Genomic DNA, 55,972 nt, shown 5'->3' with positions numbered 1-55,972 from the left:
TAGCTGAAGAACAGATCGGCCATGAAACGGGAAAACCTTCGCAGCTGAATCGCCGTTTCACTGTAGTGCAGGACGGGCGTGCTGCAAAGGCTGACGGCGGCAGCGCTTCAGGATGGGCCGAGGCCGGATCAGCCTTCGCCCTGGCCGGAGCGGGCGCCCAGCAGGTTGCCGCGGCGGCGGCGGACCTCGACGCTCTGGCCGGGGGTGATGGGCAGGAACTCCTTCGGGCGCTCGTCGCTGCCGGCGATGGCGCGGTAGGTGGCGGCGTTCGCCTCCTGCACGTCGTTGCCGCGGCGGACCTGATCCAGGAATTTCTGGCTCGGCATCATGATGTATTCGATGTCGTTGATGCGCCGGCCGTCCTTCGACACCGTCTTCTCCACCCGGTCGAGAATGCCCTCCTCGACCAGGGAATCGACGGCCAGGGTCACCGTGCGCAGCGTGTCGCGCCGCCGGCTCCACTCGTTCATGCCGCTGTTGTTGATGATGTCGTCGGCCGACAGGATCATCGGCGGCACGCTGTGCACCCCGTCGGGCAGGCGGGCCAGATCGAGGTCGCCATACTCGATGGACAGCCGGTTGTAGAGCCAGCGCGCCACCGGGCTCTTCAGCCGCATGATCCACTGGTAGGAGATCGGCTTGAATTCCAGGTTGCGGATGGCCGAGGCGACCAGCGCGTTGAACTCCAGATAGGTGTCGTTCTCGTCCTCCTCGCCGCCTTCGCCGGTGCGCGGGCGGATGTAGAGCGTGGGGAAGACCGAGGATTCCAGCACCGGCCGCGCCGACTTGCGGCCGTTCTCCGGCACCTTGCTGATGATCATGCGGGTACGGGCCAGGATCTCCAGCGCCTCGCGGATTTCCGCCGTGTCCATGGTGCGGTTGACCGCGCGCAGCTCCCGCCGGATCTCATAAAGCGAGAAATGGACGCGCACCCGGTCCTGCTTGTCGCCCATCAGCGACAGGCGCGAGCGGTCCATGGCGAGGCGGCGCACCACCTGCTCGACGATCTGCTCGCGCTCGGACGGGAACACCTCATACTCGACCATGCGCTTGTCGGCCGGATCCTCGCCGGGGCCGGGCTTGGCCGGGCGATAGATGCGGGCGGGCTGCAGGGTCAGCGTGAACAGGGCGTCCTTGAAGGGAAACTCCTTGTGGACCGACTGGACGAAGGCGTTGGCGGCCGGCAGCTCCGGCTCGGTCCCCCGGCCTTTCGACACGAAGACGAATCGCGGCGCCGTGTCGTAAAGCGCGATCATATGGGACTGACTGCGGTCCTCCATCTCAAACAGAGTCAGCTGGACCGCGTTCGCCTTGCTCATGGCTCATCCCTCCTCGCCAAACGGCACGATAGGGTCTGGCCTCGGACAGTGGCAACCGGCAGGGCCGAATCCGTCTGCAGGCCTGTGTCCCGTTTGGCCGCGCTTGTGTAGGAAATGCCCGCAGCTGTATCCCGAATGCCCGCGCTTCGTCCTCGGGCCATCGGATGGCGCCGCTCCACGGGCATCTGTCGGGTCGGAACCGTGCGAATCGCGCGGCGGTTCGGCGAAACGCGAGCAAATGGGACAGAGACTCGGGGGCGCGGATTCCCGCCATGGGGCCACGAAGCGCGAGCAAACGGGACAGTCCCGGCACCGGAGGACTCCCAAACGCGAGCATTAGGGACACATCAAATTCCGTGATGCGGCCGGCCGAACCGCGAAGCGCGGGCAAATGGGACAGATCCGGCCGGCGAGGCTGGCCAGCGGCCGTCTTCCGCGAAACAGTCCGCGATCCGGACCGCGGATCATGGCCGCGAAACGCGGGCAAGCGGGACAGCCTGCGGCGGCGCCGGTGCCGCCGGTCTCCGGCAAAGCGCGGGCAAACGGGATCGGATCCGATTCGCAAGCCCAACGCGACCAAAAGGGACATATCCGCGACCAGGGACGACACAGGCGCGGGCCGATGGGACACAAGCGCGGGCGAAGGGGACACAACCGACTCGGTCCCTTTTGCCCGCGATTCGACGGCTGCGCCAAGCGGCGGAATCCTTCGCGCAAGTTCGCCGGCCCATCCATGCCGGTCCCGTATTTTCGCGGAGTTTCCCCCATGCTCACACCGACGCCATCCACATCGGCGGCAAATCCCCCGGATACCAGACGGTGGGGACGGATTCCCGCCTGGTGGCTGGACCATCCCGGCCTGGAGGCCGACGGCTTCGCCGTCCTGGCCGCGCTCGCCACCTTCGCCGACGAGGACGGGCTGTGCTGGCCGTCGCAATCGACGCTGGCCGCCAAGCTGAAGCGCTCGCGCCCCACCATCAACCGCATCATCCAGGGCCTGAGCGACATCGGGCTGGTCGGCGTCGAACACCGCCGCGGCCGCGACGGCGCCCGCCTGTCCTGCCTCTACCGCCTGCGCTTCACCCCGGTCGATGCCGCCGAAGAGTCCGGCCGGGAGTCCGTCTCGTCTCGCCCTGTCCAGCCTGCCGACAGGGATGACTCGGACATGCACAGCCCCTGTCCGCCGGCGAGTCAGGAACAGGTCCATTCCAAACAGATTCCGGACTCGCACGCTTCGGGCGGGCGCGGTCAGGCGCAAACGGTTCCGGAGGATTGGATGCCGACCGCCGACGACCTCGCCTGGGCCAAGGCCCGCCATGCCGAAATCGACCTCGGCCGCCATGTCGAAGGGTTCATCCTGCGCTGCCGTGCCCATGGCTACCGCTACCGCGACATCTCCTCCGCCTGGCGGGCCTGGCTGGCGCAGGATGCCGCGGTGGGCAAGGCCCCGGTCGTCCGCAACCGCCCCTCTGCGGCAACGAGCACCCCGCCCGCCCGCCCATCCGCCGCCGCCGCCGTAGCCGAACAGCGGCTGGGCGCCTGGGCCGCCGCCGCCGCGGAACTGCGCCAGCGCGCAGCCACTCCCTCCTGGTCGTAAAAGGGGAGACCGATGACCGCAGCCAATAAAAGTGTCCCCAAGCGAAGCGCCACTGTCACCGCCCTGCCGCGCTCCTCCTCCCCGTCCTCGGCGGCTGCCTTCGACCCGGCATTGCCGGCGCCCCTTCGGCAGGCCCGCCTGACCGCCACGCTGCCGCCGCCGCTCCAGCGGCTTCTCGCCCAAGGCCGGACCGACCGCCGCCCGCGCTTCGGCGACGACGGTTTCGACGGCATGATCGAGTTGTGGTCGCCACCGGACGGCGTCACCGCCGCCGAGGCCACGCTCGCCCGCCAGAGCCTTGAGGAGCTGTACGCCACCGTGCTGGCTCCGGCCGACAGCGACCATCTGCTCGGCCGCGTGCTGACCCTGCTCAGCCATTTCCCGGCCAAGGGGCTGTCGCCCGAGGTGGAGCGGATGATGGCGCTCGACTGGGCCGAGGATCTGGGCGAATACCCGGCCTGGGTCATCGATGCCGCAGCCCGCAGCTGGCGGCGCAGCCGGAAATGGCGTCCCTCCATCGCCGAGATGCGGGCCCTGTGCGAGGAGCTGTGCGCAGCCGAACGCGCGCTGGCCGACCGTCTGGGCGCGCTGGCCGCGGCCGCTCCACGCGACGCCCGCGGCACCGACCTGCAGGCGGTCGCGACCGGGGGGCTGCGCCGGATGGGCGGGATGGGGTGATGTTGGTCCCTGCGGTGGACGGTGCCTGCCGGCGGTCCATATCAAGGGACCCGTCCGCTTCACAGTGCCGACCGATGCCCGACAGCGCTCACATCCCGTCCTCCTCCGCCCCCCGCTTCGGCTGGTGCTGCCAGTATATCCCGCCCGATGGCGACGCCGGCCTTGCCACGCGCATGAATCCCGGCACCGTCACCATCGCGACGCTGACCAAGCTCGGTCCTGCCCGCGCCGAGGAAAAACTGACCGGGGTGCTGCGTCGCAACCTGCTGGCCCTGCATCTGCAGCTGGACGAGGTCGCCCGGCAACCGGCCTATCGCCGCCTGCTGCGCGTCAACAGCGGACTGCTGCCGGCCTACACCCACGAGGTCGGACGGCCGCTCTACCGCCAGCCCGGCATCCGGTCGCTGGTGCAGAGCGGGTTGGAGCATGCCGGCCGCAAGGCGGTGGAGGCCGGCATCCGCATCGGGCTGCACCCGGACCAGTATTGCGTGCTGAACAGCGCCAATTCCGCCACCCTCGACAATGCGGTGGCGGAGCTGGAATACCATGCCGACATCCTGCGGATGATGGGGCTGGCCGGCGGCTGGCACCCGCAAGGCGCGCATGTCAACATCCATGGCGGTGGGCGCGGGGAGGGGATCGCCGGTTTCCGCCGCGGCCTCGCCCTGCTGTCGGAGGACGCACGCAACCTGCTGACCGTCGAGAACGACGAGATGTCCTTCGGGCTGGACGACCTGCTGCCGCTGGCCGATGCCGTGCCGATCGTGCTCGACCTCCACCATCACTGGGTCCGCACGCAAGGGGAGTATCTGCGTCCCGACGATCCGCGAATCGCCACCGTCATCGGCTCCTGGCGCGGGGTGCGCCCGGTCGCCCATATCAGCGTGTCGCGCGAGGATTTGCTGGCGGACTGGCCGGCCGACAGCCTGCCGGACTATGCCGCGCTGGCGGCGCGCGGGCTGACGACCAAGGATCTGCGCGCCCATTCCCAGCGCATGTGGAACCGCGCCGTGAACCGGCTGGTGGCGGACCATCTCTCCTGGGCCGATTTCGAGGTGGAGGCCAAGGCCAAGAATCTCGCGGTCGACGACCTTGAGCTCGACGCCCTCGGCAGCGGGGCCGTGGCCGCCTCGCCCGATCTGCAGCCTTGACCGACGGTTGTACTCAACTACTCTGTTGCCGGAGACGAATGACAGCAGATTGATTTCACAAGAGGGTTTGGACGTGGCCGACGACCTCCGGGATGAAAACCTGGACGCGCTATCGCAGTTGCAGGCGATGCTGGACACCGTGCCCGACGGGATCGTCATCATCGACGACCGCGGCCGGATCAAGACCTTCAACCCTGCCTGCGAGCGCCTGTTCGGCTGGACCGCCGCCGAAGTGATCGGCAGCAATGTCAAGATGCTGATGCCGTCGCCTTACCAGGAGGAGCATGACGGCTATCTGGAGCGCTACCACCGCACCGGCGAGCGCCGCATCATCGGCATCGGCCGCGAGGTGACCGGCCTGCGCAAGGACGGCTCCTGCTTCCCGATGGATCTGTCGATCGGCGAGGCCAGCCAGGACGGCGCCCCCGTCTATATCGGCATCATCCGCGACCTGACCGCGGCCAAACGGGCGGAGGCGGCGCTGCGCGAGCGCGAGGCCCGCCTGACCTCCATCCTGGAGACGGTGCCGGAAGCCATCATCGTCATCGACGAGAAGGGGCTGATCGAATCCTTCAGCCCGGCGGCCGAACGGCTGTTCGGCTATGCTGCGGCGGAGGCGATCGGGCAAAATATCAGCATGCTGATGCCCTCGCCCTACCGGGAGCAGCACGACGCCTATCTGGAGCGTTACGGCAGGACGGGCGAGCGCCGCATCATCGGCATCGGCCGCGTCGTCTCCGGCCAGCGGCGCGACGGGTCGGTGTTCCCGATGGAACTGGCGGTGGGCGAGGTGCTGCTCGCCGGCCAGCGCCGCTTCACCGGCTTCGTCCGCGACCTCACCGAACGGCAGGCCACCGAACGGCGCCTGCAGGAACTCCAGTCGGAACTGCTGCATGTCAGCCGGGTCAGCGCCATGGGCCAGATGGCCTCGACGCTGGCGCATGAACTGAACCAGCCGCTGACCGCCGTCATCAACTATGCCAAGGCCGCCAAGCGCCTGATGGAACGGCCGGAAACGGTGGTCAAGGCGATGGACATGGTCGACAAGGCGAGCGCCCAGGCCACCCGCGCCGGCCAGATCATCCGCCACCTGCGCAGCTTCATCGAAAAGGGCAAGACCCACCGCTCGGTCGAGCCGCTCAACAAGGTGGTGGAGGAGGCGAGCGCGCTCGCCCTGGTCGGCGCGAAGGAGCGGGAGCTTCATGTCCGCTTCGACTTCGACGCCGCCGACCCGCTGGTGCTGATCGACAAGGTCCAGGTCCAGCAGGTGATCCTCAACCTCGTCCGCAACGCCATCGAGGCGATGGCGCAGGGAAGCCCGGCCGGGGCGCAGCGGGTGCTGACCGTCCACACCGGCGCCGAGCCGGGCGAGCCCGGCTTCTGCCGCGTCGCCGTCAGCGACAGCGGTCCCGGCGTGCCGGAGACGGTGCGCGCCCAGCTGTTCCAGCCCTTCGTCACCACCAAGAGCAGCGGCATGGGGCTCGGCCTGTCGATCTGCCGCTCGATCATCGAGGCCCATGGCGGCCGGCTGTGGCTGGAGCCGGCGGCGGCTCCCCCCGGCTCCGGCGCCAGCTTCGCCTTCACCGTTCCGCTGTCCGCATCGGATGCCAGTGGAGATGCCGATGGGGATGTCGGCGCGGATGCCACCCCGGAGGCCGGCGATGCCCGCTGACGTCACGCCCCACGCCGGATCCGACATGGCCGCCGACCTCACCGTCTTCATCCTCGACGACGACGACGCCATTCGCGACTCCCTGGAGGTCCTGCTGGACTGCGCCGGCTTCCGGGCGGAGAGCTTCTCCACCCCGCTCGCCTTCCTGGAGTCCGGCGCGCCGTCGCGCCCCGGATGCCTGCTGGTCGATGTGCGGATGCCGCAGATGAGCGGCCTGGACGTGCAGGAGCGGCTGACCCGCGGCGGCCATGCCATGCCGGTGGTGGTGATGACCGGCCATGGCGACGTGCCGCTCGCCGTGCGCGCCATGAAGGCGGGGGCGGTCGATTTCGTCGAGAAGCCGTTCGAGGAGGAGGCGCTGCTCGCCGCCGTGCGCTCCGCCCTCACCCTTGCCCTTGCCCGCGCGGCGGAAAGCCGGACGGCGGATGCCGCGCAGACGGCCGCGGTACAGGAACAGCCGGCACCCCCGCCTGCCGTCTCGGCGCCGCCGGAGGTGCTGGCCCGCCTCGCCGCCCTGACGCCGCGGGAACTCGACGTGCTGCGCTGGCTGGTCGCGGGCAAGTCGAACAAGGTCATCGCCTTCGAACTGTCGATCAGCCCGCGCACCGTGGAAATCCACCGCGCGCGGGTGATGGAGAAGATGCAGGCCGACAGCCTGCCGATCCTGGTGCGCATGGCGATTGCCGCGGGCGTGGTCCCCGGAGGCGCGTGATCTGCATCAAAAGCGCGCCGCATACGCATTGGTCCGTATATCGGCGCCCCCCGCAGCCTTTTATCTTCCATGACGCGCCGCACCGTCGGCGCAATCCTGTTTGCATGGAAGTTCGGAGGCGGTCATGGATCATTTGGACAGCGGGCCGGGCGGGATGCCGGTGATCATGGTGTCCGGCCGCGGCGACCCCGCCACCTTCGCCCGCGCCAAGGAGGCCGGCGTCGTTGCCGTGCTGGAGAAGCCGTTCGACGAGGATCAGCTGATCGACATGCTGAACCGCCTGCTGCCGTCGGCTGCCGCCGCCTGAGATAGTCTCCCTCTCCCCCCCGGGGAGAGGGTCGGGGTGAGGGGGATGCACTGCGTGGCTCTTCCAATAATCCTCGCCCCGCGCCCCCCATACGGTCCCTTACGTACGTACACTTACCTACGCAAACTTCCTTAGGTACATCACCGAACTGCACAGCACGGCAGGGGATCGATAGCTTCGGGCCATCAGATGCACCCCGGAACGAACCGGAGCGCACCGCACCGCAAAGGTCGAGGCTACCATGTCCACGCACGCCGCCATTGCCGCCCACGCCAACCGCGCCGTTCCTGGTTATCTGGTCTCCGCCCTGGCGATGACGCCGACCGCCGGGATGGGCGCTGCCGTCCAGCCGCGCAACCCCGCCGACCCGCTCGCCAGCCTGGGCCACTCCAAGGTCCATGAGCGCGAGACCACGCTGTTCAGCGAAGGCGATGCGGCCGGCTCGGTGTTCCGGGTGTTGAGCGGCATGGTCCGCCTCTACAAGATGCTCCCCGACGGCCGGCGCCAGATCATCGGCTTCCTGCAGGCCGGCGACATGATGGGGCTGGCCTTCGCCTCTCAGTATCTCTACACCGCCGAAACCGTCACCGCGACCACCATCCAGCGCATCCCGCGGCTGGAACTGGACGCCTTGATGGACGCGCAGCCGGCCTTCGCCCGCAAGCTGCTGTCGGCGACCACCTCGGAACTGATCGCGGCGCAGGACCAGATGGTGCTGCTGGGCCGCAAGAGTGCCGCCGAGAAGGTTGCGACCTTCCTGCTGCGCCTCAGCGACCGCAAGGGCGGCGAGCGCACCATCGACCTGCCGATGGGCCGCAGCGACATCGCCGACCATCTCGGCCTGACCACCGAGACCGTGTCGCGCACCCTGACCAAGCTGAAGTCGACCCGCCTGATCCGCATCCTCGTTGGCGGCAAGCTGGACCTGCTGGACCGCGACGCCCTGGCCGACCTCGCCGGCGGCTTCTGACCCGCACCGACTCCTTATCGATGACTTGGCCGCGGTCCGGGCGCATCGGCGTCCGGAACCGCAGCGGCGCGCCCGAACGGCGGCCCCCGGACAGCAAGTGGATGATGACCATGACCGTCACGACCCTCACCGACCTGAACGCCCTGATCTCGCGGGTGAAGGCGGCGCAAGCGCGCTTTGCCGAGTATCCGCAGGAGAAGGTCGACCTGATCTTCCGCAGCGCGGCGCTGGCCGCCGCCGACGCCCGCATTCCGCTCGCCAAGATGGCGGTGGCGGAGACCGGCATGGGCGTGATGGAAGACAAGGTCATCAAGAACCACTTCGCCGCCGAATACATCTACAACAAGTACAAGGACGACAAGACCTGCGGCGTCCTGTCGGAAGACGACGACGCCGGCATCCTCACCATCGCCGAGCCGGTCGGCCTGATCTGCGGCATCGTCCCCACCACCAACCCGACCTCCACCGCCATCTTCAAGGCGCTGATCGCGCTGAAGACCCGCAACGGTCTGGTGCTCTCCCCCCATCCCCGCGCCCGCAGATCGACCTGCGAGGCCGCCCGCCTGGTGCTCGCCGCCGCGGTCGAGGCCGGCGCGCCCGAGGACATCATCGGCTGGATCGACGAGCCCTCGCTGGAGCTCTCCAACGCCGTCATGCACCATCCCGACATCAACCTGATCCTCGCCACCGGCGGGCCGGGCATGGTCAAGGCCGCCTATTCCTCCGGCAAGCCCGCCATCGGCGTCGGCGCCGGCAACACCCCGGCCGTCATCGACGAGTTCGCCGACATCAAGCGCGCGGTGGCCTCCATCCTGATGTCCAAGACCTTCGACAACGGCGTGGTCTGCGCGTCGGAACAGTCGGCGGTGGTGGTCGATGCCGTCTATGACGCGGTGCGCGACCGCTTCGCCCATCACGGCGGCTACATCCTGTCGGCCCGCGAGGCCGACGCGGTGCGCAAGGTTCTGCTGACCGACGGCCATCTGAACGCCGACATCGTCGGCCAGCCCGCCCACGCCATCGCCGCCATGGCCGGCCTCACCGTGCCGCACGCCACCAAGGTGCTGATCGCCGAAGTCACCGACATCGCCGACAGCGAACCCTTCGCCCACGAGAAGCTGTCGCCCACCCTGGCGCTCTACCGCGCCAAGGACTTCCCCGAGGCCTGCGACAAGGCCGCCGCCCTGGTGGCGCTGGGCGGCATCGGCCACACCTCGGTCCTCTACACCGACCAGGACCAGCAGGCCGAGCGCATCCGCCATTTCGGCGACAAGATGAAGACCGCCCGCATCCTGATCAACACGCCGTCGTCGCATGGCGGCATCGGCGACCTCTACAACTTCCGCCTCGCGCCGTCGCTGACACTGGGCTGCGGGTCCTGGGGCGGCAACTCGATCTCCGAGAATGTCGGGCCGCAGCACCTGATCAACAAGAAGACGGTGGCGAAGAGGGCGGAGAACATGCTGTGGCACAAGCTGCCCAAGTCGATCTATTTCCGCCGCGGCTGCCTGCCCTTCGCGCTTGAGGAGCTGCGCGGCAAGAAGCGCTGCCTGATCGTCACCGACCGCTTCCTGTTCGAGAACGGCCATGTTGCCGACAGCGTCCGCGTGCTGAAGTCGCTGGGTCTGGAGGTCGAGACCTTCTTCGAGGTCAGCGCCGACCCGACCTTGGCGGTGGTGCGCAAGGGCGTGGCTCTGGCGAATGCCTTCCAGCCCGACGTCATCCTGGCGCTGGGTGGCGGCTCGCCGATGGATGCGGCCAAGATCATCTGGGTGATGTACGAGGCGCCCGAGGTGGCGTTCGAGGATCTGGCGCTGCGCTTCATGGACATCCGCAAGCGCATCTACACCTTCCCCAAGCTGGGCGTGAAGGCGCAGCTGGTGGCGGTGCCGACCACCTCGGGCACGGGATCGGAAGTCACGCCCTTTGCGGTGGTGACCGACGAGCGCACCGGGACCAAGTATCCGATCGCCGATTACGAGCTGACGCCGACGCTGGCGATCGTCGACGCCAATCTGGTGATGGACATGCCCAAGGGCCTGACGGCGGCGGGCGGCATCGACGCGGTGACGCACGCGCTGGAGGCCTATGTCTCGGTGGTGGCGAACGAGTACACCGACGGGCAGGCCTTGCAGGCGCTGAAGCTGTTGAAGGAGCATCTGCCGTCTGCCTACCGCAACGGCTCGAAGGACCCGAAGGCGCGGGAACTCGTGCACAACGCGGCGACGCTGGCCGGCATCGCCTTCGCCAACGCCTTCCTCGGGGTGTGCCATTCGATGGCGCACAAGCTGGGGGCTGAGTTCCACATTCCGCACGGCATCGCCAACGCGCTGCTGATCGCCAACGTGATCCGCTACAACGCGGCGGACATCCCGACCAAGCAGACGGCGTTCAGCCAGTATGACCGGCCCAAGGGGGTGGCGCGCTATGCGCAGATCGCCCGGCATCTGGACCTGGGCGGCAGCCGCGACCATGAGCGGGTGGAGAAGCTGATCGGCTGGGTCGAGGAGCTGAAGCAGGCTTTGGAGATCCCGGCCTCGATCCAGGCGGCGGGGGTGCCGGAGGCGGCGTTCCTGGCGCGGGTCGATGCGATTGCCGAGGCCGCCTTCGACGACCAGTGCACCGGCGCCAACCCGCGCTATCCGCTGGTCGCCGAGATCAGGCAGCTGCTGCTCGACAGCTACTATGGACGCGCCTATGCCGAGCCGGAGAGCGACCGCAGCCAAACGGCGCTGAGCGTGGTCGGCGCCACGAAGACGGCTGCCGAATAACGCACAACCTTGCATGACCGTCCGGGGCCGTCGGGCCGGGGTGAACGCCCCACGCCCGGCAGCCCCAGACACGTTTTCAGACCCCTTCGCCCTGCTGCCCCTGTTGGGTCAGGGTGGCGATGAAGCGTTGGGTGCGTTCGCGCGCCGGGCGGGTGAACAGTTCCCGCGAGGGGCCGGTCTCCACCACCTCGCCGCCGTCGAGGAACACCACCTCATGCGCGATGCGCGAGGCGAGGCGCAGGTCGTGGGTGGCCATCACCATGGTGGTGCCCTCCGCCGCCAGCGTGCCCAGCACCTCCACCACCTCGCCCGACAGTTCGGGATCGAGCGCGGAGGTCGGCTCGTCGCACAGAAGCACGCGCGGCGACGGGGCCAGCGCGCGGGCGATGGCGACGCGCTGCTGCTGGCCGCCCGACAGGGTCGCGGGCCACGCCTCGGCCTTGTGGGCCATGCCGACCTTGTGCAGCAGGGCCATCGCGTGCTCCCGCGCCTTCTCCGCCGGCCATTTCTGCACGGTCACCAGCCCTTCCATCACATTCTCCACCGCCGTACGGTGGGGGAAGAGCTGGAAGTTCTGGAACACCATGCCGGTCTGGCCGCGCAGCCGCTGGATGTCCTTCCATCCGGGCTTGCCGCCGGGCTTGAAGGCCAATTCCTCTTCGCCGATGCGCACGGTTCCGGCGGTCGGGATTTCCAGCAGGTTGATGCAGCGCAGCAGCGTGCTCTTGCCGCCGCCGGACGGGCCGATCAGCGCGGTGACGCGCCCTTCCGCCACCGTGACGGACACGCTCTTCAGCACGGTCAGTTCGCCGAAGCGCTTTTCGATGTTCGACAGCCGGATCACGACTTCGCCTCCAGGAAACCGCCATACTGCCCGAACCGGCGTTCCAGCCGGACCTGCAGCGCCGACAGGATGGAGCTCAGCGCCAGATAGATCAGCGCCACTTCAACATAGAGGATCAACGGCTCGTAGCTGGTGGCGACGATGCGCTGGGCGGCCTGGAACAGCTCAGGCACCGTGATGGCGGCGGCGAGCGAGGTGTCCTTGACCAGCGAGATGAAGGTGTTGGACAGCGGCGGCACCGCGACGCGGGCGGCCTGCGGCAGGATGGTGCGGCGCATCGCCTGCGACCAGCTCATGCCGATGGAATAGGCGGCCTCCCACTGCCCCTTCGGCACCGATCCGATGACGGCGCGGATGATCTCGGAGGTGTAGGCGCCGACATTCAGCGTGAAGCCGATCAGCGCCGCCGGGAAGGCGTCCAGCACGATGCCGACGCTGGGCAGGCCGTAGAAGATCAGGAACAGCTGCACCAGCAGCGGCGTGCCGCGGATGATCCAGACATAGAAGCGGACGATGGCGGCCAGCGGCGCCGGCCCGAACAGCCGGACCACCGCCGCCACCAGCCCGACCGTCAGGCCCAGCGCGAAGGAGGCCAGCGTCAGCGGCACGGTGAAGACCAGCGCCGCCCACAGCAGCGACGGAAGCGAGTCCGCCATCAGGGTAAGCCAGTGCAGCAAGGGGGAAGGTGCCTCTCGTGGTGAAGGAACGACAATGCCCCCGGCCCGGACGGGGCAGGGGGCATTGGGGATGGTTTGCCGCTTGACTGGCCGTTACTTGGAAACGTCGGCGCCGAAATACTTCTGCGAGATCGTCCCATAGGTGCCGTCGGCCTTCATGGCGGCCAAAGCCTCGTTGATGGCGGCGACCAGCTTGGCCTCGCCCTTGCGGACGATGATGCCGGACTGGTCGGCGTTGTCGCGGGTCGCGGCAATCTTCACGTTGGCGTTCGGCTTCTGCTTCTTGAAGTCCAGGAAGGACAGGCTGTCGTTGACCGTCGCGTCGGCCCGGCCGTTCAGGACCAGCTGGATCGACTGGTCGAAGCCGTCGGTGCCGACCAGCTGCGCGCCCGACGCTTCGGCCAGCTTGCCGAAGTTGCTGGACAGCGACTGCGCCGCCTTCCTGCCCTTCAGGTCGTCGAAGCTCTTGATGGCATCATTGTCGCCGCGGACGATCAGCACGGCGCGGCTGGTGATGTAGGGATCGGAGAAATCGTATTTGGCCTTGCGCGCCTCGGTGATGCCGACCTGATTGATCACGGCGTCGTAGCGGCGGGCATCCAGGCCGGCGATCAGCCCGTCCCACTTGCCTTCCAGGAACTCCGCCTTCACGCCGATCCGCTTGGCGACCTCGCGCCCGATCTCGACATCGAAGCCGACCAGCGCGCCCGACGCGTCGTGATAGGTGAAGGGGGCATAGGTGCCCTCGGTGCCGATCTTCATCACGCCGTCCGCCTTGATGCGGTCGAGGTCGCCCTGGGCCTCGGCGGCGGAGACGGCGGCGACCTGCAGAAGGCCGGCGACGAGAAGCGATTTCAGCCAATTCATCGGTTGATGCCCGGTGTTTATGGAATGGGTATTGGGTTGGTCCGCCACCTTGGGCGCTCTTCGGCGTCGGGCGGTTCCCGTCACGCTACAGGAAAGAATATTCCCTAACAAGGGAATCCAATACCTATTTAGCACATATCAACTGTGCTTTGTGCGTACCGCAAATGGATCGGCATGGGAAATCGCCTCCCCAACCGCCGGCAGCATGACCGGCGGCGGGAAGGCGACGTCACGCCGTCAGGCCAGGGCGATCCGCCGGTCCGCCGTCCGGTCGAGAAGCCCGGCGTCATGGCTGACCAGCAGGACGGCGCAGCCGCGGTCACGCGCGATGCCGGTCAGCAGCGCCACCGTCTCCTGCTGGGTGACGAGGTCGAGGCGGGAGGTCGGCTCGTCGGCGAACAGGAACACCGGGTCGAGCAGCAGCACCCGCAGCAATGCCAGCCGCTGCAACTCGCCGCCGGACACCTCGCGCGGGCGGCGGTCGAGCAGGGTGGGGGACAGCCGCAGCCGGTCCATCAGCCGCTCCACTTCGCTCCAGTCCAGCCGGTGCAGCCGGACCAGATCGGTCAGCGTCTGCCGGAGGCTGCCATGCGGCGGGAAGGCCGCCGGCGGGTCCTGGTAGAGCTTCTGGAAGCGGTGCCGTCCGATCCCCGGCTTGCGCCACACCGATCCGCGATCCGGCGCGACAAGGCCGAGCAGCAGGCCGCCGAGCGTGCTCTTGCCGCAGCCGCTGGGTCCGCCGACGCCGACGATCTCGCCGGCCCGGATCTCCAGGTCGAGCCCGTCGAACAGCGGTTTCCCGCCGCGCGCCTTGGCCAGCCCCCGCGCCCGCAGCATGGGCTCCCCCGCCGGCCGCGGCGGCAGCTTCGGCCAGGAGGAGGGTTCCGCCGCCAGCAGGTCGCGGGCATAGGCGCTGCGCGGCGCCCGCAGCACCTCCTCGGCCGGGCCCTGTTCCACCACCTCGCCCTCGCGCATCACCATCACGTCGCCGCCCAGCTGGCGGGCGACCGCCACGTCGTGGGTGATGGTCAGCAGGCCGCCGCCCTCCTCGACCTCGCGGAGCAGCAGGGCGACCGCGTCGTCGCGGCGGTCGGCGTCCAGCCCCTTGGTCGGCTCGTCGGCGATGACGATGCGCCCCCGGCCGGCGCGGGCTGCGGCGAAGGCGACGCGCTGGGCCATGCCGCCGGACAGCTCGCCCGGCAGCTTGCCGAAGGCGTCGGCCAGTCCGAGATGCGCCAGATCCGCCCGCGCCGCCGCGTCGGCCTCCGCCGCGGTCAGACCGGCGACGAGGCGGTGCGTCTCCGCCACCTGGGCGCCGGCCCGCATGGTCGGGTCCAGCGCCAGCCAGGGTTCCTGCGGCAGCAGGCCGATGGTCCGGCCCCACAGCGCCCGGCGCTCGGCCATCGGCATGGCCAGCAGGTCGCGGCCGTCCAGCAGGACACGGCCGGCGGCGCTCAGCCCGTCCGGCAGCACGCCCATGATCGCCTGGGCCAGCAGGCTCTTGCCCGATCCCGTCTGTCCCAGGATGGTCAGCGGGCGCCCGGCCCGCAGGGTCAGGCCGGTCGGCCGCAGGATGGCGTCGGTCGAAACGACCGTGAGGTCCTCGACGGTGAGCAGGACGGTCATGGCTTGCGGCTCCCCGCCAGGAGGTTGAGGGACAGGACCAGCAGGAAGACGGCCAGGATCGGCTGCAGCAGAATCCAGGGCGCCTCGTCGTAATAGGGCAGCAGCTCCGTCATCATCAGCCCCAGCTCCGCCGTCGGCGGGCGCACCCCGACGCTGACGAAGCCGAGAGCGGCGATGGCGAGGATCGCGGTGGCGGCGCCGAAGGCTGCCAGGGTCAGCACCACCGGCGCGATCTCCGGCCACAGATGGCGGCGCAGGATATAGGCGGGGCCGAAGCCCAGCAGCCGCGACGCCTCGATCTGCGGCGAGCCGGCCAGCGTCCGGGTGGTGGCGCGCACCACGCGGAAATACTCCACCCACAGCACCAGCGCGATCCCGACATAGAGGGTCCACAGGTTGCCCGGCGCCAGCGCCGTCAGCAGCAGGACCAGCAGAAGCCCCGGCAGGGCCAGCACCGTGTCGGCGAGGATGCCCAGGCCCCGGTCCACCCAGCCGCCGCGCCAGCCCGCCGCGATGCCCAGCAGAACCCCCGGCACCGCGGCCGACAGCACCCCCAGCAGGGCGAGGCTCAGCGACAGCCGCAGCGCCGCCGCCAGCCGCGCCAGCATGCTGCGGCCGAGATGGTCGGTGCCCAGCGGCTCGGCCCAGGACGGGGCGGCGAGGATGGCGCTTAGATCCTGCCGGTTGGGATCGGCGCCGGACAACAACGGAACCGCCCAGGCGAAGGCGGCGACTGCTGCCAGGACCGCCAGTCCGGTCATGCGGCGGCCATTGAGAACAGTGTTCCTCATGCCCGAACCCTCCGCGGATCGATGGCGGCGCAGGCGAGGTCGACCAGCCCGTTCAGCAGGACGAATGTCAGCCCCATCACCAGAGCCGTGCCCTGGATCATCGGCACGTCGCGGGCGATGACGGCATGGACCAGCGCATGGCCGATGCCCGGCCACGCGAACAGTGTCTCGACCACCACGACCCCTTCGATCAGATAGACCAGCTGCACCCCCTGATAGGCCAGCACCGGCACGCCGATGTTGCGCAGCCCGTGGCGCAGGAAGGCCGCCCGCTCCGGCAGGCCCTTGGTCCGCGCGAAGGCGTAGTAGGGGGAGCGGACGACCGCCAGCGTGGCGTCGCGCGTGACCCGGCTCGACACCGCGGCCATCCCCAGCGCCAGCGTCAGCGCCGGCAGCAGCCCATGCGCGGCGCTGTCATGCCCGGCCACCGGCAGGGCGCCCAGCCCGACCGCCACCAGCAGGATCAGCAGGATGCCGACCACGAATTGCGGCACAGCGCGCAGCCCCGTCGCCAGCACCAGCGACGCCCGGTCGACCAGCCCGCCCGGACGCAGCCCGGCCAGGATGCCGAGCGGCAGCCCGAGCAGCGTCGACAGCAGGACCGCCATCAGCGCCAGCTTGGCGGAATGGCCGAGCTGGTGGGCGATCTCCTCGACCACCGGATCGCCGCTGACCAGCGAATCGCCGAGGTCGAAGCGCAGCAGGTCCCACAGCCATTGGCCGAGCGCGACGGCGGCCGGCCGGTCGAGGCCCAGCTCGGCCCGCACGGCCTCTGCGGCGGCGGCGGTGACATGGTCGTAGCCGTAGCGGCCGGCGGCGATGCGGAAGGCCGTGTCGCCCGGCAGCATGCCGGTCAGCAGGAAGGTCAGGATCCCCACCGCCAGCGCGACCAGCACCGCCTGCAGCAGCCGGTGCCCGACCGCCTTCATCAACAAGGCTCCCCTCACGGCGCCCACCGCAGGCGGGAGAGGCGGTAGCTGCGCTCGAACGGGTCGATGGTGAAGCCTTCGACGCGCTTGGACACGGCGGCGGTCTGCTGATACCAGGCGACCGGGATCACCGGCAGCCCGGCCTGCAGCAGCGAGGCGGCCTGCCGGCGCAGATCCGACCGGCGCGCCGGGTCGGTGGTGTTGCGCAGTTCGGCCAGCACCGCCTCCATGCGCGGCTCGGTCCAGCCCATGGCGCCCCAATCGCCGCCCGCCGCTCCGAAATCCTCCAGCAGAGTCGCCAGCGGGTCGGGGATGAGGGCGAAGTTGCGCGCCATCAGGGCCAGCTCCAGCGTTCCGTCGCGGTGGCCCGCCGGGATGTCGCTGGAATTGCCGATGGCGACGCGCAGGTCGATGCCGGCGGCGCGCGCCTGATCCTGGATGGCGGTGGCGATCAGCGGCAGCTCCGGCCGGTCGGAGAAGGTGCGCAGGGTCAGGCGGAAGGGCTGGCCGCCGCGCTCCAGAATGCCGTCGGCCCCCTTGGTCCAGCCCAATTCGGCCAGCAGCGCCGACGCCCGCCCAACGTCGCGGCCCAGCGGCGGCAACCCTGCGACATGCCAGTCCGGCAGGCTCGGCGGCAGCAGCTGTCCGGCGGCGGCGTCGGGCGTGCGCAGGATGGCGGCGGCGATGCCGGCGCGGTCGATGGTCAGGCTCAGCGCCTCCCGCGCGCGGACGTCCTGCAGGAACGGGTGCCCGGCATTCACCTTCAGCGTCACGGTGCGCGGGATCGGCACCGCATGGACCTGGAGCTTGCGGTTGCCGCGCAGCCGCTTCTGGCTGGCCGGGTCGAGGGTGAAGACGATGTCGGCGTCGCCGCTCTCCGCCATCAGCGCGCGGGTCTCGCCCCGCCCGGCGGCCAGGAAGCCGATGCGCTCCACCGCCGGCTTGGTCCCCCAATAATCGGCGAAGCGGGCGGCGACGAGGCGCTGCGGCGGCTCCAGCCGTTCGATGCGGTAGGGTCCGGTGCCGATCACCTGCGTCGCCTGTCCGTTCTCCGCGTAGGAGGCCGGGGCCAGGATCTGGGTGGAGCTGTGGGCGAGGGTGGCCGGCAGCGGTCCGAAGGGCTCGCTGAGACGGATGACGATCTCCCCGCCGTCCGCGTCGATGGCGGCGACCGGCGCCTGCTTGAGCGGACCGGGCTTGCCCAGCGCAAGGCGCAGGCTCGCCACCGCCGCCTCGGCGGTCATGGGCGTGCCGTCATGGAAGCGCACGCCGTCGCGCAGGCGGAAACGCCAGCTCAGCCGGTCCTCCGAAACGGTCCAGGATGCCGCCAGGGCCGGGCGGGGCTGGCCGGCGTCGTCGGCGTCGAGCAGCGTCTCGGCCACCTCCAGGCGGGTGAAGACAAAGCCGGCCTTCGACGGATCGGTGCTGCCGATCTCCCACGGCGCCACGATGCTCAGGGTGCGGTCCTGAGCGGAAACGGCGCTTGGCGCCAGCGCGAAAGCCGCGACGGCGCCGATGCCGAGTGCGCCGAGCATTCGGCGGCAAATAGCGTGTCCTGACACGATTCCTTGGTCCTTCAACTGGTTGGCCGGAGACGACGTTCAGCCGCCGTCTCAACCGATCAGGGGCTTATAGTAATGTTATAACGTGACATATAGCCCGGTTGCGAACGGCTTGCATTCCGAAATCGGCAGAGTGGCGACTGGCTGTGATGATGGCCATGGCTGGTGACCGGTTAACTCGCATTTGCGAAAACTCACGACCTTTGATCGCTGGTAGCCCTTCTCCCCTTGCGGGAGAAGGGTTGGGATGAGGGGTGCTGCCGGCCGAAGGCCGGAGGAAACCAAGCTTGCAACCCCTCACCCCAACCCCTCTCCCGCAAGGGGAGAGGGGCTTTGCTCAGCACGAAGCTGCGGGCACATGTTGCAAGTGCGAGAACTGTACAAGCCGTAGGCCCCCCGTTCCCCACCAAGCCGGAATTAATGCGGGTTAATGAACCCCGCCTTGTCATTGATAATGACTATCATAATCATCTGGGAAACGTCACCACCCGGCGCAACGCCAGCCATTCCCGAGGATTCTCCCGATGCCCGACACCTCCCTGCCTTCCATCGAGGGGCCCACCGTCACCGCCGGCGCGACCGGCCTCCTGCGCCTCGGGGTGGACTGGCCGGTTGCCCTGCCGCGGCTGGACGCTCTCGGTCCGGTCCGGGTCGTCACCGCCAACAGCGCCATCACCCATGAGAAGATCGGCCGTTTCGGCAATGTGTCCGGCAACGGCCACGCCATCATCGTGCTGAACCGCGACGTCGATCTGCGGATCTTCCCCCGCCACTGGCGTCTGACCGTCTACGATCCGGCCGCCGGCGCGATTCTGGTCAGCAACGCCGCCGGGCAGCCGGTCCACGCCATCCATCGCACGGCCGACACCGATGCCGCGGCCTGGAATTCCTTCCTGGACGAGCACCGGGCGGATGGCGAAATGGTCGCCGACCTCGACGGCGGTGAAGCGCCGGTCCAGACGGTCGCCACCGTTCCGGCCGACATCGACGTCGCCGGTCTGCGCGCCGCCTGGGCGGCGATGGCCGACGTCCACGAGTTCCATGGGATGCTGAAGCGGTTCGGCGTCGCCCGCCTCGACGCCATGCGGCTGGCGGGCGGCGAGTTCGCCCGCGAAATCCCGCTGGCGGCTGTGACCGGCCTGCTCCAATCCGCCCGCGACGACCGGATGGAGATCATGATCTTCGTCGGCAATGCCGGCTGCATCCAGATCCACACCGGCACCATTGCCACGCTGCGGACGGACGGGGCCGTGCTCGGCATCGACGATCCCGCCTTCCGCCTGCACTGCGACATGGCGCGCCTGTCCAGCGCCTGGGTGGTGTTCAAGCCGACCGACAAGGGCGGCATCACCACCGTCGAGCTCTACAACGCGCAAGGGGAGAACTGCGCCATCCTGTGCGGCCAGCGCGACGAGGACAAGCCGGAACGGACGGAATGGCGCGCGCTGGCCCGGTCGATGCCCGATCTGCCGGGCGTCGCCTGAGATGCGGGAGCCCATGATGATGCGCGCATTCCCCCGCCGTCTGCTGGCCGCCCTCGCCCTCGGCATCGCCGCCTGCCTGACGGCGCATGCCGCCGAGGCAGCAGAGGGGGCGGCGAAGATGCGCCTCGTCACCATCGGAGCGCCGGTGACGGAGCTTGCCTTCGCACTCGGGGCCGGCGATGCGGTGGTCGGGCGCGACACGGTCAGCCGCCAGCCGGCTGCCGCCGCGGCGAAGCCCGATGTCGGCTATATGCGCACCCTGTCGGCGGAGGGGCTGATGTCGCTCGCCCCCACCCATGTGCTGGCGGTCGAGGGGGCCGGGCCGCAGACCGCCTTCGACCAGCTGCGCGCCATGGGCGTGACGGTGGAGATGGTGCCGGAAGTCTCCAACCCGGCCGGGCTGAGCGCCAAGATCGCCGCCGTCGCCCGCGCCCTGGGCCGTGAGGAGGAGGGCCGGCGCCTCGCCGCCGAACTGACCGGCCGGCTGTCCGCCCTGTCGGCCGAGGCGCAGCAGGCCGCCGGTTCCGGCAAGGCGGGTGCGCGCATCCTCTGTCTGGTCGGCGGCGGTCCCGGCGGCATGATGGCGGCCGGGCGCGGCACCGTGCCGGATGCCCTGATCGCGCTGGCCGGCGGGCGCAACGCCATCGACAGCGACCGCGACTTCCCGCCATTGTCGGCCGAAGCCGCCCTGGCCGCCGAGCCGCAGATCCTGCTGGTCAGCCGCGCGCTGGTGGAGCGGTCGGGCGGGCTCGACGGCCTGCTCTCCCTGCCGCAGCTGGCGATGACCCCGGCGGCGCGCGACCGCCGCGTCGTCCAGATCGACGGCGCGCTTCTGGTCGGGCTGGGTCCGCGCACGCCGGAAGCGGTCGAGGCGCTGCTGCGCGCCCAAACCGGGAAGGGCGGGCCATGAGCATCGGCAGCACCGGCATGTCCATCGCCGCCGCCATGCCGTCCAGCCGCCGCCCCCGCCTCGGCCCCGCGCTTGGGCTGCTGGGCGCCGCGCTGACGGTTGCGGTCCTGATCGCCCTGTCGACCGGCAGCATCGCCCTGCCGCTGGACCGGGTGCTGTTGCATCTGGCGCAGGCAATCGGCCTGCCGGGCGAGCCGCTGGGCGCCCGCGACGCCGCCGTCCTCTACACCCTGCGCCTGCCGCGCATCGTGCTGGCGGCGGCGGTCGGCGTCACGCTGGGCGTCGCCGGTGCCTCGCTGCAGGCGATCTTCCGCAATCCGCTGGCCGATCCCGGTCTGGTCGGCGTATCGAGCGGTGCGGCGTTCGCCGGGTCGGTCACCATGATGCTGGGGGTTGCCGGGCTGGGGCTGTCGCGCAGCGGGCTGTCGCTGTCCACCCTGCTGCCGGCGACCGCCTTCCTGGGTGCGCTGGTGGCGACGATCCTGATCCTGGCGTTGGCGCGGCGCGACGGGCGCTGCTCCGCCACCGACATGCTGCTGGCCGGCATCGCCGTCAATGCGCTGGGCGCCGCCGGCATCGGCCTGTGCAGCTATCTGGGCGACGATCAGGCGTTGCGGCAGATGACCTTCTGGATGATGGGCGGTTTCGGCGGCGCCGCCTGGACTCACATCGGCCCGGCTCTGGTCCTGATGCTGGCGGCAACCGCCGGGCTGCTCGCCAACGCCCGCCGGCTCGACCTCTATGCGCTGGGCGAGCGCGACGCCTTCCTTCTCGGTCTGGAGCCGCACCGTTTCGCCGTGCGCACCGTCCTGCTGGTGGCGCTGGGGGTGGGGGCGGCGGTCGCCGTCTCCGGCCTGATCGGCTTCGTCGGGCTGGTGGTTCCGCACATGATCCGGCTGTGGCTGGGGCCGGTCCACCGCCGGCTGCTGCCGGCGACCGCCCTGGCGGCGGCGACCCTGCTGGTCCTGGCCGACACCACCGCCCGCAGCATCGCCGCCCCGGCCGACGTGCCGGTCGGGCTGCTGCTCGGCGCCGTCGGCGCGCCCGTCTTCCTGTGGCTGCTGCGCGCCCGCGGCGGACGTTCGTTCGGGTGAGGAACCCCATCTTGCTGCAAGCCGATCAAGTGTCCTTTGCCGTGGGCGGCCGCCGGCTGGTCGATGGCGTGACCGTCCATCTGGTTCCCGGCCGGCTGCTGGCGATTCTCGGCCCCAACGGTGCCGGCAAATCGACCCTGCTGGCCCTGCTGTCGGGCGAACGCCGTCCGACCGGCGGCGCTGTCCGCCTCGACGGCCGGGATCTGCGCGAACTGCCGCCGCGGCTTCTCGCCCACCGCCGGGCGCTGGTCGGCCAGCATCCCGCCGCCGGTTTCGCCTTCTCGGTGGAGGAGGCGATCATGCTGGCAGTCGAAACCGCACCCTGTTCTGCCGCCGACCGGCGGCGGCTGATCGCCGACAGCCTGCGGGCCGCCGATGCCGAGGGTTTGCGCGACCGCCTGCTGCCCCAGCTGTCGGGCGGCGAAAGCCAGCGCGTTGCCTTCGCCCGCGCACTCGCGCAGCTCGCCGCCGGAGCGCTCCACCGCGACGGAGCGGACGGCTTCCCCTGCCTGCTGCTCGACGAGCCGACCGCCAGCCTGGATCCGGCGCACCAGCATCACCTGCTGCGGGCGGCGCGGGCCTGGATGGAGCGGACCGGCGGCGCCTGCGCCGTGGTGCTGCACGACATGACGCTGGCCGCCCGCTATTGCGACGACGCGCTGGTGCTGGCGGATGGGCGGGAGGCCTGGAGCGGCCCGATGTCCGCCCTGCCGGTGCCGGTGCTGGAACGGGTCTTCGCCACCCGCTTCGTCCGGATGCCGGCCCCGGACGGGCAGGGGGCCGTCTTCGCTACGACAGGGCAGCCGCCATCCGGGCTGGACGGCACAATCGCGACTGATTATTAATATCATTTCTTATGAAAGGAGGAGGCGTTGCGCGTTCTGGTCGTCGAGGACGATGCGGCTGTCAGCTACTGGATCGGGGCCAAGCTCAACGGCTCCGGCCATTCCTGCCGCTTCTCCGGCGACGGCGAGGAGGCGCTGCGCCTGCTGGCGGAAGAGGCGTTCGACGTCGTCGTGCTCGACCGCATGCTGCCGAAGCTCGACGGGATGGAGGTGCTGAAGCGGCTGAACGGCACGCGCCATCCGCCGGTTCTCGTGCTGTCGGCGCTGGACGAGACCTCCGACCGGGTGGCCGGGCTGCGCGCTGGGGCCGACGATTACCTGGGCAAGCCCTTCGACTTCGCCGAGCTGCTGGTGCGGCTGGAGCATCTGTCCCGCCGCCATGGGCAGGCGATGGCGGCTCCCGGCGACCTGCTGACCGTCGGCGATCTGGTGATGGACGTGGCCCAGCGGCGGGTGACGCGGCAGGGGGTGCCCATCGAACTGACCGACAAGGAATTCCGCCTGCTGCACATCCTGATGAGCAATCCCGGCCAGACGGTGACCCGGACCATGCTGCTGGAAAAGGCCTGGGGCTACGGCTTCAACCCGCCGACCAATCTGGTGGAGGTGCATGTCTTCAAGCTGCGCAGCAAGATCGACAAGGACTTCGATCCGCCCCTGCTGCGCACCGTGCGGGCGATCGGCTATGCGCTTGGTTGAGCGGCTTCCCGCCCGCATCCGCCCGCTGCTGGACACCCGCAGCTTCCGCCAGACCATGACCATCGGCGCCGTCTTCGTCGTCGTCACCTCCGGCGCGGTGCTGTGGAGCCGCAGCCTGCTGACCGATCTGGTCCAGGACCATGTGGTCGAGCTGTTGGAACGCGACACCGCGACCCAGCGTCAGCTCGGCCGCTTCGACGACGCCCCCGATCTGGCCGCCGACCTGCGCCGCCGCGAGATGTTCGAAACGGAGACGGCGCGCAAGCGGCTGGTTCTGGATGCGTCGGGACGTCTGCTCTACGGCGACGACGCGACGGCGGCGCGGCTGCTGGACGCGCTGAACTGCGACCCCGCCCGTCTTGCCTCCTGCCCGACCGGGCTGGTCGAACGCCGGGGCAAGGACGCCACCGACGGCTGGAAGATGCAGGCGCTGGTGGTGGCGCTGCCCGACGGCGGCCGCTTCATCAACGCCTACGACATCCAGCCGATGCTGAGCCAGATGCGGGCGGTGCCGCTGGCGGCCGGCGTCGGCGTGCTGCTGTTCCTGCTGACCAGCCTGACCTTCGGCGTCTATTTCAGTTCCGGCACGCTGCGCCGGGTCGGCGCGATGAGCGAGGCGCTCGCCGCCTATGCCGGGGGCGACCGCAACCGCCGGATCGACATCGGCCGCACCGACGATGAGTTCGCCGGCCTCGGCCGCGAGATCAACCGCACGCTCGACCGCGTCAACCGGCTGGTGGAGGAGGTGTCGAGCGTCTCCAGCAGCATCGCGCACGAGCTGCGCACGCCGCTGACCCACCTGCACAACCGGCTGGCCGGCATCGCCGAGGACTGCGCCGACCCCGAGATCCGCCGCGCGCTGGAGGACGGCATCGAGGAGACGCTGCGCATCCAGCAGCTGTTCCGCGCCATCATGCGGTTGGGCGAGATCGAAACCGCCCGCTGCAGCCTGAGCATGGAGCCGCTGGACGCCGAAGCGTTGCTGGAGGAGATCCGCGAATCCTACCTGCCGCTGGCCGACGACGCCGGCGTCGCGCTGTCCGTCGCGGTCGAGCCGGGGCTGCGCATCCGCGGCGACCGCAGCCTGCTGTTCCAGGCCGTCGCCAACCTCGTGGACAATGCCTTGAAATATGCGCCCCAAGGCCGGGAGATCCGGCTGTCGGCCGGCATCCGCGACGGTTGGGAGGAGCTGTGCGTCGCCGACCGCGGACCGGGCCTCGCCCCCGGCCAGCGGGCGCTGGCGGTCCAGCGCTTCTTCCGGCTCAACCCGCAGGACGGGGTGCCGGGCTATGGGCTCGGCCTGTCCATCGTCGGCGCCATCGCCACGCTGCATGGCGGCGGGCTGCTGCTGGACGACAATGCGCCGGGGCTCCGCGTCACCCTCCGGCTCGGCCGCCATGCCCAGATGGACCGGACGGCCCCGCCACATTAAGCGGCGTTAAGGGAAGCGCGGTTGAGCCTGAACGCGACTGCGAATTATTCTCATAAATATCACCGGACAGATGCCTGTCCCCCACCGTCCTGCCGATTCGGAACCCGCCATGACCGCACAGCACACCCCCGCCGCCAGCCAGGATGCAGCATTGGAGTCCCTGCGCGCACGGCTTCTTGCCGAACCCGGCGGGGTGCTGGAGGCGGTGGCGGCGGAGACCGGCGTCAGCCTGCGCGCCGTCGTCGACTGCCTGCCGGCGGCCATGCGCGGCTTCGCCCCCGGTTCGGCGGCGGAAGCGGCGATGACCGACATCGCCGGCTGGGGGCCGATCACCTTCCTGGTTCACAGCGCCGATCTGGTCCTGGAATGCAAGGGGCCGCTGCCGCTCGGCCAGTTCGGGCGCGGCTTCTACAATCTGGCCGGCGGCAGCCCGATCGGCGGCCATATCCGCCTGGACCGCTGCGCCGACCTCGCCTTCGTCCGTCGTCCCTTCATGGGCAGCGGCGACAGCTGCGCCGTGATCTTCTTCAACGGCGACGGAGAGGCGATGTTCAAGATCTTCGTCGGCCGCGACGAAAAGCGCCAGCTTCTGCCCGATCAGGTGGACCGCTTCCTGTCCTTGCGCGACCTGCTCTGCGTGTCAGTGGCATGAGAGCTTCTGAGTGATTGTGGACCTCCCTCGGCCGTCATCCCCGCCTTCGCGGGGATGACGGCCGAAAAAGCAATTTCGGCCGTTCTGCGCCTATCGGTTGCGAATAATAATCAATAGCAAAACTGACATCACCGTGCCGGCCGGGTCCGGCGTGACCCCAAAAAGAGCGAGGAGAGACAGAGATGACCGCAACCCCCAGCATTCCGCGGCGGATCGCAGGGCCTGGACGGCTGCGCCGGGCGCTGTGGCTGTCGGTGTCGGCGCTGACCCTGGCCGGCGCCGGCGCGGCGCTCGCCCAAACCGCAGGCCAAACCGCGACGCAAACGGCGGCGGCCCCACAGGCGGGCCAGCCGACGACCGTGCTCGACGCGGTGACCGTCTATGGCGAGCGCGGGGAGCGGCGGCTGGACGAGGCGACCTCCACCATCTCCGTGATCGGGGAGGAGCAGATCGAGACGCGCGGCCTGCACCGCCTGCAGGATTTGACCCGCTACGAGCCGGGTGTGACGGTCAGCAATTCGCCCGCCCGCGCCGGTGCCGGCGGCTTCGCCATCCGCGGCATCACCGACAACCGGGTCCTGATGCTGATCGACGGCACCCGCCTGCCGGAAACGCCGAAATCGGCCGGGCCGTCCGCCGGCTACAGCCGCGACGCGGTGGATCTCGATTCCCTCAAGCAGGTGGAGATCGTGCGCGGCCCGTCCTCCGCCCTCTACGGGTCTGACGCGCTGGGCGGCGTCGTCGGCTACGTCACAAAGGATCCGGCCGACTACCTCTATCCCGGCAAGGATTTCTACGCCTCGCTGAAGGGGGCCTACGACAGCGTCGACAGTTCCATCTCCGAAACCGGCACCGCGGCGATGCGCGCGGGCGAGTTCTCGCTTCTCGGCATCTTCACCCGCCGCGACGGTGAGGAGTACAAGTCCAAGGACAAGAGCTTCCGCAACCCGCAGGACTATCAGGTCAACAACGGCCTCGCCAAGCTGGTGTGGGAACGCGGTCCCGACAAGGTGACGCTGACCGGCGAGTATTTCCACCGCGACACCGACACCACCCTGCGCAACGACGTCGGCGCCGCCGCCAGCTACATCTTCTCGACCGTCCCGTCGCGCACCACCCGCGGCACCGTCGCCGATTCCGTCAGCGACGACGAGGCGACGCGCTGGCGCATCGGGCTGGAGCATTCGCACGACGCCCCCATCGGCTTCATCGACCATATCGACTGGCGGCTCTACGCCACCGGCTACGACCATCAGGAAAACCGCACCCGCACCGCCGGCGTCGCCACCTCCACCAACACGCTGTTCCCGGCGCGCTCCACCCTGCGCGAAGAGACCAACAACGAATCCGAACAGCGCATCTTCGGCGGCGCGGTCAACATGCGCACCGACACCAGCTGGTTCGGGCTGCCCAACCGCCTCTCCTACGGCTTCAGCGTCGATCACATCCGCACGGAGCGCATGCGCGACGTGACGCTGACCAACACGGCGACCGGCGCCTCCGCCAAGAGCTACAACGGCGACACCTATCCCAGCCGCACCTTCCCCAACACCAGCACGCTGATGCTGGGCGGCTATCTGCAGGACGAGATCACCATCGACCGGCTGCGTCTGGTGCCGGCCCTGCGCCTCGACTATTACCGGATGAACCCGGAACTGGACGCGGCCTATCTCGCCTCCAACCCGTCCTCCACCCCGTCGAAGCTGGACAAGCTGGCGCTGTCGCCCAAGTTCGGCGCCACCTACGAGCTGACCCGCGAATATTCGCTGTTCGGCCAGTATGCCCACGGCTTCCGCGCGCCGCCCTATGACGACGCCAACCTCGGCTTCTCCAACCCGACCTATGGCTACGAGGTGCTGCCCAATGCCAGCCTGAAGCCGGAGACCAGCAACGGGGTCGAGGCCGGCTTCCGCGCCAAATACGCCGACGGCTCCAGCTTCCAGGTTTCCAGCTACTACAACCGCTACAGCAACTTCATCGCCCAGCGGGCGGTCGGCCGCAGCAGCGCCGGCCTGCTGCGCTACCAGTCGCAAAACATCTCGAAGGTCGAGATCTTCGGCGTCGAGGGCAAGGGCGAATGGCGCTTCCGGCCGGGCTGGTCGCTGTTCGGCGCGGCGGCCTTCGCCCGCGGCTTCGACCTCGACGCCAAGACCGCCATCGACGAGGTGGCGCCGCTGACCGTGAACGCCGGCCTGTCCTACACCGCGCCGGACAATTTCTGGGGGGCGGAGGTCGTCACCACCCACGCCTTCGCCAAGAAGGCCGACGACGTCAGCAGCTCCACCTACCTCAAGGCCCCTTCCTACACCACGGTCGACCTGTCGGCCTACCTGAACCCGACCGACCATTTGTCGCTCGGCGCCTCGGTCAAGAACCTGTTCAACCAGGAATACTACAACTACATCAACGTGGTGAGCGTCGCCGAGACCTCCGCCGACCGCCGCCGCTACCTGGAGGCCGGGCGCTCCTTCCTGGTCCACGCCACCGTCAAATGGTGATGTGACCCAGAGGCAGGGTGGCGCTTCGCAGGTGGAGCAGGCGCAGGTGGCACCTGACGGTGCCGCCGCCTGTTCCGCCGGTAGCGAGGCGGCGGTGCAGCGCCCGGAACCGAAACGGTAATCCTCAAACAGCAACGCCCCGCGCGTCGGGCACGGGGCGTCACGGCTTATATGCGGCAATCAGACGGCGGCGGTGACGACCACCTCGATCTTGATCTCCGGCGCGCCGAGATCGGCGACGCCGATGGTGGCGCGGGCCGGCAGGTCGTTGCCGTCGAGCCAGGCGAGCCATGCCTCGTTCATCTCGTTCTTCAGGCTCATGTCGGTGATGAACAGCTGGGCGGACAGCAGCTTGGTCTTGTCGCTGCCGGCCATCGCCAGCACCTGGTCGAGCTTGCCGCAGATCTGCGTGACCTGGCCGCCCATGCCGACGCTGACGTCGTCGGCGATGATGCCGCCGAGATAGGCCGTGCCGTTGTTGACGACGACGCGGTGCATGATCTTGGTCTTCTCGATGCGCTTGATCACTGGGAACTGCTCCTCGGTTTTAAAAGAACTCAGGGGGTGATGGAAAAATCGACGTAGCGGGCGGCAATGCGGGCCAGGGTGCCGTCCTGCACGACCGCGCGGATCGCCTCGTCGAAGGACTGCTTCAGGCTCTCGTCCTCCTTGCGCAGGCCGACGCCGATGCCGGGGCCGAACACCTCGGCGTCGATCACCGGCTGGCCGACCAGCTTGACCGACTTGCCGCCGTCGCCCTTCACCCAGTCGGACGCGGTGGCGCCGGTGGTGATGGCGGCGTCGATCCGCCCGGCCTTCAAATCGGCCAGCAGGTTGGAGGCGGTGTCGTAGGTCTTCAGCGTCGCCTCGCTGCCGAGATGCTTCTCGACATAGCGGGAATGGGTGGTGGAGACCTGGGCGCCGATGGTCTTGCCGCGCAGGCTGGCGGGCGAGCCGTCGATGGCGGACTTGGCAGGTGCCACGAAATAGGCCGGCACCACCATGTAGGGGGTGGAGAAGCCGATGGCCTTCGCCCGTTCCGGCGTGATGTTCATCGTCGCCATGATGGCGTCGTACTTCTTCGCCAGCAGTCCCGGAATGATGCCGTCCCATTCCTGCGCCATGACGGTGCAGGGCCGCTTCATCCGCTCGCACAGCGCGTTGGCAAGATCGACCTCCAGCCCCGCCACCTTGCCGTCGGGCTGGGTGAAGTTGAAGGGCGGATAGGCGCCCTCGGTGGCGATGCGGATCTCCTGCGCCGCGGCAATGCCGCCGGACGCAAGCAAGAGGAGGGCGGCAACGCCGGTGACGAGGCGCTTCATGGCAGGCTCCGGAAATGACGAAGGTTGATTGGGTCAGAGTCCCGCGACGACGACGATCTCGACCAGGATCGACGGGTCGGCCAGCTTGGCCTCCACCGTCGCGCGGGCCGGCGGATTGGCCTTGTCGACCCAGGCGTCCCAGGCGGCGTTCATCTCGGGGAAGGTGGCGATGTCAGCGAGATAGACCGTGGCGGTCAGGATGTTGCTCTTGCTCGTCCCGGCCTCGGCCAGCAGGGCGTCGATCTGGCGCAGCACGTCGCGGGTCTGCGCCTCCACGGTGGTTGATCCGTCATCAACGATCTGGCCGGCGAGATAGACGGTGTCCTTGTGGATGACCATGTCGCAGAGCCGCGGGGTCGGGTGGAAGCGCTGGATCGTCACGGGATGATGCTCCAAAGGTCAGGCGGCGAAGCGGCCGATGCGGAAGGGGGCGACGGGCAGGTCGGTGGCCCCGCCCGTGATCAGGTCGGCGGTGATCCGCCCGACGATGGGGCCGAGCTGGAAGCCGTGCGCTGAGAAGCCGAAGGAATGGTAGAGGTCCGGTTCGGTGCCGCTGGGGCCGATCACCGGGATCTGGTCCGGCATGCGTGCCTCGATTCCCGCCCAGCTGCGGACGATGGTGGCGCCGCGCATGGAGGGGAACAGGTCCCACACCGTGCGGGCATTCACCGACACCTGGGAGAAGTCCAGCTCCGTCCGGTTCTCGTCGCGCACCGCCCGGCCCAGCAGCCCGCCGCCGATCAGCACGGTCCCGTTGGGGAACTGCTTGAAGGACAGCGTGCGGCCGGTCGCACCCACCACCGGCTTGATGAAGGGGGCGACGCGGGCGGTGATCATCAGCATCGGCGCGATGACCTCCAGCGGCACCGGCTCCCCCACCTGCGCGGCGATGCGGTCGGCCCAGGCCCCGGCGGCATTCACCACCACCGGCGCCTCGAACCGGCCGCCGTCCGCCGTTTCCACGCTCCACAGCCCGCCCTTGCGGGCCAGCCGCGTCACGGCGCCACCCTCCTGAAAGCGGGCGCCCAGCGCGATGGCCTTGCGGCGGAAGGCGAAGGTGGTGCGGAAGGGGATTGCCGCCCCGTCGCCGCGCGACACCAGCGCACCGACGCAATGATCGGCGATGGCCGGCACCAGCGACCGCAGCTCGTCCTGCCCGATCACCTCCTCGTGGGTGAAGCCCAGCGCGTTGAGTTCGGCGACGCGGGCACGCACCGTCTCCAGCTCGGCCTCGGTCTCCGCCACCTTGATCTGGCCATGGCTTTCGAAGCCGCAATCGTCGTCCACCAGATCGCGGATGCCGTGCCACAACGCCATGGAAGCGACGGACAGCGGCACCTCCGCGACATGGCGGCCGAGCTGGCGCACGCCGCCCGCATTGACGCCGGAGGCGTGGCGGGCGACATGGTCCTTCTCCAGAACCAGCACGCGCACGCCGCGCATCGACAGCTGCAGCGCGGCGGAGCAGCCGTGCAGCCCGCCGCCGATGACGATGACGTCTGGTTTGAAGGAGGCGCTTGCGGTCATCGGGCGCCTCCGGTCAGTGCTTGAACACGGCGTCGATGTCGGCGTCGGTCTTCGGCAGGGCGGCCAGCTCGGCGAGCGTGATCGGCTTCACCGGCGGGCGCAGGCGGTAATAGCCGACCTCCGCCGGGGAGACGCCGCGCTCCGCCGCGATGACCTCGGTCACCGTCGGGCCGCAGAGCCGGCCCTGGCACGGCCCCATGCCGCAGCGCAGGAAACTCTTGGCCTGGTTGGGGCCGGAGCAGCCCAGCCGCACCGCTTCGCGCACCGCGCCGGCGGTGATCTCCTCGCAGCGGCAGACGATGGTGTCGTCGGCCGGCACGCGGAACGTCTCCGCCGGGGTGTAGAGCGTGTCGAGGAAGGCGCGCCCCGTCAGCGCCCGGTCGAGTGCGGCGCGGAACGGCGCGGCGGACTGGTCGCGCTGCTCCCGCCCGATGCGCCCCAGCCGGTGCAGAGCGTCGAGCGCCGCCAGCCGTCCGGCTTCTTCCGCCGCGCGGGCGCCGCCGATGCCGGCACCGTCGCCGGCCAGCGACACGCCCTCGACGGAGGTGGCTCCCCACTCGTCGGTGGTCGGGCGCCAGCAGCGCTGCTGCTCGTCCCAGCGCTGGGCGCAGCCGGTGGCGTTGGCGAGATTCAGGTTGGGGACGACGCCCTGGTGCAGCAGAAGCGTGTCGGCCGGCAGCCGGTGCTCCGTGCCGTTGCGGGTGTAGGTGACGCTCTTGAGTGCGCCGTCACCGTCGGCGCGGAGCGCGGTGACATTGCCGATGACGGTCAGCTTGCGCCGCACCTCCAGCATCAGCTTCATGCCCTTGGCCAAATAGGGCGAGCGCAGGAAACCGGGCAGCAGCGGCAGGGCGGCGCGCCAGTTCTGCTTTGGCGTGGTGTCGAGGATGGCGTCGATCCGCGCGCCGGCCTGCAGATACTGCCAGGCCAGCAGCCACAGCAGCGGCCCGCTGCCCGCCATCACCGTTGCGCCCGACGGCACGAGGCCGGAGGTCTTCAGCAGCACCTGCGCCGCACCTGCGCCCAGCACGCCCGGCAGGGTCCAGCCGGGAATGGGGAAGGGCCGTTCCAGCGCGCCGGTCGCCAGGATGACGTGGCGCACGGTCAGCATCGCCGCCGCACCGTTGCGCGACAGGCCGATCTGGATGCTGCGCTCCCCGTCCGGCCCGTCCTCGCGCGGGCGGGCGATGCTCCACACCGTGGCACCCGGCCAGTGGGCGGCACCGCTGTCGCGCAGCGGTCCCAGCAGCTCGGCGCCGTGCCAATAGTCGGGACCGAGCACCTTGCGGTCGCGCACCGGCGTCTCGGTGACGGCGCGGTAGATCTGGCCGCCCGGTTCCGTCTGTTCGTCGAGCAGCACCACCGACGCGCCCTTGGACGCGGCGAGCGCCGCAGCGGCGAGGCCGGCCGGACCGGAGCCGACGACGGCGATGTCGAAGTCAAACTTGCTCCCCTGGGCGCTCATCGCTCCACCTCGCGCTTGCCGTTCTGGGTTTCCACCGCCATGCCCGGCGCCACGCGCACCTGACAGCCCTGGCGGTTGCCGGTGCCGTCGATGGTGACGAGGCAGTCGAAGCAGACGCCCATCATGCAGTAGGGTCCGCGCGCCGCACCGCTGACCGGCGTGTTGCGGCAGGCGGTGACGCCGTTCGCCAGCAGGGCGGCGGCAACGCTGTCTCCGGCCCGCGCACTGGCCGGGCGGCCGTCGATGGTGAAGGCGACCGCTTCGGCAGCGGTCCCAATGGCGGTTTCGATCTCAGGCAGCCTGCGGAACATGGAACCTCCGGGCGCTGAAGGGCGCAAATCGGTCGCCGAGGCCGCCGGCCGCGATCAGCGGCGCCAGCGTCAGCGCATGGTTGGCGGCAAGGGTGACGCCGCTGTGGCAGGTGGCGACGAAGGCGCCGGGCGCCGTCTTCGACTCCTCGTAGATCGGGAAGCCGTCCGGGGTCAGCACGCGCAGCGCCGCCCAGCTCCGCACCACGTTCAGCTTGCCCAGCAGCGGGAAGAAGCGGATGGCGCGCTCCGCGACGGCCGACGACACGCCGGGCTGCAGCGTGGTGTCGAAGCCGGCCTCCTCGAAGCTGTCGCCGATCATCACCCCGCCCTCGTCGGTCTGGCGGACATAGGCGGTGGGGTGGTGCAGGAAGGGGGCGGTCTTCTCGGTGACGATGACATGGCCGCGCTGCGGACGGACCGGGGCGGACAGCCCGACCATCGGCGCCAACCGGGCGCTGTCGTGGCCGGCAGCCAGCACGATCTTGCCGGCGCGCACCTCGCCGCCGGCGGTGCTCATGCGGAAGCCGCCGTCGCGATGCTCGATGCTCTCGACCCGGTGGTTGGGCCGGTAATCGACGCCCAGCATGCCGATGCCCGTATGCAGGGTGCGCAGCAGCCGCAGCGAGTTGCAATGGCCGTCCAAGGGGCAATAGGTGCCGCCGACCACGTCCGGCCCGATGAAGGGCAGCTCCTTGCGCAGCGTCTCGCGGTCCATCACTTCGTAGGGGTAGGGGATCATGTCCGGCTGGTTGTGCAGCCGCATCATGGTGTTGGCGCGGGCTTGCAGATCCTCCTCCGACAGCATCGGCATGAAGCCGCCGGGGCGCCGGTAGGCGACGTCCAGCCCGGTCTGCTGGTACAGCAGGTCGGCGAAGCCGCTCCAGTCGTCGGAGGACTGCTTGGTCCAGCCGGCATACTCCGCCATGCCGAGACCCTTGCCCTGCACCCAGACCAGGGCGAAGTTGCCGCGCGACGGGCGCACGGCGATGTCGCCCTCGTCCAGCATGGCGACCTTCTGGCCCGACCGGGCGAGGCCCCAGGCCAGCGCCGATCCGACCAGCCCGCCGCCGATCACGGCGACGTCGTATTCTCCGCCCCGACTGGGCTGCGTCATCGTCTCCACTCCCGCCGCCGGCGCCGCACCATTTTCCGTGCGCATCGGCTGTCGTCGTTATCGTTTGGCGCGCATCGAATAATCCGGCACACTCATTTGGTGCCGAATACTTATGAATGTCGCGCATATCCTTGCGGACACGCCGGATCCGCCAGCGTTACACATGGATGGATTGCTAACTGCAGTGTTTTCTTTGGCGGAGCACCACGGGATGCTGCCCGGCGGCGCTCCGCCGCTCCTCGATCCTTGCGACAGCATCGGCAGCCAACCTATAACTGTCAAATCAGATCGAAGGGGTGTTTCATGACCGAATGTTATGTATCCGCCGCCGGAGCGGGCCCGGCGCCATGATCAATCCGCGCCAGATCGAGGCCTTCCGCGCGGTGATGGTGACCGGCGGCATCACCGCCGCGGCCGAACTGCTGAACATCTCCCAACCCGCGGTCAGCCGCCTGATCAGCGACCTGCAATATGCGCTGAAGCTGACGCTGTTCGAACGGCGCGGCCCCCGCATCGCGCCGACCAGCGAGGCGATCTCGCTCTATCAGGTGGTCGACCGCGCCTTCGTCGGGCTGGAACTGATCGAACAGACGGCGCGCGACCTGACCGCCCGGCGCAGCGGGGCGTTGCGGGTGGCGGCGATGCCGGCGCTGGGCGTCGGATTCCTGCCGCGCTACGTTGCGCGCTTTCTCAGCGAACGGCCGCGGGTGGACATCGCGCTGCGCGGCAGCACCTCGCCCATCATCCTGGACTGGGTGGCGACCGGCCAGTGCGAGTTGGGATTCGCCCACACCCCCATCGACCATGCGGCGGTGCTGACCGAGAAGATCCCCGGCATTCCGGCGGTCGCAATCCTGCCGCCCGGCCATCCGCTCGCCGCGAAGGATGTGCTGGTCCCGAAGGATTTCGAGGGGGAGAGCTTCATCTCCACCACCCCGCCGGCGCTGCTGCGCTCCCGCATCGACACCGTTTTCGCCGACCATGACGTGTCGCGGGTGATGCGGGTGGAAGCCCAGCTGACGATGAATGCCTGCGCCATGGTGGCGGCCGGTTATGGCGTGTCGATCGTCGATCCCTTCACCGCCCAGGATTATGTCCCGCACGGGCTGGTCGTCCGCCCCTTCGAACCGCGCATCGGCTTCGACATCGCCATCCTGCGCTCCGCCCAGGTGCCGCTGTCGATGATCGCCGAGGATTTCCTCGCCGGCTTCATGGAGGAGGCGATGCACTTCCGCGACCGCTTCCTCGGACCGGGCACCGGCACCGAAGCCGGTTCTCAACTCGTTCGGAACACGGAATTATAACATTACCGGATGAATGATGGCGGTTTTTCGATTTGACGGTTATGTGACTGCACCAGCACCCTTGGCCTGCGTCCTGGCCGCGACCTTCCCGAAAAACAGCCCGCAACAACGGCGGCGGCAAGGTGAGGGACGGTAAAAGCGGCGATCCGGTTCCGCATCGCGATGCGGTCCGAAGATCAGGCTCAGATGAAACCCCAGGATCGTGAACAGGGACCCCTGAACAGGGGCCGAGGCTCAAGAGGAGAATGACGATGCGCTCCGTGATGTGCGGGTTGATGGCGACGGCGGCCCTGTGGTGCGGCATGGCCGCGATCCAGACGGCCCAGGCCCAAACGGGGGCCCAGGACAAGACGCTCTATGTCGCCGCCTATGGCGGTTCCTTCGAGCAGACCATGCGCAAGGACATCATCCCGGCCTTCGAAAAGGCGACGGGCGTGAAGGTCGAGTATGTCGCCGGCAACTCCACCGACAACCTCGCCAAGCTGCAGGCCCAGAAGGGCAACCAGCAGATCGACGTCGTCATCCTCGACGACGGCCCGATGTATCAGGCGGTGGCGCTGAACTTCTGCGCCGATCTGGCGAAGGCGCCGGTCTACGACCAGCTCTATGATCTGGCGAAGATGCCGTCGGGCAAGGCGATCAACTTCGGCGCGGTCGGCACCGGCATCGTCTACAACAAGGCCTATTTCGACGAGAACAAGATCCCGGCCCCGACCTCGTGGAAGGACATCGAGGATCCGCGCTACAAGAAGAAGCTGGTGGTCCCGCCGATCAACAACAGCTACGGACTGCACGCGCTGGTGATGATGGCCCGCCTGAACGGCGGCGGCGAGACCAACATCGAGCCGGGCTTCAAGGAATTCAAGGACAAGATCAACCCGAACGTCCTGGCCTACGAGCCGTCGCCGGGCAAGATGACCGAGCTGTTCCAGAGCAACCAGGCCGTCATCGCCGTCTGGGGCTCGGGCCGGGCCAAGGCGCTGGCCGACACCGGCTTCCCCGCCACCTTCACCTACCCGAAGGAGGGCGGCATCGTGCTGGGCTCCGCCGCCTGTCAGGTCGCCGGCAGCAAGAATGCGGCCGAGGCACAGAAGTTCATCCAGCACATGCTGGGCGTCGAGGCGCAGACCGCGCTGGCCGTCAACGCCGGCTTCGGCCCGGTGAACAAGACGGTCGAACTGCCCGCCGAAAAGCAGGTCGGCATCCCCTATGGCCCCGAGCAGGTCGGCAAGCTGCTGGTGGTGGACTGGGACACCATCAACAAGAACCGCGAAGCATGGAACAAGCGCTGGACCCGCGAGATCGAGCGCTGAGGATGTAAGGAGCAGAGCCCCTCTCCCCTTGCGGGAGAGGGGTTGGGGTGAGGGGGCGCGAACTCACGGTTCCGCCGGCCTTCGGCCGGCTGCACCCCTCATCCCAACCCTTCTCCCACAAGGGGAGAAGGGCCATCCGCCCACGACGGTTGCAGTCCTTCGCAAGCGTTGGATGTGCGGACGCTTCAGGGGCGAAGCGAAAGGGAGACGACGGCATGACTTATCTGGTTCTCGACCAACTGACCAAGCGCTTCGCCAATTGGACGGCGGTCGATCGCGTCTCGCTGACCGTCGAGAAGGGCGAGCTGATTTCGCTGCTGGGGCCGTCGGGCTGCGGCAAGACCACCACCTTGCAGATGATCGCCGGCTTCCTCGACGCCGACGGCGGCCGCGTGATGCTGGACGGCCAGGACCTGCTGGCGAAGAAGCCGAACGAGCGTGGGCTGGGCATCGTCTTCCAGAGCTATGCCCTGTTCCCCCACATGACCGCGGCCGAAAACGTCGCCTTCGGGCTGGAGATGCGCAAGATCGCCCGCGCCGACCGTGACCGCATGGTGGCCGACGCGCTGAAGCTGGTCGGGCTGGAGCAGTATGGCGACCGCCACCCTCGCCGCATGTCCGGCGGCCAGCAGCAGCGCGTGGCGCTGGCCCGCGCGCTGGTCATCAAGCCGAGCCTTCTGCTTCTCGACGAACCGCTGTCCAACCTCGACGCCAAGATGCGCGAGGAGATGCAGATCGAGCTGCGCCGCATCCAGCGCACCGTCGGCACCACCATGATCCTCGTCACCCACGACCAGTCGGAGGCGATGGCCCTGTCCGACCGCGTGGTGGTGATGAACAAGGGCCGCGTCCAGCAGGTCGCCTCCCCGCAGGAGGCCTACGACCGCCCGGCCAACGCCTTCGTCGCCAACTTCCTCGGCCGCACCAACCTGCTGCCGGGCATGGTCGGCAGCGGGGCGGCAGGAACCGTCATCACCGTCGCGGACAGCGTGTGGCCGGTGTCGCAGCCGGTGCCGCCGGGACCGGGGGCGTTGGCCGTCCGGCCGGAGAAGATCGGCTTCGTCGATGCGGGCGGGCTCAGCGGCACGGTACTGGCCCGCGTCTTCCAGGGCACGCAGTGGCTGTTCGAGATCGAGACCGCGGCCGGCCGCGTGATGGTGATCCGCCAGCATGACGGCTCGCCCCTGCCGGCGGAGCGCGAGCGGGTGACGATCGGCTGGCGCCCGCAGGACATGGCGGTGATGCCCGCCGATCCGGAGGCGGACCTGTCCGCCCGGGAGGCGGCATGAGCATGGCGGCCTCCACCGATACCCAACTGCAGGCATCCGCCGCGAAGCCGGATACCCACGCACCCCCGCCGCGCCGTCCGCGCAGCTTCCCCTGGGCGCCCTATCTGCTGAGCGCCCCCGGCCTCGCCTTGTTCGCGGTGCTGCTGCTGGTGCCGCTGGCGATGACCTTCCTGTTGTCGCTGAACAGCTTCAGCTTCTATGGCGGCATCGAGAATGTCTGGCAGCTCGGCAACTATGCCGAGATCATCGCCGACGACTATTTCCACGAGGTCTTCCTGCGCACCTTCCGCATCGCCGCGGTGGTGACGATTCTCTGCGCGGTGTTCGGCGCGCCGGAGGCCTATATCCTGCGCCGCATGAAGTCGCCCTGGCGCGGGCTTTGCCTGCTGATCGTGCTGGGGCCGCTGCTGATCTCGGTGGTGTCGCGCACGCTGGGCTGGGCGCTGCTGTTCGGCTCGACGGGTCTGGTCAACCAGGGGCTGATGGCGCTGGGGCTGATCGCGACGCCGATCGAGTTCATGTATACGGAAACCGGCGTCATCATCGCGCTGACCCATGTGCTGGTGCCCTTCATGGTGCTGTCGGTCTGGGCCTCGCTCCAGCGGCTCGACCCGCAGGTGGAGAATGCGGCGCTGTCGCTGGGCGCCGGGCCGCTGACGGTGATGCGCCGGGTGGTGCTGCCGCAGATCGTGCCGGGCATCCTGTCGGGCTCCATCATCGTCTTCGCGCTGGCGGCCAGCGCCTTCGCCACCCCGGCGATCATCGGCGGGCGGCGGCTGAAGGTGGCGGCGACTCTCGCCTATGACGAGTTCCTGAACACGCTGAACTGGCCCTTGGGCGCCACCGTGGCGGTGCTGCTGCTGATCGCCAACATCGTCATCATCGTCGGCTGCAACCGGCTGGTCGAACGTCGCTACAAACAGGTGTTCGAATGAACCGCAACGGCCCACTCGCGCTGATCTTCCACGTCCTGTTCCTGGGCTTCCTGCTGGCGCCGATCCTGATCGTCTGCGCCGTCGCCTTCACCTCGCAGGGCTATCTGTCGCTGCCGACCGAGGGGCTGTCGCTGCGCTGGTTCCGCGCCATCGGCGACAATCCGGAATTCATCCGCGCCTTCAAGGACAGCCTGCTGCTGGGGGCGGTGTCCTCCACCCTGGCGATCCTGGTGGCGGTGCCGGCCGCCCTTGCCATCGCGCGCCACCAGTTCTTCGGGCGCGAGGCGATCCAGGCGCTGTTCCTGTCGCCGCTGATGGTGCCGCACATCGTGCTCGGCATCGCCTTCCTGCGCTTCTTCACCATGATCGGGCTGGGCGGCACCTTCGTCGGTCTGGTGCTGAGCCACGTCATCATCATCCTGCCCTTCGCGCTGCGCCTGATCCTGGCGGCATCCACCGGCATGGACCGCGCGGTGGAGAATGCGGCATCGTCGCTCGGCGCCTCCTCCTGGACCTGCTTCCGCCGGGTGACGCTGCCGCTGATCCTGCCGGGTGTCGCCAGCGGCTGGGTGCTGGCCTTCATCAACAGCTTCGACGAGGTGACGATGACCGTCTTCATCGCCTCGCCGGAAACCACGACCCTGCCGGTGCGCCTGTTCCTCTACATCCAGGACAACATCGACCCGCTGGTCGCCGCGGTGTCGGCGGTGCTGATCTTCCTGACGGTCGCCGCCATGCTGGTGCTCGACCGTGTCTATGGGCTGGAGCGGCTGCTGGTCGGCAAGGGCCGCGACTGATCGGCGCGCATCACCGCCGGCGGCGAGCGCCGCCAGCGGTGCAACCGCCGACCTTGCGGCCAGTGTTTCTCAGTTCTGCGTTTCGCGGTGGATCTTGAACGGTGCCCAGGACTGGCTGACCGGCATGATCTCCACGGCGTTGATGTTGACGTGGGGCGGCAGCGACACCACCCAGCGCACCGTCTCGGCGATGTCCTCCGGTTGCAGCGGGTTGGCCCCGCCATAGAGCGCATCGTAGGCCGCCTTGTCGCCGCCGGTGCGCACCAGCGTGAATTCGCTTTCCGCCAAGCCCGGCTCGATGGAGGTCACGCGCACGCCCTGCGCCGACAGATCGCTGCGCAGTCCGAGCGAGAACTGCCGCACGAAGGCCTTGGTGCCGCCATAGACGTTGCCGCCGGGATAAGGCCAGTTGGAGGCGACCGACGCGAGGTTGACGATCAGCCCGCGCCGGGCGATCAGCCGGTCCAGCAGCAGCCGGGTGATCGTCACCAGCCCGGTGACGTTGGTGTCGATCATGGTGCGCCACTGCTCCAGGTCGCAGTCCTGCGCCGCCTTGGTGCCCAGCGCCAGCCCGGCATTGTTGACCAGGACGGAGATATCGGCGAAGTCGTCCGGCAGCGAGGCCAGGGCGTCCCGCGTCGCCTCCTCGTCGCGGATGTCGAAACACAGCGGATGGACCACCGCCGGCCCGCCCAGCGCCTCGACCAGCGCGTCCAGCCGGTCCCGACGCCGGCCGGTGGCGACGATCCGCCAGCCCTCCGCCACCAGCCGCCGGGCGATGGCATCGCCGAAACCGGAAGTGGCGCCGGTGACGATGGCGATTTTGGCCGTGGCGGTGTTCGGGACGTTGTTCGACATTGTCCGATCTTTCCTCATGACGTTGGAGGCATCCGATTGATGCGCCACAGTATCACAGCTTCGGGAAGATCGCCCTCTCCCCCCCCGGCAATCGCATATGAAGAACGTGTTCTTTTCCGAGGAAGCCGGTCATGCCTGCGAAGGCGCTACGGGATGCACTGATCTCGGGGCGACATTAAGTCTCTGGAATCAAAGGGACTTTGCGTCATCCCCGCGAAAGCGGGGATCCAGGAAGCTCCGCAATGAAGCGGCTGAAACGGGTGGAATCCCGCCGTTGCGGGAATGACGGCCGAATAAGGTACCGTGATGCCCTGGGTGACCGCAGGTTGGCGCTTGACATGCGAATGATTATCGTTATCATTCAATCATTCGAACGCACCTACAGCGGAAGCCAGCCGTCAGCCTCCCGAGCCTGAACGTCAGCCACCGTCTTTTTCCGCTCCGGCGGCGTGCGTGCAAATCCCCTTACGTCCCGCTTTCCGAACGGACAGACGGCGCCACGGTTTCCCGCGACGCCAGCCTGACCGTCAAACCTTCAAAAGCAGCGTCAGACGACGATCACCCGGCAGCGGTCGCGCCGGACGCTTGACCCAGCCGCGCGGCAACGGACTCCCAATCGACCAGCTGTTCCAGGAACGCCGCGAGATAGTCGGGACGGCGGTTGCGGTAATCGACGTAATAGGCATGTTCCCACACGTCGCAGCCCAGCAGCGCGTGCCGGCCGTGCGCCAGCGGGTTCTCGCCGTTCGGCGTGCGCATCAGGGCCAGCCGCCCGTCGGCTTCCTCGGTCAGCCAGACCCAGCCGGATCCGAACTGGGCGACCCCCTCCTTGACGAAGCCGTCCCGGAACGCCTCGACCGAGCCGAAGCTGTCGATCAGGCGGCGTTCCAGCGCGCCGGGAACCGCCCCGCCGCCGCCCGGCTTCATCCAGGACCAGAAATGGATGTGGTTCCAATGCTGGCCGGCATTGTTGAAAATCGCCTGGGCCTGCGGATCGGCGAAGGACTTCCGCACGACCTCGTCCAGCTGCAGGCCGGCGAATGCCGATCCCGGAACCAGCTCGTTCAGCTTGGCGACATAGGCGGCATGGTGCTTGCCATGGTGAAGCGTCATGGTTTCCAGCGACATCGCCGGCCCGAGCGCATCGGGAGCATAGGGCAGATCGGGCAGAACGAACGCAGCGGTCATCGGTTCCTCCTTCGCCAAGGCCGCCCGGCCATTGCGTCGGCAGTGCCGAGCGGCTAAAATTCAAAGCACAAACTTGGTTTATTGGGTGGCGGTTAATATGTCAAGCCACGGCTTGGAAAATCATGGGTGGTCGCCGAGGACCGTGACCGACAAGCTGTTGACGGTCTTGAAGACGCAAGGCCCGCAAACCACGGCGGATCTGGGGCAGGCGCTCGGCACGACGGCGGAGAACATGCGCCAGCAACTGAGCCGGCTTGCGGCCGAAGGGCTGGTCGAGGCGCGTGCCCGCCCGCGCGGGGTTGGGCGGCCGGCCCAGCTCTGGCAGTTGACGGCGGCCGGTCACGCGCGCTTTCCGGATTCCCATGCCGATCTGGCGGCACAGCTGATCCGGAGCATCGCCGAAAGGCTGGGGCAGGAGGCGCTCGACAGTGTGATCGCGGCGCGCCGGGCCGACACCGAGGCCAATTACCTGGCCGAATTGAAGGATGTGGTGCAGGTGAGGGACCGCGTGGCCCGCCTCGCGGCGATTCGCAGCCGGGAAGGCTATATGGCCGACTGGTGGGAGGAGGCGGACGGCTCGCTCCTCCTGGTCGAGAACCATTGCCCGATCTGTGCCGCCGCCGGTGCCGACCAGGGATTCTGCCGGTCCGAACTGGCCGTCTTCCAGCAGGTGGTCGGATCCGATGCCCCGGTCTGCCGCGTCGAGCATATCCTGGCCGACGCCCGGCGCTGCGCCTACCGGATCGGGCCGGTTGCGGGTCAGGTTGCGGTTCCGGGGGATGCGGAGGACCGCTGACGGCGCGAAGCAGAAGGCGCCAAAGAAAAAGGCCGCAGCCAGGATGGCGCGGCCTTGAGGTCTGGTTCTGGAGGAAGCGTATGAACCTGTGTCCACTCTGGACCCGGCGGATTAACGCGGGGTGAATGGCCGATCAGGTCCGGTCCCCAACCGAGTTGGTCACGCTCCCGTGCCGGCGTTACGCCAACTGGCGGAGAACCTCGTTGCTGCCGCGCCAGATCATGTCGAGGGCGACATAGGTGATGATGACGAGGCCGACCCAGCCGATCCAGCGGTGCTTGTGCAGCGCATGGGCGATCATGTTGGCCGCCGCACCCATCAGCACGACCGACAGCACCAGCCCGATCACCAGGATGGTCGGGTGCTCCTTGGCGGCGCCGGCCACCGCCAGCACATTGTCCAGCGACATCGACACGTCGGCGACCACGATCTGCCAGATGGCCGCACCGACCGTGGTGGCGCCGGCCGCTGCGACGGCCGCGCCGCCGGCCGTACCGGCGACGCCGATGCCGCCGGACTCGGGCATGCTCATGGCCTCGTCGGGGGCGACCTCGTCCTCGCCATGGCTGCGCAGTTCGCGGAACATCTTCCAGCACACCCACAGCAGCAGCACGCCGCCGGCCAGGGTCAGGCCGATGATGGCGAGAAGCTGCGTGGTGATGAGGGCGAAGAAGATGCGCAGCACGATGGCCGCGGCAATTCCCCAGAAGATGACTTTGCGGCGCTGGGCCAGCGGCACCGCGGCGGCAGCCATGCCGACGACGATGGCATTGTCGCCGGCCAGCACGAGATCGATGGCGATAACCTGAAGCAACGCCGCGAGGGCGTCGGCCGTGAACAGATCGGTCATAGATGCAGTCCTCTCACATCGGGCAAGAGAGTGGCATCCACGGGCCGATCCGGACATACGGTAAGGAACGCTGCCGGCAGGCACGGGGCGGGGCCACTCTGATCGTCTTTCCAGTCCGACATCACAGTTCTGAGAACTGTCAGAGGGGCCCGGCCTGGCAGGGCCGACCTTTAGACGAACGCTCCCGACATCGCAACTCCGGTTTCGCGGCAACTGGCATGCAGCGGACGGGGGCAGCGGACGGGGGCAGCGGACTGGGGCAGCGGACTGGGCCGGCGGGAAGCATTCTCCCCGCCCGATCCCGCCCCGGTTCCGGGTCCGCCGTCAGGCCGGCTCGCCGATGGTCAGGGCGATGCCGCCCAGCCCGGCGATGCTGCCCTCGATGCGGTCGCCCGGCTTGACGGCGCCGACGCCCTCCGGCGTGCCGGTGTAGATCAGGTCGCCCGGCTGCAGGTGGTAGAGGGTGGACAGGTGGGCGATCAACTCCGGCACCGACCAGATCAGCAGGGTCAGGTCGGTGGACTGCTTCGTCTCGCCATTGACGCGCAGCTCCAGACTGCCGCTGGCCGGATGGCCGCACTGAGCCACCGGGACGATCTCCGCCAGGACGGCCGATTCCTCGAAATCCTTGCCGATGTCCCAGGGCCGCTGCTTGGCGCGGGCGGCGAGCTGCAGGTCGCGCCGGGTCATGTCGAGGCCGCAGCCATAGCCGTAGACCACATCCAGCGCCTCGTCCCGCGCGATGCGGAAGGCCGGCTTCCCGATGGCGACGACCAGCTCCATCTCGTAATGATAATTCTCGGTTGCCGGCGGATAGGCGACGGTCGCGCCGCTCGGCACATAGGTGCCGGGGGACTTGGTGAAATAGAAGGGCGCCTCGCGGTCGACCTCCACGCCCATTTCGCGCGCATGGGCCTCGTAATTGCGGCCGACGCAGAAGATGCGGTTGATCGGGAAGCGGGCGTCGGTGCCGCGGACCGGTGCGGCGGGGATGGCGGCGGGGGCGAAGACGTAATCGGTCATTTCTGGCTTTCCTCCGGTGTTGAAGACGGTCATTCGGCGTCGGGCTGGCGGCCGGGCTCGGCGGCCTGGAAGGCGGGCAGGGCTCGGGCCGCCGCGGCGATGCGGCGGATGGTGGGATAGTCGTCGAGCGGGCAGTTCATCCGTTCGGCATTGAAGACCTGCGGGACGAGGCAGATGTCGGCGATGGTCGGCGCATCGCCGAAGCAGAAGGCGCCGACGCGGTCATCGCCGGCCAGCATCGCCTCCAGCCCGCGGAAGCCTTCCGCCACCCAATGGGCGTACCAGCCGTTGCGGGCCGCCTCGTCCTGGCCCAGCGCGTCGCGCAGGTGGTTGAGGATGCGCAAGTTGTTGACCGGATGGATGTCGCAGGCGACGGCCAGCGCCAGCGAGCGAACCCAGGCGCGGTCGAGCGGATCGTGCGGCAGCAGCGCCGGGTCGGGGTGGGTCTCGTCGAGATACTCGATGATGGCGAGCGACTGGGTCAGGGTCCGGCCGCCGGTCTCCAGCGCCGGCACGAGGCCCATCGGGTTGACGGCGAGATAGTCCGGCGCGCTCTGCTCCCTGCGGCGCAGATGGATGAAGTGCCGCTCGGCGCTCAACCCCTTCAGGGTGAGGGCGATTCGCAGCCGGTAGGCCGCCGAGGACCGGAAATAATCGTAGATCTTCATGCTGGTTCCCTCCTCGATGATCGGTTCCTGGTCCGGAATGGGTGTTCCGCCGCCCGCCGGCGCGCTATGGTGCCGGCCCTTCGGTGGACGGAACGCCGGGGATTTCGGACGGGGCGGGCGGCATGACGACGAAGCGCAAGGGCATCCAATCGGTGGAGATCGGCATGGGCGTGCTCGACGCCGTGGTCCGGCTGGGCCGGCCGAGCAGCCTGACCGAGATCGCCAAGGCGAGCGAGATGTCGGTCAGCCAGGCCCACCGCTATCTCGCCAGCTTCGTGAACACCGGCTTCCTGCGGCAGGACCCGGCGACCACGCTCTACGATATGCACAGCGGCGCCCTGCGGCTCGGGCTGGCGGCGATGGCCCGGCTCGACGTGTTCGAACAGGCCGCCCTGATCGCGCAGGAGCTGGTGGAGGAGACCGGCCGCACCCTGCAGCTCGCGGTATGGGCCGATCTGGGGCCGACCATCGTGCGCTGGTTTCCCGGATCGCCGCCGATCTACACCACGCTGACCATCGGCTCGCGCCTGCCGCTGACCCAGTCGGCGACCGGCAAGGTCTTCCTCGCCTTCCAGAACGAGAGTTTCGTCTCCGACGTGCTGCAGCGCGAGCTGGTGCGCGACCGCACCGACGGCCCGATCGACATCGACGCCATCCGCCGGCAGGTGCGGCGCGACCTGATCGCCGGGGTCGACGGCACCACCGTGCCGGGGCTGCGCGCCTTCGCCGGGCCGGTCTTCAACCTGCAGGGCCAGCTGGTCATGGTCGTCTCGGTCATCGCCTCGCAGACCTTCAAGACCGACGAGGACCCGGCGGTGAGGGAGCGGCTGATCGCCGCCTGCCGCGAGATCACGCATCGACTGGGCGGGCGCTGGCCGGAGCCGGCGTGAGCAGGGCGCGGGCCGCCCGCGCGTCGAACAGATCCGAGCCGAGCATCGCGCCCGGCAGCCTGACCCCGGCGGCGACCAGACGGCGGCAGACGCTCATGTCGCGGCCGGCATTGATCGCCGCCGCGCCGACCAGCCGGCCGTCGCCGTCCAGCATCAGGTAGAGCCGCCCGCCGGGCACCGCGGAGCGCTGCTCCACCACCCGGCCGGCCCCGCCAGACATCGTGTTGCCGATCATGGTGTCGCCGGTCAGCTGCACGTTCAGATCGTACTGGTCGGTCCAGAACCAGCCGGCCTCGCCCGGCGGGATCGCCTCGCCCAGGAGGGTGGCGACGGCCCGCTCGGCGGTGACGTTGGCGTTCTGCCAGGTCTCGCAGCGCATCGGCCGTCCGTCCGGTCCCGGAATCGCCGCCATGTCGCCGACCGCCAGGATGTCGGGGTCGGAGCTGCGCATCCCGGCGTCCACCACCACGCCGTCGTCGGTGACCAGCCCGCAGTCCTGCGCCAGCGCCGTGTCGGGGGTGATGCCGATGCCGGCCACCGCGAAATCGGCGCCGATCGTGCTGCCGTCGGACAGGGTGGCGTGCAGCCCGCCGGCATCCTCGCTCATGGTGCGCACGCGCACCCCGGTGCGGACCACCACCCCTTCCGCCGCGTGGCGTTCGGCGATGGCCGCGGCGACCGGTTCCGGGAAATTGCGGCCGAGCAGGCGTGACCCGACCTCCACCACCGTCACCGCCAGCCCGCGCCGGCGCAGGGTCGCCGCCACCTCCAGCCCGATGACGCCGCCGCCGATTACCAGCACGCCGGCCGCCTTTTCCGCCCGCGCCGCGATGGCGCGGACATCCTCGACCGTGCGCAGCACCTGCAGGCGCTCCAGCGCGAAGGGCAGTTGCCGCGGCCGTCCGCCGGTGGCCAGCACCAGCCGCCCGTAGGGCAGGGTCCGGCCGTCGTCCAGCGCAACCACCCGGCGGGCGCGGTCGATGGCGGTGACCCGGCGGCCCAGCCGCAGCGCGATCCCCAGCCGCTCGTACTCCGCCGCCGGGACCAGCAGCGGCAGCGGATGCTGCGGATCGGCCAGCATCTCCTTGGACAGGGGCGGGCGCTCATAGGGGGGCAGCGTTTCCGCGCCCACCAGCGTCACCGGACCGGGAAAGCCGCGCTGGGCCAGCAGCAGCGCCACCCGTCCGCCGGCCTGCCCGGCTCCGACGATGACCACGCCCGCATCCATGCCTGCACTCATGCCCGTCTTCCTCCTTCGTGCTGCGGCCCGCCTCCACGGGCGGCGGAGCCCTTCGTGGACGAACTGTCGCTGTCACTGATGGTTCGCTCTTGACGCATCGTTCGTATTGCGCAATATACAATTCATCGCACGATATGCAATACGCTTTGCCAACAAGATGCGCGGAGGAGCGATGAGCACGGCCAGCAGTCCCGCCAGCCGGGACTCCACACAGCAGGACCGCCCGGCCCCCCGGCGCTGGGCCGCCGACGGAGCCTCGCAGGTTCCCTACTGGGTCTATTCGGACGAGGAGACCTACCGGCGCGAGCTGGAGCGGATCTGGTACGGCCCGCACTGGCTCTATTGCGCCCTGGAGGCCGAGATCCCGAAGGTCGGCGACTTCAAGACCACCACGCTGGGCGAAAAGCCGGTGATCGTGGTGCGCAGCGCCGAGGATGAGATCAGCGTGGTGGAGAACCGCTGCGCCCACCGCGGCGTGAAGTTCTGCCAAAGCCGGTCCGGCCACGCCAAGGACCTGCTCTGCCCCTATCACCAGTGGGCCTACGACCTGCGCGGCGAGCTGATCGGCGTTCCCTTCCGCCGCGGCGTGCGGCGCCAGGGCGGCATGCCGGCCGATTTCGACACCGCGAAGCACGGCCTGCGCCGCCTGCGGGTCGAGGTGGTCAACGGCGTGGTGTGGGCCACCTTCTCCGACGACACGCCGCCCTTCCGCGACTATCTCGGCGAAAAATTCTGGAAGCACTACACGCGCGTCTATGACGGCCGGAAGCTGGAGGTGCTCGGCTACAACCGCCAGCACATTCCCGGCAACTGGAAGCTGATGATGGAGAACATCAAGGACCCGTACCATGCGGGCCTGCTGCATGTGTTCTTCGTCACCTTCGGCCTGTTCCGCGCCGACCAGAAATCCGCGGTCGACATCGACGACACCGGCCGCCACGGCGTGCTGATCAGCCGCAAGGGCGCGCAGGAGGTCAACGACGTCACCGCCGACATGCGCAATTTCCAGGGCGACCTGAAGCTGGCCGACCCGCGCATCCTCGACGTGGTGAACGAGTTCCCCGGCGACGAGACGGTGGGCATGATCACCATCTTCCCCAGCGTCATCCTGCAGCAGCAGGTCAATTCGCTGACCACGCGCCAGATCGTGCCGACCGGGGCCGGCGGCTTCGATTTCCACTGGACCCACTGGTGCTATGCCGACGACACGCCGGAGATGAAGCTGCGCCGCACCCGGCAGGCCAACCTGTTCGGCCCGGCCGGCTTCGTGTCGGCCGACGACGGCGAGGTGATCGAGATGTGCCAGCAGGGCTTCGCCGCCTCCCCCGATGCCGAGGCGCTGGTGACGATGGGCGGGCACGACATCGCGCCGACCGACCACATGGTCACCGAAACCGCGATCCGCGGCATGTACCGCTACTGGCGCGAGGTGATGGGGCTATGAGCACGCTGACGATGAGCCGTGACGATGCGGCGATGGCTGCGGACGCGGCACTGCGCGCCCGGGTCCGCGACTTCTACGACGCCTATTACGATGCGCTCGACGATGTGCGGCTGGAGGAGTGGCCGGACTTCTTCACCGAAGAGTGCCTCTACCGCGTCATCCCGCGCGAGAACCACGAGCGCGGCTTCATGCTCTGCACCATGCAGGCGGAAAGCCGCGGAATGCTGCAGGACCGGGTGACCGGCCTGCTCAAGACCCAGATGTACGCCCCGCGCTATTACCGCCGCTTTCCCGGCCCCCTGCGGGTGACGGTGGGCGGCGACGGCATCCGCACCCGCCACAATCTGCTGATGGTCCAGACACTGATCGACCGGCAGCCCTCCATCGTGCTGTGCGGCGTCTGTCACGACCGGCTGGTCGAGGATAGGGGGCGGCTGCGTTTGGCGGAACGCGTGGTCGTCTTCGATTCCGAGATGATCGCCAACAGCCTGATCTATCCGGCCTGAGGAAAACTCCCATGACCGTGACGACACCCGTGACGACGACTTGGTTCAAGACCATCCCGGCCGCCGCCGTCGAGCAGGACGGCGTCGCCCGCGCCCAGGCCGGCGGCCAGCGCGTGGCGCTCTATGCGGTGGAGGGCGAGTATTTCGCCACCTCCGACGTCTGCACCCACGGGCAGGCCTTCCTGTCCGACGGCTATCTCGACGGGCACCTGATCGAATGCCCGCTGCACCAGGGCCTGTTCGACGTCCGCACCGGCGCGGCGGCCGGCGCGCCCTGCACCGTGCCGGTCCGCAGTTTTCCGGTAAAAATCGAGGACGGTGTCCTCTATGTCCAGATCGAGGAGGCGTGACGCCATGGCGCCCGACACCCACGGACTTCTCAGCAACGACACCGACGCCCAGCTCCGCCAGCTCTACGAGGCGATGCGGCCCCAGCATCTCTATCCGCTGTGGGAGGTGCTGGGCGCGCTGGTCACCCCGACGCCACGGGCGCCGACGGTGGCGGCGAAGTGGGAGTATGCCACCGCCCGCGCCCATCTGATGCGGGCCGGCGACCTGATCAGCGCGGAGAAGGCGGAACGCCGCGTGCTGATCCTGGAGAATCCCGGCACGCCCGGCACCGCCGGCATCACCACCAGCCTCTATGCCGGGCTGCAGATGATCCTGCCCGGCGAGGTGGCGCCCTGCCACCGTCACAGCCAGTCGGCGCTGCGCTTCGTCATGGAAGGCCATGGCGCCTACACCGCGGTGGATGGCGAGAAGGCGGTGATGAACCCCTTCGACCTCGTGCTGACGCCGAACTGGCAGTGGCACGACCATGGCAACACCACCGACCATGCGATGATCTGGCTCGACGGGCTGGACATCCCGACCGTGCGCCATTTCGACGCCAGCTTCGCCGAGCATCTCGGCCAGCCGGCCCATCCCGAGACGGTGCGGCCGGGCGACAGCAGCGCGCGCTACGGCCACAACATGCGGCCGATGCGCGGCACCGCCGCCGACCGCCGGCCGGCGCACCAGCCGCTGTTCCACTACCCCTATCCGCAATGGCGGGCCAGCCTCGCCGCCCTGGCGGCGGCGGAAACGCCCGATCCCTGGATTGGCCATGCGCTGGAATTCATCAACCCGGCCGACGGCGGCGCGATCATGCCGACCATCTCGGCCCATGTCCGCCTGCTGCCGACGGGCTTCGAGACGAAGCCGCGCCGCTCCACCGATGGCACCGTCCTCGTGGTGGTGGAGGGGCACGGCCATGCCAGGGTCGGCGACAGGGAATTCACCCTGTCCGAGCGTGACGTGATCGTCGTGCCGAGCTGGGACGAGGTGACGATCCAGGCCGGCAGCGACCTGGTGCTGTTCGGCTATTCCGACCGCACCGCCCAGGAGAAGCTGGGCCTCTACCGCGAACGGCGCGCCTGAGCGCCACACCGTTCGCCCAAGCCCTTCGCCGAAAAGGGCAGACGGCCGGCGGTCCAGAGACGGCCGCCGGCCGGCCGGACAACGATCCGGACCGGACACCGACATCAATGGGAGGGGCACATGCCCGGACAGCAGCACGTCATCGACGTGACCGCGGCGATCGAACGCGCGCGGTTCGGCCGGTTCCAGTTCCTGATCACCGCGCTCTGCGCGCTGATCGCGCTTCTGGACGGCTTCGATACACAAGCCATCGCCTATGTGGCGCCGGTCATCGCCGAACAGTGGGGGATGAGCGTCGCCGGCTTCGGCCCGATCTTCGGCGCCGGCCTCGCCGGCCTGACGGTCGGCGCCTTCATCCTCAGCCCGGCGGCCGACCGCTTCGGGCGCAAGAGCATCATCCTGCTGTCCATGCTGATCTTCGGCGTCTTCTCGCTGGTGACCGCCTGGGCCGGCACGATGAACGAGCTGCTGATCTACCGCTTCCTGACCGGCGTCGGGCTGGGCGGGGCGATGCCGAACATCATCGCGCTGACCTCCGAATATGCGCCGGCACGGCTGCGGGCGACGCTGGTCACCATCATGTTCTGCGGCTTCCCCTTCGGCTCGACCGTCGGCGGCGTCATCAGCGCGCCGCTGATCGCCGCTTACGGCTGGCAGTCGGTCTTCATCGTCGGCGGCGTCGCCCCGCTGGCGGTGCTGCTGGTGCTGATCGTCTGGCTGCCGGAATCGCTGCGCTATCTGGTCGCCAGCGGCGCTCCGCGCGAGAGGATCGGCGGCATCCTGAAGCGGCTGGATCCGGAGCACGCATCCCGCATCGACGCCGGGACCGGCTTCGTCCTGCATGAACCGAAGGCGGCCGGCTTCACCGTCGCCAAGCTGTTCCAGGAGGGGAGGGCGCGCACCACCCTGCTGCTGTGGGCGGCCTTCTTCATGAACCTGCTGGTGATGTATTTCCTGGTCAACTGGCTGCCGTCGCTGCTGCGCGCCAGCGGCATGCCCATCGGCACCGCGATCCTGTCCACCGCCGTTCTCAATCTCGGCGGCGTGGTCGGCGCCATCGCGCTCGGCCGCATGATCGACCGGATGAACCCGCATCTGGTGCTGGGCAGCGCCTATGCCGCCTCGGCGCTGTTCATCGTCGGCGTCGCCTTCGGCTCGCACGACCTGTGGCTGCTGATGCCGGCGGTCTTCCTGGCCGGCTTCGGCGTCGTCGGCGCGCAGATCGGCATGAACGCGCTGGCCGCCGGCATCTATCCGACGGCGATCCGCTCCACCGGCGTCGGTTGGGCGCTCGGCATCGGCCGCATCGGCTCCATCATCGGCCCGGTGGCCGGCGGCGCCCTGCTGGGGGCGGGCTGGAGCGCGCAAGGGGTGGTGCTTGCGGCGGTCGGCCCGGCGCTGCTGGCGTCCCTGGCGGTCTTCGCCCTGCGCCGCCATCCGGTTCCGTCCGCTGCGTTGAAGGCATCCGCCACGCTGGCGCATTGACTGCCGGCACCGCGTCGCCAGTGAAAGGACGGCTGCCCCGGCGGCCGTCCTTTTTTCATCCCGTGCTTAGCGCCGGCCGTCGACGGTGGTAGGACTGGGGGACCCCCTTTGTTTCATCCGCCGGAGGGAAGGCATGGCGCGGTGGCGGCGGCCCACTCGTTCCTCTTCCGAAACAATACAGCGAAACTGCCGCTTTCACGGCATGAACCCGGTGCTGCGCGGCCCTGCGCCCTTCGGATGGAACAATGGAACAGGCCCGGAAAACCGTTCCATAGCGTTTCATACGTTCCATCCGGCGCCGGTCCGGGCGCAGCCGGCGACCGGCGTCTCGCTGGTGACAGCGCGTGGGGTGGCTTGCCGGGAGGCTTCAGCCGGCTGCCGCCATCAGGGCGCGATAGGCCATCTGGTCGTCGTGAAGCCGCAGGAAGACGCTGTATTTGGCGTCGTGGTAGGCGCGCAAACGCCCTTCGGCCGGCTCGATGCTGCGGCCGGCGCGGGTCATGCCGGCCATGCCGGCGGCGATGTCGGGGAAGGCTCCCGCCGCAACCGCACCCAGAACGGCGGATCCCAGCAGCACCGCCTCCGGTTCCTCCGGCAGGACCAGCGTGCAGCCGGTGGCATCGGCATGCGCCTCCAGGAACACCGGATTCTTGGTGCCACCGCCGCAGGCGAGGATGGTGTCGATGGCATAGCCGGTGCCGTTCATCGCCGCGACGATGTGCCGGGTGCCGTAGGCGACGGCCTGCACCGTCGCCAGATAGAGCAGCGCCAGATCCTCCAGCCCATCCGACAGGCGAAGCCCGCTGACGGCGCCGCGCAGGCTGGCGTCGGCGCGCGGCGAACGGTTGCCGTGGAAGTCGGGCAGCACATGCAGGTCGCGGGTCAGCATCGCCATCGGCCCGCCGCTGCGCTCCGCCAGTGCGGCCAGCTCGTCGTTCAGCAGCCGATAGACCGTCGTGCCGCGCCGTTGGGCCTCAAGGGCAAGGTCGGCATGGCGGGGATGGCCCTGCACCACATGGTCGATCAGCGCACCGGTCGCCGACTGCCCGCCCTCGTTCAGCCACAGCCCCGGCAGCATGGCGGAGTGGTAGGGTCCCCAGACACCGGGGATGAAGCGCGGTTCGGCCGGGCTCATCACCATATGGCAGCTCGACGTGCCGCCGATCAGCGCCAGCCGCCGGTCGTAATCGACAGTGGCCGATGCTGCGAGCGGCACACCGATGACGCCGATCCCGCCGGCATGGGCGTCGATCATGGAGGTGCCGACGGCGATGCCCGGCGTCAGGCCAAGTTCGCGCGCCGCATCCACGGTCAGGCCGCCGCCGATGGCGCTGCCGACCGCGCCGACATCGGTGCCGATGCGCGCATGCCCCTCATCCACCAGATCGCCCAGCCCGATGGCGCGGAGATAGGAATCGTCCCACCGGCCCTCATGACCCAGATAGGTCCATTTGCAAACCAGCGAGCACAGCGACCGCCGCGTTGCCCCGGTCGCCCGCCAGGTCAGGAAGTCCGGCAGGTCGAAGAAATGCGCGGCGCGGCTCCAGCTTTGCGGCAGCTTCTCCTTCAGCCACAGCAGCTTCGGCGTCTGCATCTCCGGCGACAGCCGCCCGCCGACATGGCGCAGAACCTCGTATCCGCCTGCATTGATGCGGTCGGTCTGGTCGATGGCGCGGTGGTCCATCCAGACGATGACGTTGCGGGAATCGTCACCCTCCGGATCGACCGTCACCGGCCGCCCGGCGGCGTCCAGAACCACCAGCGAACAGGTGGCGTCGAAGCCGATGCCGACCACTTCCGGCCTTTCGCCGCAAGCCTCCATCGCCTCGCGCACGGCAGCGCAGACCGCGCTCCAGATGTCGTCGGAGGATTGCTCCGCCCATTCCGGCTCGGGCTTCCACATCCGGATCGGGCGCGATGCGGCGGCCAGCCGCCGGCCGGCAAGGTCGAAGATGCCGGCGCGGGCGCTGCCGGTCCCCACATCCACCCCGATCACGGCGCGCGTCATGGCATGTCCTCCGTTCGACGGCTACAGGCTGGCGCAGAAGGCTTCGAACGCCTCGCGGCTGGCATAGGATTTCTGGGTGCCCGGCCGGGTGATGCTGTCGGCGGCATAGCGCACCGCCATGTGCAGCGCGGCGTCGAGGTCGCGGTTCTCCACATAATAGCGCGCGAAGCTGCCGATGAAGGCGTCGCCGGCCCCGGTGGTGTCCACCGGCGTGACCCGCACCGGCTCGATCCGCCGCGTTTCCTCGCCCTTCGTCACCAGCAACGCGCCGCGGGCGCCCAGCGTGACGATCACGGTGCGGATGCCGCGCCCGATCAGGGAGCGCGCCGCCGTCTCGGCTTCCGCCTCCGATGTCACCGGAAGTCCGGAAATGGTCGCGAGTTCGGTCTGGTTCGGCACCAGGAAAGTGACCTGCCCGATCCGTTCGGGGTCGAGGTCGGCGGGGGCGGGGGCCGGGTTCAACAGGGTTTCGATGCCGTGCCGCGCGCCGAACTCGATGGTGTGGTAGATCGTCTCGAGCGGCACTTCCAGCTGCATGACGATCAGGTCGCAGCCCTTCAGATCCTCGGCGGCGCGGTCGACGTCGGCCGGCGACAGCAGGGCGTTGGCGCCCTTGATGATCAGGATGCTGTTCTCGCCCGACGGCTCGACGAAGATCGGGGCGACGCCGCTGGAGGTGCCCGGCACCCGCTCGACATAACGGGTGTCGATGCCCGATGCCTCGAAGTTGCGGATGGTGTTGTCGGCGAAGATGTCGTCGCCGACCTTGGTGACCATCATCACCTCCGCCCCCAGCCGGGCGGCGGCGATGGCCTGGTTGGCGCCCTTGCCGCCGCAGCCCATCTCGAAGCGCGGCGCCTCGATGGTCTCGCCGGGGCCGGGCATGCGGGCGGTGTAGGTGATCAGGTCGACCATGTTGCTGCCGACCACGGCGATCTTGCCCATCTTCTGCTACTCCTCTTACAGCGCCCGGATGGCGCATTCCTCGGCTTCGGCCTCGTCGGCGGTCAGATAGCCCAGCCGTACGGAAAAGCGCCGCGTCTCGCCACCCGCCAGTTTCTGCACATTCCCTTTCATCGACTCCGCAGTGTAGCCCTCCGGCTCGCAGGTGGAGGGCAGGGCGAAGGCGCAGACCTTCTGGTCGCTGTTGACCAGCACCCAGCGCACCGTCTTGGGGAACTCCCGCGTGCTGTATGCGATGTGGAAGGCGTCGCCCTCCCGCCGCCGCATCATCAGTGCGGTGCCGCCCTCCTCGTCGGTGCGCAGGCCGCGGATGTAGAAGACCTGCTCCGGGTCGTAGCGTTCGGGCTCGTCCAGCACCTCCATCACCGCCGGATCGCGGGCGAGGTCGGCCAGCAGCGCGTCATAGGCGGGGCTGCGCGGCACATGGGCCGGCACCACCGTGCGCACCGCCGTCGCCTCCGGCGTGAAGGGAGTGGGCTGGACGATGCGGGCGCCCTCGGCGAAGGCGAAATTGACGTGGCACATGTACATCAGGTCCATGGTCGCGCCCGACAGGTTTTCCACCTCCATCCTGATGTCGAACAGGGCGGAGCCGGGGCGCAGAACCACGCGCGGGCGGGCAACATAGTGGGCGCCGAAGCCCATCACATACTCGCGCCGGCCGGTGACGGCCATGTAGGGCCCTTCGTCATCCTCGCCCACCTCCAGCCCGGCGGAATCCATCGGCGCGCAGGGCATCTCGCCATGCAGAGGATGGCTATCCTGCGGGCCGGGGCAGCCGTTGCGCAGCAGCCCGGAATGGAAGGCGAAGCAGCCGTATGTGCCGACGATCTCGCTGGCCGGGCGCGGCATGTCGAACATGTTCGCCATGGTCAGGTCGACGCCGTCGAACACGGCATCCCACACCATCTGCCCGTAATAGGGCAGCACCACCAGATGGCCGCGCCGGTTGGACAGCCGCACCGCCTCGATCCCGCTGTCGTAGCGGAACAGGCTGGCCGTCATGCCGTGCGCCTCGGCGATCGGGCGCTCCGCCTCGCCGAAGAAGCTCTTGCGGAAATGGATCACGGTCCGGACGTTCATGGAGGGTCCTCCCGGAGATGCGGGCTAGCGGGTGCGGTTCTTGTAGGCGTTGATCACGATGACCAGCAGCAGGAACGCGCCCCAGAT

General features: G+C 69.0%; 54 protein-coding genes (2 of these 54 running past the window's edge). 28 read left to right on the top strand and 26 right to left on the bottom strand.

Going from position 1 to position 55,972, the window contains the following annotated elements:
- A protein-coding gene (locus AZOLI_RS30495; protein WP_014189220.1) for a tetratricopeptide repeat protein crosses the window boundary here: on the bottom strand, positions 1–23 show its start. 2,071 nt of this gene lie to the left of the window's left edge; 23 of the gene's 2,094 nt are visible here — the first part of the coding sequence; it begins with the start codon at positions 21–23; its stop codon lies beyond the left edge, outside the window.
- A gap of 105 nt (positions 24–128) precedes the next feature.
- Complete coding sequence (locus AZOLI_RS21340; protein WP_014189219.1) at positions 129–1,319, bottom strand: hypothetical protein; 1,191 nt, start codon at positions 1,317–1,319, stop codon at positions 129–131.
- A 766-nt stretch (positions 1,320–2,085) separates the two neighbouring features.
- Between AZOLI_RS21340 and AZOLI_RS21335 the strand changes: the two genes are divergently transcribed.
- The 8 genes from AZOLI_RS21335 (at position 2,086) to adhE (ending at position 11,177) form a co-directional block, all read left to right on the top strand.
- On the top strand, positions 2,086–2,916 hold the full coding sequence (locus tag AZOLI_RS21335) for a helix-turn-helix domain-containing protein (protein WP_014189218.1): 831 nt from the start codon (positions 2,086–2,088) through the stop codon (positions 2,914–2,916).
- 12 nt (positions 2,917–2,928) lie between these two features.
- Positions 2,929–3,594: a hypothetical protein gene (locus AZOLI_RS21330; RefSeq protein ID WP_014189217.1), complete on the top strand. Its 666-nt coding sequence runs from the start codon at positions 2,929–2,931 to the stop codon at positions 3,592–3,594.
- Positions 3,595–3,668: 74 nt separating this feature from the next.
- The gene (locus AZOLI_RS21325) at positions 3,669–4,745 is read left to right on the top strand and encodes a UV damage repair endonuclease (protein WP_014189216.1); all 1,077 of its coding nucleotides are present in this window, start codon (positions 3,669–3,671) and stop codon (positions 4,743–4,745) included.
- 67 nt (positions 4,746–4,812) lie between these two features.
- Positions 4,813–6,417: a PAS domain-containing sensor histidine kinase gene (locus AZOLI_RS21320; protein WP_014189215.1), complete on the top strand. Its 1,605-nt coding sequence runs from the start codon at positions 4,813–4,815 to the stop codon at positions 6,415–6,417.
- Positions 6,407–7,129, top strand: a complete 723-nt coding sequence (locus AZOLI_RS21315; protein ID WP_014189214.1) for a response regulator transcription factor — start codon at positions 6,407–6,409, stop codon at positions 7,127–7,129. Before AZOLI_RS21320 ends, AZOLI_RS21315 begins: the two co-directional genes overlap by 11 nt.
- 124 nt (positions 7,130–7,253) lie before the next feature.
- Positions 7,254–7,436, top strand: a complete 183-nt coding sequence (locus AZOLI_RS21310; RefSeq protein ID WP_244442601.1) for a response regulator — start codon at positions 7,254–7,256, stop codon at positions 7,434–7,436.
- 241 nt (positions 7,437–7,677) lie between these two features.
- Positions 7,678–8,406 (top strand): helix-turn-helix domain-containing protein, encoded by a 729-nt coding sequence (locus AZOLI_RS21305; protein ID WP_014189213.1) that lies wholly within the window; start codon positions 7,678–7,680, stop codon positions 8,404–8,406.
- Positions 8,407–8,516: 110 nt separating this feature from the next.
- The gene (gene adhE, locus AZOLI_RS21300; RefSeq protein WP_044552666.1) at positions 8,517–11,177 is read left to right on the top strand and encodes a bifunctional acetaldehyde-CoA/alcohol dehydrogenase; all 2,661 of its coding nucleotides are present in this window, start codon (positions 8,517–8,519) and stop codon (positions 11,175–11,177) included.
- 76 nt (positions 11,178–11,253) lie between these two features.
- Here adhE and AZOLI_RS21295 read toward each other — a convergent pair whose 3' ends face one another.
- From AZOLI_RS21295 to AZOLI_RS21265, 7 genes are all read right to left on the bottom strand, one after another.
- Positions 11,254–12,021: an amino acid ABC transporter ATP-binding protein gene (locus tag AZOLI_RS21295; RefSeq protein ID WP_014189211.1), complete on the bottom strand. Its 768-nt coding sequence runs from the start codon at positions 12,019–12,021 to the stop codon at positions 11,254–11,256.
- The gene (locus AZOLI_RS21290) at positions 12,018–12,698 is read right to left on the bottom strand and encodes an amino acid ABC transporter permease (RefSeq protein WP_014189210.1); all 681 of its coding nucleotides are present in this window, start codon (positions 12,696–12,698) and stop codon (positions 12,018–12,020) included. Before AZOLI_RS21290 ends, AZOLI_RS21295 begins: the two co-directional genes overlap by 4 nt.
- A 93-nt stretch (positions 12,699–12,791) precedes the next feature.
- A complete protein-coding gene (locus tag AZOLI_RS21285; protein ID WP_014189209.1) occupies positions 12,792–13,565 on the bottom strand; it encodes an amino acid ABC transporter substrate-binding protein in 774 nt (257 codons plus the stop codon).
- Between the two features lie 237 nt (positions 13,566–13,802).
- A complete protein-coding gene (locus AZOLI_RS21280) occupies positions 13,803–15,191 on the bottom strand; it encodes an ABC transporter ATP-binding protein (RefSeq protein ID WP_014189208.1) in 1,389 nt (462 codons plus the stop codon).
- Positions 15,188–15,982, bottom strand: a complete 795-nt coding sequence (locus AZOLI_RS21275; protein ID WP_044552384.1) for an ABC transporter permease subunit — start codon at positions 15,980–15,982, stop codon at positions 15,188–15,190. Before AZOLI_RS21275 ends, AZOLI_RS21280 begins: the two co-directional genes overlap by 4 nt.
- On the bottom strand, positions 15,979–16,911 hold the full coding sequence (locus AZOLI_RS21270) for an ABC transporter permease (protein WP_014189206.1): 933 nt from the start codon (positions 16,909–16,911) through the stop codon (positions 15,979–15,981). Before AZOLI_RS21270 ends, AZOLI_RS21275 begins: the two co-directional genes overlap by 4 nt.
- A 14-nt stretch (positions 16,912–16,925) precedes the next feature.
- Positions 16,926–18,446: an ABC transporter substrate-binding protein gene (locus AZOLI_RS21265; RefSeq protein ID WP_014189205.1), complete on the bottom strand. Its 1,521-nt coding sequence runs from the start codon at positions 18,444–18,446 to the stop codon at positions 16,926–16,928.
- A gap of 551 nt (positions 18,447–18,997) precedes the next feature.
- On the opposite strand from AZOLI_RS21265, the gene AZOLI_RS21260 reads away from it, so the two are divergent.
- The 8 genes from AZOLI_RS21260 to AZOLI_RS21225 all read left to right on the top strand — a co-directional run bounded on the left by AZOLI_RS21260 (position 18,998) and on the right by AZOLI_RS21225 (position 28,087).
- Positions 18,998–19,957 carry a ChuX/HutX family heme-like substrate-binding protein gene (locus AZOLI_RS21260; protein WP_014189204.1) on the top strand — a complete coding sequence of 320 codons (960 nt, stop codon included), beginning with the start codon at positions 18,998–19,000 and terminating at the stop codon, positions 19,955–19,957.
- Positions 19,958–19,970: 13 nt separating this feature from the next.
- Positions 19,971–20,867 carry a heme/hemin ABC transporter substrate-binding protein gene (locus AZOLI_RS21255; protein ID WP_244442600.1) on the top strand — a complete coding sequence of 299 codons (897 nt, stop codon included), beginning with the start codon at positions 19,971–19,973 and terminating at the stop codon, positions 20,865–20,867.
- Positions 20,864–21,961, top strand: a complete 1,098-nt coding sequence (locus AZOLI_RS21250) for a FecCD family ABC transporter permease (RefSeq protein ID WP_014189202.1) — start codon at positions 20,864–20,866, stop codon at positions 21,959–21,961. Before AZOLI_RS21255 ends, AZOLI_RS21250 begins: the two co-directional genes overlap by 4 nt.
- Positions 21,962–21,972: 11 nt before the next feature.
- Positions 21,973–22,806: an ATP-binding cassette domain-containing protein gene (locus AZOLI_RS21245; protein ID WP_044552378.1), complete on the top strand. Its 834-nt coding sequence runs from the start codon at positions 21,973–21,975 to the stop codon at positions 22,804–22,806.
- A gap of 27 nt (positions 22,807–22,833) precedes the next feature.
- Positions 22,834–23,505: a response regulator transcription factor gene (locus AZOLI_RS21240; RefSeq protein WP_014189200.1), complete on the top strand. Its 672-nt coding sequence runs from the start codon at positions 22,834–22,836 to the stop codon at positions 23,503–23,505.
- Positions 23,492–24,937 carry a sensor histidine kinase gene (locus AZOLI_RS21235; protein ID WP_014189199.1) on the top strand — a complete coding sequence of 482 codons (1,446 nt, stop codon included), beginning with the start codon at positions 23,492–23,494 and terminating at the stop codon, positions 24,935–24,937. The genes AZOLI_RS21240 and AZOLI_RS21235 overlap by 14 nt, the downstream gene beginning before the upstream one ends.
- Before the next feature lie 109 nt (positions 24,938–25,046).
- Complete coding sequence (hutX, locus tag AZOLI_RS21230; RefSeq protein WP_014189198.1) at positions 25,047–25,589, top strand: heme utilization cystosolic carrier protein HutX; 543 nt, start codon at positions 25,047–25,049, stop codon at positions 25,587–25,589.
- Positions 25,590–25,771: 182 nt separating this feature from the next.
- The gene (locus tag AZOLI_RS21225) at positions 25,772–28,087 is read left to right on the top strand and encodes a TonB-dependent hemoglobin/transferrin/lactoferrin family receptor (RefSeq protein WP_014189197.1); all 2,316 of its coding nucleotides are present in this window, start codon (positions 25,772–25,774) and stop codon (positions 28,085–28,087) included.
- A 180-nt stretch (positions 28,088–28,267) separates the two neighbouring features.
- Here the strand turns inward: AZOLI_RS21225 and AZOLI_RS21220 are convergent, their stop codons facing one another.
- Genes AZOLI_RS21220 through AZOLI_RS21190 form a run of 7 tightly spaced genes read right to left on the bottom strand, consistent with a single transcriptional unit; the run spans position 28,268 to position 33,826 of the window.
- On the bottom strand, positions 28,268–28,615 hold the full coding sequence (locus AZOLI_RS21220) for a RidA family protein (protein WP_014189196.1): 348 nt from the start codon (positions 28,613–28,615) through the stop codon (positions 28,268–28,270).
- A 29-nt stretch (positions 28,616–28,644) separates the two neighbouring features.
- The gene (locus AZOLI_RS21215; protein WP_014189195.1) at positions 28,645–29,409 is read right to left on the bottom strand and encodes a transporter substrate-binding domain-containing protein; all 765 of its coding nucleotides are present in this window, start codon (positions 29,407–29,409) and stop codon (positions 28,645–28,647) included.
- 33 nt (positions 29,410–29,442) lie between these two features.
- Positions 29,443–29,790 (bottom strand): RidA family protein, encoded by a 348-nt coding sequence (locus AZOLI_RS21210; RefSeq protein WP_044552372.1) that lies wholly within the window; start codon positions 29,788–29,790, stop codon positions 29,443–29,445.
- Positions 29,791–29,808: 18 nt separating this feature from the next.
- On the bottom strand, positions 29,809–30,936 hold the full coding sequence (locus tag AZOLI_RS21205; protein ID WP_014189193.1) for an NAD(P)/FAD-dependent oxidoreductase: 1,128 nt from the start codon (positions 30,934–30,936) through the stop codon (positions 29,809–29,811).
- Between the two features lie 13 nt (positions 30,937–30,949).
- Positions 30,950–32,401, bottom strand: a complete 1,452-nt coding sequence (locus tag AZOLI_RS21200; RefSeq protein WP_014189192.1) for an NAD(P)/FAD-dependent oxidoreductase — start codon at positions 32,399–32,401, stop codon at positions 30,950–30,952.
- Positions 32,398–32,712 (bottom strand): (2Fe-2S)-binding protein, encoded by a 315-nt coding sequence (locus tag AZOLI_RS21195; RefSeq protein WP_014189191.1) that lies wholly within the window; start codon positions 32,710–32,712, stop codon positions 32,398–32,400. Before AZOLI_RS21195 ends, AZOLI_RS21200 begins: the two co-directional genes overlap by 4 nt.
- On the bottom strand, positions 32,693–33,826 hold the full coding sequence (locus tag AZOLI_RS21190; protein WP_014189190.1) for an NAD(P)/FAD-dependent oxidoreductase: 1,134 nt from the start codon (positions 33,824–33,826) through the stop codon (positions 32,693–32,695). The genes AZOLI_RS21195 and AZOLI_RS21190 overlap by 20 nt, the downstream gene beginning before the upstream one ends.
- A 347-nt stretch (positions 33,827–34,173) precedes the next feature.
- On the opposite strand from AZOLI_RS21190, the gene AZOLI_RS21185 reads away from it, so the two are divergent.
- The 5 genes from AZOLI_RS21185 to AZOLI_RS21165 all read left to right on the top strand — a co-directional run bounded on the left by AZOLI_RS21185 (position 34,174) and on the right by AZOLI_RS21165 (position 39,464).
- Positions 34,174–35,130 (top strand): LysR substrate-binding domain-containing protein, encoded by a 957-nt coding sequence (locus AZOLI_RS21185; RefSeq protein ID WP_014189189.1) that lies wholly within the window; start codon positions 34,174–34,176, stop codon positions 35,128–35,130.
- A gap of 251 nt (positions 35,131–35,381) precedes the next feature.
- Positions 35,382–36,443, top strand: coding sequence for an ABC transporter substrate-binding protein (locus AZOLI_RS21180; protein WP_014189188.1), 1,062 nt, complete (start codon positions 35,382–35,384; stop codon positions 36,441–36,443).
- Positions 36,444–36,658: 215 nt separating this feature from the next.
- On the top strand, positions 36,659–37,732 hold the full coding sequence (locus tag AZOLI_RS21175; protein WP_014189187.1) for an ABC transporter ATP-binding protein: 1,074 nt from the start codon (positions 36,659–36,661) through the stop codon (positions 37,730–37,732).
- Positions 37,729–38,667 (top strand): ABC transporter permease, encoded by a 939-nt coding sequence (locus tag AZOLI_RS21170; protein WP_014189186.1) that lies wholly within the window; start codon positions 37,729–37,731, stop codon positions 38,665–38,667. The genes AZOLI_RS21175 and AZOLI_RS21170 overlap by 4 nt, the downstream gene beginning before the upstream one ends.
- Positions 38,664–39,464 carry an ABC transporter permease gene (locus tag AZOLI_RS21165; protein WP_014189185.1) on the top strand — a complete coding sequence of 267 codons (801 nt, stop codon included), beginning with the start codon at positions 38,664–38,666 and terminating at the stop codon, positions 39,462–39,464. The genes AZOLI_RS21170 and AZOLI_RS21165 overlap by 4 nt, the downstream gene beginning before the upstream one ends.
- 69 nt (positions 39,465–39,533) lie before the next feature.
- Here the strand turns inward: AZOLI_RS21165 and AZOLI_RS21160 are convergent, their stop codons facing one another.
- Both AZOLI_RS21160 and AZOLI_RS21155 read right to left on the bottom strand, forming a co-directional pair.
- Complete coding sequence (locus AZOLI_RS21160) at positions 39,534–40,322, bottom strand: SDR family NAD(P)-dependent oxidoreductase (RefSeq protein WP_014189184.1); 789 nt, start codon at positions 40,320–40,322, stop codon at positions 39,534–39,536.
- A 558-nt stretch (positions 40,323–40,880) separates the two neighbouring features.
- A complete protein-coding gene (locus AZOLI_RS21155; RefSeq protein ID WP_014189183.1) occupies positions 40,881–41,510 on the bottom strand; it encodes a superoxide dismutase in 630 nt (209 codons plus the stop codon).
- A gap of 97 nt (positions 41,511–41,607) precedes the next feature.
- Between AZOLI_RS21155 and AZOLI_RS21150 the strand changes: the two genes are divergently transcribed.
- Positions 41,608–42,306, top strand: a complete 699-nt coding sequence (locus tag AZOLI_RS21150; RefSeq protein ID WP_044552365.1) for a helix-turn-helix transcriptional regulator — start codon at positions 41,608–41,610, stop codon at positions 42,304–42,306.
- 178 nt (positions 42,307–42,484) lie between these two features.
- On the opposite strand, the gene AZOLI_RS21145 is transcribed toward AZOLI_RS21150, so the two are convergent.
- The 3 genes from AZOLI_RS21145 to maiA form a co-directional block, all read right to left on the bottom strand.
- On the bottom strand, positions 42,485–43,156 hold the full coding sequence (locus AZOLI_RS21145) for a TerC family protein (protein ID WP_014189181.1): 672 nt from the start codon (positions 43,154–43,156) through the stop codon (positions 42,485–42,487).
- Between the two features lie 324 nt (positions 43,157–43,480).
- The gene (locus tag AZOLI_RS21140) at positions 43,481–44,179 is read right to left on the bottom strand and encodes a fumarylacetoacetate hydrolase family protein (RefSeq protein ID WP_014189180.1); all 699 of its coding nucleotides are present in this window, start codon (positions 44,177–44,179) and stop codon (positions 43,481–43,483) included.
- Positions 44,180–44,208: 29 nt separating this feature from the next.
- On the bottom strand, positions 44,209–44,847 hold the full coding sequence (gene maiA / locus AZOLI_RS21135; RefSeq protein ID WP_014189179.1) for a maleylacetoacetate isomerase: 639 nt from the start codon (positions 44,845–44,847) through the stop codon (positions 44,209–44,211).
- A gap of 122 nt (positions 44,848–44,969) precedes the next feature.
- Here maiA and AZOLI_RS21130 point away from each other — a divergent pair, with 122 nt between their 5' ends.
- Complete coding sequence (locus AZOLI_RS21130) at positions 44,970–45,737, top strand: IclR family transcriptional regulator (RefSeq protein ID WP_014189178.1); 768 nt, start codon at positions 44,970–44,972, stop codon at positions 45,735–45,737.
- Here AZOLI_RS21130 and AZOLI_RS21125 read toward each other — a convergent pair.
- Positions 45,697–46,977, bottom strand: coding sequence for an NAD(P)/FAD-dependent oxidoreductase (locus tag AZOLI_RS21125; protein WP_014189177.1), 1,281 nt, complete (start codon positions 46,975–46,977; stop codon positions 45,697–45,699). The genes AZOLI_RS21130 and AZOLI_RS21125 overlap by 41 nt on opposite strands.
- Positions 46,978–47,149: 172 nt before the next feature.
- Between AZOLI_RS21125 and AZOLI_RS21120 the strand changes: the two genes are divergently transcribed.
- The 5 genes from AZOLI_RS21120 to AZOLI_RS21100 all read left to right on the top strand — a co-directional run bounded on the left by AZOLI_RS21120 (position 47,150) and on the right by AZOLI_RS21100 (position 51,831).
- Positions 47,150–48,421, top strand: coding sequence for an aromatic ring-hydroxylating dioxygenase subunit alpha (locus AZOLI_RS21120; RefSeq protein WP_014189176.1), 1,272 nt, complete (start codon positions 47,150–47,152; stop codon positions 48,419–48,421).
- The gene (locus tag AZOLI_RS21115; protein ID WP_014189175.1) at positions 48,418–48,927 is read left to right on the top strand and encodes an aromatic-ring-hydroxylating dioxygenase subunit beta; all 510 of its coding nucleotides are present in this window, start codon (positions 48,418–48,420) and stop codon (positions 48,925–48,927) included. The genes AZOLI_RS21120 and AZOLI_RS21115 overlap by 4 nt, the downstream gene beginning before the upstream one ends.
- Before the next feature lie 11 nt (positions 48,928–48,938).
- Positions 48,939–49,277 carry a non-heme iron oxygenase ferredoxin subunit gene (locus AZOLI_RS21110; RefSeq protein WP_014189174.1) on the top strand — a complete coding sequence of 113 codons (339 nt, stop codon included), beginning with the start codon at positions 48,939–48,941 and terminating at the stop codon, positions 49,275–49,277.
- A 4-nt stretch (positions 49,278–49,281) separates the two neighbouring features.
- Positions 49,282–50,346 (top strand): gentisate 1,2-dioxygenase, encoded by a 1,065-nt coding sequence (gtdA, locus tag AZOLI_RS21105; RefSeq protein WP_014189173.1) that lies wholly within the window; start codon positions 49,282–49,284, stop codon positions 50,344–50,346.
- A gap of 120 nt (positions 50,347–50,466) precedes the next feature.
- Positions 50,467–51,831 (top strand): MFS transporter, encoded by a 1,365-nt coding sequence (locus AZOLI_RS21100; RefSeq protein WP_014189172.1) that lies wholly within the window; start codon positions 50,467–50,469, stop codon positions 51,829–51,831.
- Between the two features lie 367 nt (positions 51,832–52,198).
- On the opposite strand, the gene AZOLI_RS21095 is transcribed toward AZOLI_RS21100, so the two are convergent.
- The 4 genes in view from AZOLI_RS21095 to AZOLI_RS21080 are tightly spaced (at most 24 nt apart) and all read right to left on the bottom strand, a layout consistent with a single transcriptional unit that may run on beyond the window.
- Positions 52,199–53,839 (bottom strand): FGGY-family carbohydrate kinase, encoded by a 1,641-nt coding sequence (locus AZOLI_RS21095; protein ID WP_014189171.1) that lies wholly within the window; start codon positions 53,837–53,839, stop codon positions 52,199–52,201.
- Between the two features lie 21 nt (positions 53,840–53,860).
- Entirely contained in the window at positions 53,861–54,784 is a 924-nt protein-coding gene (rbsK, locus tag AZOLI_RS21090; RefSeq protein ID WP_014189170.1) for a ribokinase, read from the bottom strand.
- Between the two features lie 15 nt (positions 54,785–54,799).
- A complete protein-coding gene (locus AZOLI_RS21085) occupies positions 54,800–55,885 on the bottom strand; it encodes an aldose 1-epimerase family protein (protein ID WP_014189169.1) in 1,086 nt (361 codons plus the stop codon).
- A 24-nt stretch (positions 55,886–55,909) separates the two neighbouring features.
- Positions 55,910–55,972: the final stretch of an ABC transporter permease gene (locus tag AZOLI_RS21080; protein WP_044552357.1), read on the bottom strand. The gene runs 930 nt beyond the window's last position; 63 of the gene's 993 nt are visible here — the last part of the coding sequence; the start codon falls outside the window, past its right edge; it ends in the stop codon at positions 55,910–55,912.

Origin of the sequence: Azospirillum lipoferum 4B (assembly GCF_000283655.1) — a bacterium.
GTDB classification, from domain to species: Bacteria; Pseudomonadota; Alphaproteobacteria; order Azospirillales; family Azospirillaceae; genus Azospirillum; species Azospirillum lipoferum_C.
This window is presented reverse-complemented; position numbering and strand designations above follow the sequence as displayed.

Bases quoted from the DNA above. Each gene is read 5' to 3' on its own strand.
- AZOLI_RS21180 (WP_014189188.1), top strand. From the start codon at position 35,382: ATGCGCTCCGTGATGTGCGGGTTGATGGCGACGGCGGCCCTGTGGTGC.
- AZOLI_RS21150 (WP_044552365.1), top strand. From the start codon at position 41,608: ATGTCAAGCCACGGCTTGGAAAATCATGGGTGGTCGCCGAGGACCGTG.
- AZOLI_RS21215 (WP_014189195.1), bottom strand. From the start codon at position 29,409: ATGAAGCGCCTCGTCACCGGCGTTGCCGCCCTCCTCTTGCTTGCGTCC.
- AZOLI_RS21335 (WP_014189218.1), top strand. From the start codon at position 2,086: ATGCTCACACCGACGCCATCCACATCGGCGGCAAATCCCCCGGATACC.
- AZOLI_RS21340 (WP_014189219.1), bottom strand. From the start codon at position 1,319: ATGAGCAAGGCGAACGCGGTCCAGCTGACTCTGTTTGAGATGGAGGAC.
- AZOLI_RS21310 (WP_244442601.1), top strand. From the start codon at position 7,254: ATGGATCATTTGGACAGCGGGCCGGGCGGGATGCCGGTGATCATGGTG.
- AZOLI_RS21195 (WP_014189191.1), bottom strand. From the start codon at position 32,712: ATGTTCCGCAGGCTGCCTGAGATCGAAACCGCCATTGGGACCGCTGCC.
- AZOLI_RS21330 (WP_014189217.1), top strand. From the start codon at position 2,929: ATGACCGCAGCCAATAAAAGTGTCCCCAAGCGAAGCGCCACTGTCACC.
- AZOLI_RS21275 (WP_044552384.1), bottom strand. From the start codon at position 15,982: ATGAGGAACACTGTTCTCAATGGCCGCCGCATGACCGGACTGGCGGTC.
- AZOLI_RS21160 (WP_014189184.1), bottom strand. From the start codon at position 40,322: ATGTCGAACAACGTCCCGAACACCGCCACGGCCAAAATCGCCATCGTC.
- AZOLI_RS21165 (WP_014189185.1), top strand. From the start codon at position 38,664: ATGAACCGCAACGGCCCACTCGCGCTGATCTTCCACGTCCTGTTCCTG.
- AZOLI_RS21155 (WP_014189183.1), bottom strand. From the start codon at position 41,510: ATGACCGCTGCGTTCGTTCTGCCCGATCTGCCCTATGCTCCCGATGCG.
- AZOLI_RS21225 (WP_014189197.1), top strand. From the start codon at position 25,772: ATGACCGCAACCCCCAGCATTCCGCGGCGGATCGCAGGGCCTGGACGG.
- rbsK (WP_014189170.1), bottom strand. From the start codon at position 54,784: ATGGGCAAGATCGCCGTGGTCGGCAGCAACATGGTCGACCTGATCACC.
- AZOLI_RS21250 (WP_014189202.1), top strand. From the start codon at position 20,864: ATGAGCATCGGCAGCACCGGCATGTCCATCGCCGCCGCCATGCCGTCC.
- gtdA (WP_014189173.1), top strand. From the start codon at position 49,282: ATGGCGCCCGACACCCACGGACTTCTCAGCAACGACACCGACGCCCAG.
- AZOLI_RS21115 (WP_014189175.1), top strand. From the start codon at position 48,418: ATGAGCACGCTGACGATGAGCCGTGACGATGCGGCGATGGCTGCGGAC.
- AZOLI_RS21170 (WP_014189186.1), top strand. From the start codon at position 37,729: ATGAGCATGGCGGCCTCCACCGATACCCAACTGCAGGCATCCGCCGCG.
- AZOLI_RS21125 (WP_014189177.1), bottom strand. From the start codon at position 46,977: ATGAGTGCAGGCATGGATGCGGGCGTGGTCATCGTCGGAGCCGGGCAG.
- adhE (WP_044552666.1), top strand. From the start codon at position 8,517: ATGACCGTCACGACCCTCACCGACCTGAACGCCCTGATCTCGCGGGTG.
- AZOLI_RS21200 (WP_014189192.1), bottom strand. From the start codon at position 32,401: ATGAGCGCCCAGGGGAGCAAGTTTGACTTCGACATCGCCGTCGTCGGC.
- AZOLI_RS21145 (WP_014189181.1), bottom strand. From the start codon at position 43,156: ATGACCGATCTGTTCACGGCCGACGCCCTCGCGGCGTTGCTTCAGGTT.
- AZOLI_RS21175 (WP_014189187.1), top strand. From the start codon at position 36,659: ATGACTTATCTGGTTCTCGACCAACTGACCAAGCGCTTCGCCAATTGG.
- AZOLI_RS21315 (WP_014189214.1), top strand. From the start codon at position 6,407: ATGCCCGCTGACGTCACGCCCCACGCCGGATCCGACATGGCCGCCGAC.
- AZOLI_RS21265 (WP_014189205.1), bottom strand. From the start codon at position 18,446: ATGCTCGGCGCACTCGGCATCGGCGCCGTCGCGGCTTTCGCGCTGGCG.
- AZOLI_RS21185 (WP_014189189.1), top strand. From the start codon at position 34,174: ATGATCAATCCGCGCCAGATCGAGGCCTTCCGCGCGGTGATGGTGACC.
- AZOLI_RS21325 (WP_014189216.1), top strand. From the start codon at position 3,669: ATGCCCGACAGCGCTCACATCCCGTCCTCCTCCGCCCCCCGCTTCGGC.
- maiA (WP_014189179.1), bottom strand. From the start codon at position 44,847: ATGAAGATCTACGATTATTTCCGGTCCTCGGCGGCCTACCGGCTGCGA.
- AZOLI_RS21305 (WP_014189213.1), top strand. From the start codon at position 7,678: ATGTCCACGCACGCCGCCATTGCCGCCCACGCCAACCGCGCCGTTCCT.
- AZOLI_RS21130 (WP_014189178.1), top strand. From the start codon at position 44,970: ATGACGACGAAGCGCAAGGGCATCCAATCGGTGGAGATCGGCATGGGC.
- AZOLI_RS21280 (WP_014189208.1), bottom strand. From the start codon at position 15,191: ATGACCGTCCTGCTCACCGTCGAGGACCTCACGGTCGTTTCGACCGAC.
- AZOLI_RS21205 (WP_014189193.1), bottom strand. From the start codon at position 30,936: ATGACCGCAAGCGCCTCCTTCAAACCAGACGTCATCGTCATCGGCGGC.
- AZOLI_RS21085 (WP_014189169.1), bottom strand. From the start codon at position 55,885: ATGAACGTCCGGACCGTGATCCATTTCCGCAAGAGCTTCTTCGGCGAG.
- AZOLI_RS21140 (WP_014189180.1), bottom strand. From the start codon at position 44,179: ATGACCGATTACGTCTTCGCCCCCGCCGCCATCCCCGCCGCACCGGTC.
- AZOLI_RS21260 (WP_014189204.1), top strand. From the start codon at position 18,998: ATGCCCGACACCTCCCTGCCTTCCATCGAGGGGCCCACCGTCACCGCC.
- AZOLI_RS21100 (WP_014189172.1), top strand. From the start codon at position 50,467: ATGCCCGGACAGCAGCACGTCATCGACGTGACCGCGGCGATCGAACGC.
- AZOLI_RS21285 (WP_014189209.1), bottom strand. From the start codon at position 13,565: ATGAATTGGCTGAAATCGCTTCTCGTCGCCGGCCTTCTGCAGGTCGCC.
- hutX (WP_014189198.1), top strand. From the start codon at position 25,047: ATGACCGCACAGCACACCCCCGCCGCCAGCCAGGATGCAGCATTGGAG.
- AZOLI_RS21190 (WP_014189190.1), bottom strand. From the start codon at position 33,826: ATGACGCAGCCCAGTCGGGGCGGAGAATACGACGTCGCCGTGATCGGC.
- AZOLI_RS21270 (WP_014189206.1), bottom strand. From the start codon at position 16,911: ATGAAGGCGGTCGGGCACCGGCTGCTGCAGGCGGTGCTGGTCGCGCTG.
- AZOLI_RS21255 (WP_244442600.1), top strand. From the start codon at position 19,971: ATGATGATGCGCGCATTCCCCCGCCGTCTGCTGGCCGCCCTCGCCCTC.
- AZOLI_RS21235 (WP_014189199.1), top strand. From the start codon at position 23,492: ATGCGCTTGGTTGAGCGGCTTCCCGCCCGCATCCGCCCGCTGCTGGAC.
- AZOLI_RS21095 (WP_014189171.1), bottom strand. From the start codon at position 53,839: ATGACGCGCGCCGTGATCGGGGTGGATGTGGGGACCGGCAGCGCCCGC.
- AZOLI_RS21120 (WP_014189176.1), top strand. From the start codon at position 47,150: ATGAGCACGGCCAGCAGTCCCGCCAGCCGGGACTCCACACAGCAGGAC.
- AZOLI_RS21110 (WP_014189174.1), top strand. From the start codon at position 48,939: ATGACCGTGACGACACCCGTGACGACGACTTGGTTCAAGACCATCCCG.